Source organism: Micromonospora sp. NPDC051300, from assembly GCF_044455315.1.
GTDB classification, from domain to species: domain Bacteria; phylum Actinomycetota; class Actinomycetes; order Mycobacteriales; family Micromonosporaceae; genus Micromonospora; species Micromonospora robiginosa.
The window spans coordinates 1-53,784 of record NZ_JBITEP010000014.1 but is presented as its reverse complement, the minus strand read 5'-3'; the positions used below and the strand labels follow the sequence as shown (position 1 = coordinate 53,784).

At 73.5% G+C, this 53,784-nt stretch carries 59 protein-coding genes and 1 tRNA gene (1 of these 60 only partly in view); 38 read left to right on the top strand and 22 right to left on the bottom strand.

Annotated features, from left to right (window positions below; genetic code table 11):
- The 3 genes in view from ACIA5A_RS17415 to ACIA5A_RS17405 are tightly spaced (at most 15 nt apart) and all read left to right on the top strand, a layout consistent with a single transcriptional unit that may run on beyond the window.
- Positions 1-40, top strand: the end of a protein-coding gene (locus ACIA5A_RS17415; protein WP_396762821.1) for a hypothetical protein. Its footprint begins 455 nt before the window's first position; the window shows 40 of its 495 coding nt (coding positions 456-495); its start codon lies beyond the left edge, outside the window; its stop codon occupies positions 38-40.
- A gap of 6 nt (positions 41-46) precedes the next feature.
- Positions 47-556, top strand: coding sequence for an EndoU domain-containing protein (locus tag ACIA5A_RS17410; RefSeq protein WP_396762818.1), 510 nt, complete (start codon positions 47-49; stop codon positions 554-556).
- Positions 557-571: 15 nt separating this feature from the next.
- On the top strand, positions 572-1,015 hold the full coding sequence (locus ACIA5A_RS17405) for a hypothetical protein (RefSeq protein WP_396762815.1): 444 nt from the start codon (positions 572-574) through the stop codon (positions 1,013-1,015).
- Positions 1,016-1,022: 7 nt separating this feature from the next.
- Here the strand turns inward: ACIA5A_RS17405 and ACIA5A_RS17400 are convergent, their stop codons facing one another.
- The 4 genes from ACIA5A_RS17400 to ACIA5A_RS17385 all read right to left on the bottom strand — a co-directional run bounded on the left by ACIA5A_RS17400 (position 1,023) and on the right by ACIA5A_RS17385 (position 4,683).
- Positions 1,023-1,658, bottom strand: a complete 636-nt coding sequence (locus tag ACIA5A_RS17400; RefSeq protein WP_396762812.1) for a dihydrofolate reductase family protein — start codon at positions 1,656-1,658, stop codon at positions 1,023-1,025.
- A 29-nt stretch (positions 1,659-1,687) separates the two neighbouring features.
- A complete protein-coding gene (locus ACIA5A_RS17395; protein ID WP_396762809.1) occupies positions 1,688-2,932 on the bottom strand; it encodes an RNA polymerase sigma factor in 1,245 nt (414 codons plus the stop codon).
- A complete protein-coding gene (locus ACIA5A_RS17390; RefSeq protein ID WP_396763095.1) occupies positions 2,929-3,288 on the bottom strand; it encodes a YciI family protein in 360 nt (119 codons plus the stop codon). Before ACIA5A_RS17390 ends, ACIA5A_RS17395 begins: the two co-directional genes overlap by 4 nt.
- 189 nt (positions 3,289-3,477) lie before the next feature.
- Positions 3,478-4,683 carry a DUF2786 domain-containing protein gene (locus ACIA5A_RS17385; RefSeq protein WP_396762807.1) on the bottom strand — a complete coding sequence of 402 codons (1,206 nt, stop codon included), beginning with the start codon at positions 4,681-4,683 and terminating at the stop codon, positions 3,478-3,480.
- Positions 4,684-4,822: 139 nt separating this feature from the next.
- On the opposite strand from ACIA5A_RS17385, the gene ACIA5A_RS17380 reads away from it, so the two are divergent.
- From ACIA5A_RS17380 to ACIA5A_RS17360, 5 genes are all read left to right on the top strand, one after another.
- Positions 4,823-5,665, top strand: coding sequence for a DUF3152 domain-containing protein (locus tag ACIA5A_RS17380; protein WP_396762804.1), 843 nt, complete (start codon positions 4,823-4,825; stop codon positions 5,663-5,665).
- Between the two features lie 31 nt (positions 5,666-5,696).
- Positions 5,697-6,359, top strand: a complete 663-nt coding sequence (locus ACIA5A_RS17375) for a response regulator transcription factor (RefSeq protein ID WP_396762801.1) — start codon at positions 5,697-5,699, stop codon at positions 6,357-6,359.
- 2 nt (positions 6,360-6,361) lie between these two features.
- A complete protein-coding gene (locus tag ACIA5A_RS17370; protein WP_396762798.1) occupies positions 6,362-7,552 on the top strand; it encodes a sensor histidine kinase in 1,191 nt (396 codons plus the stop codon).
- Positions 7,553-7,639: 87 nt separating this feature from the next.
- Positions 7,640-8,131: a DUF2231 domain-containing protein gene (locus ACIA5A_RS17365; RefSeq protein WP_396762796.1), complete on the top strand. Its 492-nt coding sequence runs from the start codon at positions 7,640-7,642 to the stop codon at positions 8,129-8,131.
- A 46-nt stretch (positions 8,132-8,177) separates the two neighbouring features.
- Entirely contained in the window at positions 8,178-9,155 is a 978-nt protein-coding gene (locus ACIA5A_RS17360) for an aldo/keto reductase (protein WP_396762793.1), read from the top strand.
- A 3-nt stretch (positions 9,156-9,158) separates the two neighbouring features.
- Here the strand turns inward: ACIA5A_RS17360 and ACIA5A_RS17355 are convergent, their stop codons facing one another.
- Entirely contained in the window at positions 9,159-9,584 is a 426-nt protein-coding gene (locus ACIA5A_RS17355) for an ATP-binding protein (RefSeq protein WP_396762791.1), read from the bottom strand.
- A 100-nt stretch (positions 9,585-9,684) separates the two neighbouring features.
- Between ACIA5A_RS17355 and ACIA5A_RS17350 the strand changes: the two genes are divergently transcribed.
- From ACIA5A_RS17350 to ACIA5A_RS17305, 10 genes are all read left to right on the top strand, one after another.
- The gene (locus ACIA5A_RS17350; RefSeq protein WP_396762788.1) at positions 9,685-10,779 is read left to right on the top strand and encodes a poly(3-hydroxybutyrate) depolymerase; all 1,095 of its coding nucleotides are present in this window, start codon (positions 9,685-9,687) and stop codon (positions 10,777-10,779) included.
- 67 nt (positions 10,780-10,846) lie between these two features.
- Positions 10,847-11,065, top strand: coding sequence for a hypothetical protein (locus tag ACIA5A_RS17345; protein WP_091062509.1), 219 nt, complete (start codon positions 10,847-10,849; stop codon positions 11,063-11,065).
- 104 nt (positions 11,066-11,169) lie between these two features.
- A complete protein-coding gene (locus ACIA5A_RS17340) occupies positions 11,170-12,318 on the top strand; it encodes an aromatic acid exporter family protein (protein WP_396762785.1) in 1,149 nt (382 codons plus the stop codon).
- 234 nt (positions 12,319-12,552) lie between these two features.
- Entirely contained in the window at positions 12,553-12,642 is a 90-nt protein-coding gene (gene kdpF, locus ACIA5A_RS17335) for a K(+)-transporting ATPase subunit F (protein ID WP_088643699.1), read from the top strand.
- Entirely contained in the window at positions 12,642-14,297 is a 1,656-nt protein-coding gene (gene kdpA / locus ACIA5A_RS17330; RefSeq protein ID WP_396762781.1) for a potassium-transporting ATPase subunit KdpA, read from the top strand. The genes kdpF and kdpA overlap by 1 nt, the downstream gene beginning before the upstream one ends.
- Positions 14,298-14,317: 20 nt before the next feature.
- On the top strand, positions 14,318-16,510 hold the full coding sequence (gene kdpB, locus ACIA5A_RS17325; protein WP_396762778.1) for a potassium-transporting ATPase subunit KdpB: 2,193 nt from the start codon (positions 14,318-14,320) through the stop codon (positions 16,508-16,510).
- Positions 16,510-17,391, top strand: coding sequence for a potassium-transporting ATPase subunit C (locus ACIA5A_RS17320; RefSeq protein ID WP_396762775.1), 882 nt, complete (start codon positions 16,510-16,512; stop codon positions 17,389-17,391). The genes kdpB and ACIA5A_RS17320 overlap by 1 nt, the downstream gene beginning before the upstream one ends.
- 83 nt (positions 17,392-17,474) lie before the next feature.
- On the top strand, positions 17,475-20,021 hold the full coding sequence (locus ACIA5A_RS17315) for a DUF4118 domain-containing protein (protein ID WP_396762772.1): 2,547 nt from the start codon (positions 17,475-17,477) through the stop codon (positions 20,019-20,021).
- On the top strand, positions 20,018-20,698 hold the full coding sequence (locus ACIA5A_RS17310) for a response regulator (RefSeq protein WP_396762769.1): 681 nt from the start codon (positions 20,018-20,020) through the stop codon (positions 20,696-20,698). Before ACIA5A_RS17315 ends, ACIA5A_RS17310 begins: the two co-directional genes overlap by 4 nt.
- A 58-nt stretch (positions 20,699-20,756) precedes the next feature.
- Complete coding sequence (locus ACIA5A_RS17305) at positions 20,757-21,875, top strand: magnesium and cobalt transport protein CorA (protein WP_396762766.1); 1,119 nt, start codon at positions 20,757-20,759, stop codon at positions 21,873-21,875.
- On the opposite strand, the gene ACIA5A_RS17300 is transcribed toward ACIA5A_RS17305, so the two are convergent.
- Entirely contained in the window at positions 21,853-23,034 is a 1,182-nt protein-coding gene (locus ACIA5A_RS17300; RefSeq protein WP_396762763.1) for an MFS transporter, read from the bottom strand. The two genes, ACIA5A_RS17305 and ACIA5A_RS17300, sit on opposite strands and share 23 nt — an antisense overlap.
- A 175-nt stretch (positions 23,035-23,209) precedes the next feature.
- On the opposite strand from ACIA5A_RS17300, the gene ACIA5A_RS17295 reads away from it, so the two are divergent.
- Together ACIA5A_RS17295 and ACIA5A_RS17290 are read left to right on the top strand one after the other, a co-directional pair.
- Positions 23,210-24,130: an ion transporter gene (locus ACIA5A_RS17295; protein WP_396762760.1), complete on the top strand. Its 921-nt coding sequence runs from the start codon at positions 23,210-23,212 to the stop codon at positions 24,128-24,130.
- Between the two features lie 177 nt (positions 24,131-24,307).
- Positions 24,308-24,577 carry a GlsB/YeaQ/YmgE family stress response membrane protein gene (locus tag ACIA5A_RS17290; protein WP_091062484.1) on the top strand — a complete coding sequence of 90 codons (270 nt, stop codon included), beginning with the start codon at positions 24,308-24,310 and terminating at the stop codon, positions 24,575-24,577.
- A gap of 63 nt (positions 24,578-24,640) precedes the next feature.
- On the opposite strand, the gene ACIA5A_RS17285 is transcribed toward ACIA5A_RS17290, so the two are convergent.
- Positions 24,641-26,218 (bottom strand): DUF4139 domain-containing protein, encoded by a 1,578-nt coding sequence (locus tag ACIA5A_RS17285; protein WP_396762756.1) that lies wholly within the window; start codon positions 26,216-26,218, stop codon positions 24,641-24,643.
- A gap of 113 nt (positions 26,219-26,331) precedes the next feature.
- Here ACIA5A_RS17285 and ACIA5A_RS17280 point away from each other — a divergent pair, with 113 nt between their 5' ends.
- Positions 26,332-27,711 (top strand): glycoside hydrolase family 6 protein, encoded by a 1,380-nt coding sequence (locus ACIA5A_RS17280; protein WP_396762753.1) that lies wholly within the window; start codon positions 26,332-26,334, stop codon positions 27,709-27,711.
- A gap of 90 nt (positions 27,712-27,801) precedes the next feature.
- Entirely contained in the window at positions 27,802-28,662 is an 861-nt protein-coding gene (locus tag ACIA5A_RS17275) for a hypothetical protein (RefSeq protein ID WP_396762750.1), read from the top strand.
- Between the two features lie 71 nt (positions 28,663-28,733).
- Here ACIA5A_RS17275 and ACIA5A_RS17270 read toward each other — a convergent pair whose 3' ends face one another.
- Genes ACIA5A_RS17270 through ACIA5A_RS17250 form a run of 5 tightly spaced genes read right to left on the bottom strand, consistent with a single transcriptional unit; the run spans position 28,734 to position 31,825 of the window.
- A complete protein-coding gene (locus ACIA5A_RS17270; RefSeq protein WP_396762747.1) occupies positions 28,734-29,012 on the bottom strand; it encodes a PqqD family protein in 279 nt (92 codons plus the stop codon).
- Complete coding sequence (locus ACIA5A_RS17265; RefSeq protein ID WP_396762745.1) at positions 29,009-30,163, bottom strand: asparagine synthase-related protein; 1,155 nt, start codon at positions 30,161-30,163, stop codon at positions 29,009-29,011. The genes ACIA5A_RS17270 and ACIA5A_RS17265 overlap by 4 nt, the downstream gene beginning before the upstream one ends.
- 7 nt (positions 30,164-30,170) lie before the next feature.
- On the bottom strand, positions 30,171-31,025 hold the full coding sequence (locus ACIA5A_RS17260; protein WP_396762742.1) for an ABC transporter permease: 855 nt from the start codon (positions 31,023-31,025) through the stop codon (positions 30,171-30,173).
- Complete coding sequence (locus tag ACIA5A_RS17255) at positions 31,022-31,636, bottom strand: ATP-binding cassette domain-containing protein (protein WP_396762740.1); 615 nt, start codon at positions 31,634-31,636, stop codon at positions 31,022-31,024. Before ACIA5A_RS17255 ends, ACIA5A_RS17260 begins: the two co-directional genes overlap by 4 nt.
- A gap of 33 nt (positions 31,637-31,669) precedes the next feature.
- The gene (locus tag ACIA5A_RS17250) at positions 31,670-31,825 is read right to left on the bottom strand and encodes a lasso RiPP family leader peptide-containing protein (RefSeq protein ID WP_396762738.1); all 156 of its coding nucleotides are present in this window, start codon (positions 31,823-31,825) and stop codon (positions 31,670-31,672) included.
- Positions 31,826-32,062: 237 nt separating this feature from the next.
- On the opposite strand from ACIA5A_RS17250, the gene ACIA5A_RS17245 reads away from it, so the two are divergent.
- From ACIA5A_RS17245 to ACIA5A_RS17235, 3 genes are all read left to right on the top strand, one after another.
- Positions 32,063-33,460, top strand: coding sequence for a lasso peptide biosynthesis B2 protein (locus ACIA5A_RS17245; RefSeq protein ID WP_396762735.1), 1,398 nt, complete (start codon positions 32,063-32,065; stop codon positions 33,458-33,460).
- 186 nt (positions 33,461-33,646) lie between these two features.
- The gene (locus tag ACIA5A_RS17240) at positions 33,647-34,588 is read left to right on the top strand and encodes a hypothetical protein (protein WP_396762732.1); all 942 of its coding nucleotides are present in this window, start codon (positions 33,647-33,649) and stop codon (positions 34,586-34,588) included.
- A gap of 98 nt (positions 34,589-34,686) precedes the next feature.
- Positions 34,687-34,833, top strand: a complete 147-nt coding sequence (locus ACIA5A_RS17235; RefSeq protein WP_181571485.1) for a hypothetical protein — start codon at positions 34,687-34,689, stop codon at positions 34,831-34,833.
- Positions 34,834-34,850: 17 nt separating this feature from the next.
- Here the strand turns inward: ACIA5A_RS17235 and ACIA5A_RS17230 are convergent, their stop codons facing one another.
- Positions 34,851-35,771 carry an alpha/beta hydrolase family protein gene (locus ACIA5A_RS17230; protein WP_396762729.1) on the bottom strand — a complete coding sequence of 307 codons (921 nt, stop codon included), beginning with the start codon at positions 35,769-35,771 and terminating at the stop codon, positions 34,851-34,853.
- A gap of 87 nt (positions 35,772-35,858) precedes the next feature.
- Between ACIA5A_RS17230 and ACIA5A_RS17225 the strand changes: the two genes are divergently transcribed.
- Complete coding sequence (locus ACIA5A_RS17225) at positions 35,859-36,485, top strand: TetR/AcrR family transcriptional regulator (protein WP_396762726.1); 627 nt, start codon at positions 35,859-35,861, stop codon at positions 36,483-36,485.
- Between the two features lie 4 nt (positions 36,486-36,489).
- Here the strand turns inward: ACIA5A_RS17225 and ACIA5A_RS17220 are convergent, their stop codons facing one another.
- Positions 36,490-37,065 (bottom strand): TetR/AcrR family transcriptional regulator, encoded by a 576-nt coding sequence (locus ACIA5A_RS17220; RefSeq protein ID WP_396762723.1) that lies wholly within the window; start codon positions 37,063-37,065, stop codon positions 36,490-36,492.
- 79 nt (positions 37,066-37,144) lie between these two features.
- Between ACIA5A_RS17220 and ACIA5A_RS17215 the strand changes: the two genes are divergently transcribed.
- Positions 37,145-38,317, top strand: a complete 1,173-nt coding sequence (locus tag ACIA5A_RS17215) for a YbfB/YjiJ family MFS transporter (RefSeq protein WP_396762720.1) — start codon at positions 37,145-37,147, stop codon at positions 38,315-38,317.
- Positions 38,314-38,985, top strand: a complete 672-nt coding sequence (locus ACIA5A_RS17210) for an alpha/beta fold hydrolase (RefSeq protein ID WP_396762717.1) — start codon at positions 38,314-38,316, stop codon at positions 38,983-38,985. The genes ACIA5A_RS17215 and ACIA5A_RS17210 overlap by 4 nt, the downstream gene beginning before the upstream one ends.
- Positions 38,986-39,018: 33 nt before the next feature.
- Here ACIA5A_RS17210 and ACIA5A_RS17205 read toward each other — a convergent pair whose 3' ends face one another.
- Together ACIA5A_RS17205 and ACIA5A_RS17200 are read right to left on the bottom strand one after the other, a co-directional pair.
- Positions 39,019-39,621: a response regulator gene (locus ACIA5A_RS17205; protein WP_396762714.1), complete on the bottom strand. Its 603-nt coding sequence runs from the start codon at positions 39,619-39,621 to the stop codon at positions 39,019-39,021.
- Positions 39,618-40,772 (bottom strand): sensor histidine kinase, encoded by a 1,155-nt coding sequence (locus ACIA5A_RS17200; RefSeq protein WP_396762711.1) that lies wholly within the window; start codon positions 40,770-40,772, stop codon positions 39,618-39,620. The genes ACIA5A_RS17205 and ACIA5A_RS17200 overlap by 4 nt, the downstream gene beginning before the upstream one ends.
- Before the next feature lie 107 nt (positions 40,773-40,879).
- Here ACIA5A_RS17200 and ACIA5A_RS17195 point away from each other — a divergent pair, with 107 nt between their 5' ends.
- The 6 genes from ACIA5A_RS17195 to ACIA5A_RS17170 all read left to right on the top strand — a co-directional run bounded on the left by ACIA5A_RS17195 (position 40,880) and on the right by ACIA5A_RS17170 (position 45,228).
- The gene (locus ACIA5A_RS17195; RefSeq protein WP_396762708.1) at positions 40,880-41,761 is read left to right on the top strand and encodes an ABC transporter ATP-binding protein; all 882 of its coding nucleotides are present in this window, start codon (positions 40,880-40,882) and stop codon (positions 41,759-41,761) included.
- Between the two features lie 26 nt (positions 41,762-41,787).
- Positions 41,788-42,507, top strand: a complete 720-nt coding sequence (locus tag ACIA5A_RS17190) for an ABC transporter permease (RefSeq protein WP_396762705.1) — start codon at positions 41,788-41,790, stop codon at positions 42,505-42,507.
- Positions 42,504-43,184, top strand: coding sequence for a GPP34 family phosphoprotein (locus tag ACIA5A_RS17185; protein WP_396762702.1), 681 nt, complete (start codon positions 42,504-42,506; stop codon positions 43,182-43,184). Before ACIA5A_RS17190 ends, ACIA5A_RS17185 begins: the two co-directional genes overlap by 4 nt.
- A gap of 693 nt (positions 43,185-43,877) precedes the next feature.
- Positions 43,878-44,198, top strand: coding sequence for a helix-turn-helix domain-containing protein (locus ACIA5A_RS17180; RefSeq protein ID WP_396762700.1), 321 nt, complete (start codon positions 43,878-43,880; stop codon positions 44,196-44,198).
- 385 nt (positions 44,199-44,583) lie between these two features.
- On the top strand, positions 44,584-44,787 hold the full coding sequence (locus ACIA5A_RS17175; RefSeq protein WP_396762697.1) for a cold-shock protein: 204 nt from the start codon (positions 44,584-44,586) through the stop codon (positions 44,785-44,787).
- A gap of 162 nt (positions 44,788-44,949) precedes the next feature.
- On the top strand, positions 44,950-45,228 hold the full coding sequence (locus tag ACIA5A_RS17170; RefSeq protein WP_396762694.1) for a hypothetical protein: 279 nt from the start codon (positions 44,950-44,952) through the stop codon (positions 45,226-45,228).
- Between the two features lie 536 nt (positions 45,229-45,764).
- Here the strand turns inward: ACIA5A_RS17170 and ACIA5A_RS17165 are convergent.
- Complete coding sequence (locus ACIA5A_RS17165) at positions 45,765-46,757, bottom strand: DUF2399 domain-containing protein (protein WP_396762691.1); 993 nt, start codon at positions 46,755-46,757, stop codon at positions 45,765-45,767.
- Positions 46,758-46,828: 71 nt separating this feature from the next.
- On the opposite strand from ACIA5A_RS17165, the gene ACIA5A_RS17160 reads away from it, so the two are divergent.
- Both ACIA5A_RS17160 and ACIA5A_RS17155 read left to right on the top strand, forming a co-directional pair.
- Positions 46,829-47,158 (top strand): hypothetical protein, encoded by a 330-nt coding sequence (locus ACIA5A_RS17160; RefSeq protein ID WP_396762688.1) that lies wholly within the window; start codon positions 46,829-46,831, stop codon positions 47,156-47,158.
- Positions 47,143-47,640 carry a transposase gene (locus ACIA5A_RS17155; protein ID WP_396762685.1) on the top strand — a complete coding sequence of 166 codons (498 nt, stop codon included), beginning with the start codon at positions 47,143-47,145 and terminating at the stop codon, positions 47,638-47,640. The genes ACIA5A_RS17160 and ACIA5A_RS17155 overlap by 16 nt, the downstream gene beginning before the upstream one ends.
- Before the next feature lie 434 nt (positions 47,641-48,074).
- Here the strand turns inward: ACIA5A_RS17155 and ACIA5A_RS17150 are convergent, their stop codons facing one another.
- The 4 genes from ACIA5A_RS17150 to ACIA5A_RS17135 all read right to left on the bottom strand — a co-directional run bounded on the left by ACIA5A_RS17150 (position 48,075) and on the right by ACIA5A_RS17135 (position 51,511).
- On the bottom strand, positions 48,075-48,836 hold the full coding sequence (locus ACIA5A_RS17150) for a GNAT family N-acetyltransferase (RefSeq protein WP_396762682.1): 762 nt from the start codon (positions 48,834-48,836) through the stop codon (positions 48,075-48,077).
- 68 nt (positions 48,837-48,904) lie between these two features.
- Entirely contained in the window at positions 48,905-49,690 is a 786-nt protein-coding gene (locus ACIA5A_RS17145; RefSeq protein ID WP_396762679.1) for an isocitrate lyase/phosphoenolpyruvate mutase family protein, read from the bottom strand.
- The gene (locus tag ACIA5A_RS17140) at positions 49,687-50,937 is read right to left on the bottom strand and encodes an MFS transporter (protein ID WP_396762676.1); all 1,251 of its coding nucleotides are present in this window, start codon (positions 50,935-50,937) and stop codon (positions 49,687-49,689) included. The genes ACIA5A_RS17145 and ACIA5A_RS17140 overlap by 4 nt, the downstream gene beginning before the upstream one ends.
- Complete coding sequence (locus ACIA5A_RS17135; protein WP_396762674.1) at positions 50,918-51,511, bottom strand: disulfide bond formation protein DsbA; 594 nt, start codon at positions 51,509-51,511, stop codon at positions 50,918-50,920. Before ACIA5A_RS17135 ends, ACIA5A_RS17140 begins: the two co-directional genes overlap by 20 nt.
- Before the next feature lie 72 nt (positions 51,512-51,583).
- Between ACIA5A_RS17135 and ACIA5A_RS17130 the strand changes: the two genes are divergently transcribed.
- Together ACIA5A_RS17130 and ACIA5A_RS17125 are read left to right on the top strand one after the other, a co-directional pair.
- Positions 51,584-52,075: a MarR family winged helix-turn-helix transcriptional regulator gene (locus tag ACIA5A_RS17130; RefSeq protein WP_091061390.1), complete on the top strand. Its 492-nt coding sequence runs from the start codon at positions 51,584-51,586 to the stop codon at positions 52,073-52,075.
- 465 nt (positions 52,076-52,540) lie between these two features.
- A tRNA-Arg gene (locus ACIA5A_RS17125) sits at positions 52,541-52,613 on the top strand.
- Between the two features lie 187 nt (positions 52,614-52,800).
- Here ACIA5A_RS17125 and ACIA5A_RS17120 read toward each other — a convergent pair.
- On the bottom strand, positions 52,801-53,784 hold a 984-nt coding region (locus ACIA5A_RS17120; RefSeq protein ID WP_396762671.1), incomplete at its 5' end, for a tyrosine-type recombinase/integrase.

The following is a 53,784-nucleotide window of genomic DNA, read 5'->3' as shown; positions in this document are numbered from 1 at the left end:
CCTCGTCCAGGAAGTCCTCTGGAAACTCGTCGACGGGTGAGCTGACATGAGCGGAGGCAAGGCCGGCGGCAAACTGATGCGCGCCGCGTTGCGCTTTCTCAGACGGACCAAGACCCGTAACCAGCCCGGCCGGATGAACCCGCACTTCACCGAGCACGTGTTCGGTGGGCACGTCCGGCCGGGCCAGGCCAAGGGGTCCGGCTATCACTACCGGCCCGGCGGCCAGGACTTCCCGGGTCGGCGACTGCAGCCGAACACCATGGTCAAGGATCCGAGGACCGGCGCCTACTCGGCCAAGCCCGAGTTCTTCGACCCCACCCTGAACCCACCGCACGGAGCCTGGAAGCCGAAGAAGGGCAACGGCGGGGAAAGCTCCTTCTTCCCGGACGACTGGACGCCGGCCCAGGTGGACAACGCGATCAGCGGCGCCTTCCAGAACGCGCGGCCCGTGCCCGGCACCAACACCTGGCGTGGCGTGCACAAGGGCGTCGTCATCGAGGGTTTCTACAATGGTTCGGGTGGTTTCACCCACGGATGGCCGGTCGTCGTCCCCTGATCCGAAGGACTTGCGTTGACGTTCATCAGCTTCTCCGCCGACGAGTTCGGGCTGCCGCTGTTCGACGTGGCCGACCAGCGCTACCGGGCACTCGGCGCGTGGCTGGTCACCGACATCTCCGTCTACCACTCGGTGTGTCTGGACGCCCTCGCGATGATCGACGACGTGGCTCACGGCCGGACCCGCGACGACGAATGGGACAGCGACAAGTACGAGGTCAGCTTCACCCCGGCCGGCATCGAGTTCGACAACGAGTGGGTCGAGGGTGAGCACGGCCGCTACCCGCTGGACGAGACGCGGGAGGCGGTCGAGGCATACTGGCGGTTCCTGGCCGGCCGTCCGGAGAACCCCGACCTGATCCGGGAGTACCGGCCCGACCTGCCCCGCTGGCAGGCGGAGCTGGCCCAGTGGGAGGAACGGTGGGGCCGCCCCCACCCCTACCGGGGGCGGCTGTTCTGAGGAGCGGTCAGCGAACGACCCGGTAGCGGATGTGCGTGACGGTCGGCGCCGCGACCACCTTCTCCGGCTCCAGCGCCACGTCCAACGCCCCGTCGAAGAGCGGCGTGCCGCCGCCCAGCACGACCGGGACCACGTGCAGCCAGAGCGAGTCCAGCAGCCCGGCCGCCAGGTAGCCGCGTACGGTCTCGCCGCCGCCGGCCACGCAGACGTCGTCGTCCCCGGCCGCCGCCCGGGCGCGCGCCAACGCCGCCTCCGGTCCGTCGGTGACGAAGTGGAACTCCGTGCCGCCGGCCAGCGGCAGCGACTCGCGGGGATGATGCGTCAGCACGAACACCGGGGCGCGGAACGGCGGCTCAGCACCCCACCACCCGGTCCAGGTCGGATCCCACGGCCCCTCGCCGCCGCCGAACATGCGGCGGCCCATCACGTACGCACCGACGCCGGCGGTCATCTCCTCGACCACCTCGGCGTCGACGGTGCGCTCTCCGTCGGGGAGGCCGTGCTGGGCGCGCCACGTCTCGGTGGCGAACGCCCACTCGTGCAGCCGCAGCCCGCCCCGGCCGAGCGGGTCCCGCACGCTCTGGTCCGGCGCGGCCACGTAGCCGTCAAGTGACACCGACAGTTGGCTGGTGACGTCTCCCATGACGGGTGGACCACCTCCGGCGGCGGATCTCATCGGTCGGCCGCGAGGCGCGCGGCGCGTACCTCCAGGTAACGCCGCTCGGGCAGGCTGGTGGTGGCCCGGGCGGCGGCCAGGTAGGCGGCCCGGGCGTCCGCCCGGTCGCCGGCCAGTTCGAGCAGGTGCGCGCGGACGGCGGCCAGCCGGTGGTGGCCGGCGGTCCGGTCGTCGTCGCCGAGCGGCGCGAGCAGCGCCAGGCCGGCCTTCGGGCCGTCCACCATGGCCACCGCGACGGCCTGGTTGAGCGTCACCATCGGGTTCGGCGCGATCCGGGCCAGCACCCGGTAGAGCGCGACGATCTGCGGCCAGTCGGTGGTCGCCGCGCTGGGCGCCTCCGCGTGCACCGCGGCGATGGCGGCCTGCACCTGGTACGGGCCCGGCGCCGACCAGGTCAGCGCCTCGGTCACCAGCGTGATCCCCTCGGCCGTCGCGACCCGGTCCCAGCGGCTGCGGTCCTGCTCGGCCAGCGGCACCAGCTCGCCGTCCGGGCCGGTCCGGGCCGCCCGGTGCGCGTCGGTGAGCAGCATCAGCGCCAGCAGCCCGGCCACCTCGCCGTGGGTGGGCAGCAACCGGTGCAGCTCCCGGGCCAGCCGGATCGCCTCCCCGGTCAACTCCACCCGGTGCAGCTCGTCCCCGCTCGACGCGGTGTAGCCCTCGTTGAAGACCAGGTAGAGCACGCGCAGCACCGCGCCCAGCCGCTCCTCGCGGTCCGCCGCCGACGGCATCGTGAAGCGCGCCCCGGCGGCCTCGATCCGCTGCTTGGCGCGGCGGATCCGCTGGCTCATGGTGGCCTCCGGCACCAGGTACGCCCGGGCGATCTCGGCGGTGCTCAACCCGCCCACCGCCCGCAGCGTGAGCGCCACCTGGGCGCTGACCGGCAGCGTCGGATGGCAGCAGAGGAACAGCAGCTTCAGCGTGTCGTCCCCGCTCGGCGGCTCCTCGTCGGCGGGCGGCGCGACCGCCGCGTACGCCGGCTGCCGGACCGCCACCGCGACCTCGCGCTCCCGGCGGGCGTGCTCGCTGCGCCACTCGTCGGTGAGCCGGCGGGTCGCCACGGTGACCAGCCAGGCGCGGGGATGCTCCGGCACGCCCTGCGCCGGCCACTGGGTGGCGGCGGCCAGCAACGCCTCCTGGACCGCGTCCTCACAGGCGTAGAACTGGCCGTGCCGGCGCACGAGCACGCCGAGAACCTGCGGCGCGAGCGTCCGCAGCAGGTCCTCGACCGCCCGGGAGGTCACATCTCCGTCCCGGCCTGCTCCATCACCGCGCGCACCTCCAGCACGCCGAAGCCGTGGCGCACGTCCGGCCAGCGCGCGGCGATCTCGGCGGCCCGCTCCGGGGTCTCGCAGTCGACGGTGAGGTAGCCGGCGAACTGCTCCTTGCTCTCCACGAACGGCCCGTCGGTGATCTCGGTGCCGCCGGCCGCCGGCCGGACCGTACGGGTCTGCGACGGGTGGGCCAGCGCCTCGCCGCCGACCATCTCGCCGGACTCGGTCAGCTCCGTCATGATGGCGTCGACCTCACCGAAGATCGCGTTGCGCTCGGCCTCGGTCAGCTCGTCGGCGAAGCCGGGCCGGTTCCAGATCAGCAGCATGTACTTCACGGTCCACTCCTCGGGTCGGGGCCACCGTCGGTGGCGCCTCGCAGACGGGTCGGAGCCACCCGCCCCGATCCGACACGTCGAGCCGAACTTTCCGCCCGGACCCTGCCATCCTCGCCGTCCCTGCGTCGATCATGAAGTTGGCGGCGACAAAGCGGACACCATGTCCCGCCAACGTCATGGTCAACGGCGGGACGCCGGGCGGGCGGGGAGGCGGGTGGGGTGGGGTGGGGCGCCGGCCTTGAGGGAGGCCTGGTCGGCGGCGGTGGTGCCGGACGACCAGCCCTCGCTGTCGCGCACCTGGAGGCGGTGACGGGTGGTGCCGGGGAAGAGCTGCTCGGTGCGCTCCCGGACCGCGTCCGTGCGGGCCGCCAGCACCGGCAGCAACCTGTCGTCGGTGTGCTCCTCGGCCGCCGCCGTGCTGGCCGCCCGCAGCCGCTCGCCGATCCGCAGCGCGAACGCGTTGAGGAACGACTCGTCGTAGCCCTTGGTGCGCCGCCCGCTGCCCTTGCCACGCCCGGCCCGCCCGCGCAGCATCGCGGCGGTGGCCTGCACCAGCAGCGACGTGTGCAGCAGCTCCACCGCGGCCAGGTCGGCGGGGAAGCCGAGCACGGTGGCGAAGCCGAGGTCGTCGGACCAGACCGACTCGCACCGGTTCGCGCCCGCCACCTCCTGGATCAGCAGCGCCTTGGCCGCCGCGTACGGGGCGTCCGTGCCCAGGCGCATGCCGCCGGGGCGGTCCGGGCGGGCGGCGGTGGCGTCGAGCAGCGCCGTGTCGATGCTGTGCCGGGCCATCAGCTCCTGCGCCTTGGCGGTGAACGCCTCCGCCTCGGCCGGATAGCCTGTCGACTCCGCCTTGGCCAGCAGCGCGCGGACCCGGTCGAGCATCCGGGAGCCGGTGGCCGGGACGGCGGCGAGCGGGACGGCGGCGGCACCGGGCGGCGGGCGCAGCAGCGCGATCGGGGGCAGCCCCTCGATCAGGACGAGCGCGTCGACCGCGTCGCGGAGCGCGGTGATCCGGTCGCCGTCGGCACGGCGGTCCAGCCAGCCCGCGTCGGCGTCCCAGTGCGCGCCCAGGTCGGCGAGCTGTTCGTCGAACCAGGCCGGGACCGGGCCGGGCAGCGCGCGTCGCTGGGCGGCCGCCGCGTCGCGCAGCAGCCGGGCGCCGCGTGGGGTGAGCCGCCGGGCGGCGAGCCGGTCCAGGTCGACAGGTTGCCAGCCGCGCGGCCAGAGCCGGCCCAGGGTCCGGCACAGGCGGGTGAGCAGCGCCGCGTCCACCGCCGCGCCGTCGCCCACCACCAGCGCGTCGAGGGCGCGCTCGGCGGCGCGTACGTCGGTGCCGCGCGCCGCCGCCAGGGCGGCGTCGAGCAGCGGCTCGGCTGAGGACACGGGTGGCTCTCCCTGGACTCCGACAGGCGGCAGGTCGCCCACCCCGTACCCGACGGTACCCGGCCCGAGGGTTCAACCGACCGGCGCCGGCGTCCGTACTCTCCTGCGGAGCACGTGCGGGCGACGGACGGAGAGCGACGTGGGCGGGCATGACCGGGGCGTGCATCGGCGGCGACGGAGGTCGCGGGCCGGGGTCCGCGCGCTGGCGGCGGTGCTCGTCGTGACCGGCCTCACCGCCGGCGGTGGGTACGCGGCGCACCGCCGGCCGGACCTGCTGGCCTCGGCCCGGGTGGAGCGGACCGTGCCGGCGGCGGTGCCGTCGGCGCGCCCGGCGGCGACGGCCGCCCGGACACCGGTCCCGGTGGCCGGCCGGGTGCCGCCCGGCGTCAGCTACCCGCCCCGGGGCGGCGGCGACTTCCGGACCGCCGACACGGTCGGCGCGGTTGCCGGGCGCTCCGGTGAGCTGCTGCGCTACCGGGTCGGGGTGGAGGACGGCATCCGCGACGTGGACGTGGAACGTTTCGCCCGGGAGGTCGCGGCGACGCTCGCCGACCGGCGGGGCTGGACCGGCGACGGCCGGTGGCGGCTGCAACGGGTGGGCCGGGACGGTCCGGCCGACTTCACCGTGCTGCTGACCACGCCGGTGACCCGGGGCGAGCTGTGCGACGACCCGAGCGACCGCTACACCTCCTGCCGCAACGGCGACCGGGTCGTGATCAACGTGGCCCGCTGGGTGTACGGGGTGCCGCACGTGCCCGACCTCGACCTCTACCGGCAGTACCTGCTCAACCACGAGGTGGGTCACCGGCTGGGCCGTGGCCACGAACGCTGCCCCCGTTCCGGCGGCCAGGCCCCGGTGATGGTGCAGCAGACGCTCGGCCTGCACGGCTGCACGCCGAACGCCTGGCCGCTGGTCGGCGGCGAGCCGCTGGCCGGCCCGTCCGGTCAGTACGACGACCCGATCCCGGCCGGGGACCACTGAGCCGCCGGGGCGGCGGATAGATACTGGGCCGGTGGAGAACCGCCCCCGCCTGCTGCTGGTCGAGGACGACCGCGCCCTGTCCGGTCTCCTCGCCGACCTGCTCACCGACGAGGGGTACGAGGTCGAGGTGGCCGGCGACGGGCACCTCGGCCTGCACCGCGCGTTGACCCGGGACTACCAGGTGATGGTGGTCGACCGGGGGCTGCCCGCGCTGGACGGCCTGGAGCTGGTGGCCCGGGCGCGGGCGCAGGGCGTCGCCTGCCCGGTGCTGCTGCTCACCGCCCGGGGTGCGGTCGCCGACCGGGTCGCCGGCCTGGACGCCGGGGCGGAGGACTATCTGGTCAAGCCGTTCGAGGTGGCGGAGCTGACGGCCCGGCTGCGGGCGTTGCGCCGCCGGCACCCGGACGCCGCGGGCTGGTTGCCGCTGGGCCGCCGCCAGCTCGACGTGGGCAACCGCCGGGTGGTCGACGGCGCGGAGGAGATCCCGCTCTCCGCCCGCGAGTTCGCCGTGCTGCACGCGCTCGCCGGCCGGCCCCGCAAGGTCTTCACCCGGGCCGAGCTGCTGAGCACGGCGTTCGACCGGGCCGACGCGCCGGGCACGGTCGACGCCTGCGTCCACCACCTGCGCCGCAAGCTGGGCCGGGACGCGGTCCGCACGGTGCACGGGCTGGGCTACCGGCTCGGGACCGGCTGAGCGTGGACGAGGCGAGGCTCACCCGTGCCCGGCGGCGCAGCGTGGCCCAGACCGCCGGCGCGATCGGGCTGGTCCTGCTGCTTGTCGGCGCGCTGATGTACGCGCTGACCAGCCGGCAGGAGTCGCGGGCGCTGGACGGCGAGCTGGGCCGGGTGCTGGCCTCGGCCGAGGACGTGGACGACCCGCCGCCCGGGCAGTTCCTGGCCCGGCTGCGCGGCGGCGACCCGGCCGTCGAGGTGACCCCGGGCGCCTCGCCGGAGCTGACCCGGGTGCTCGACCGGGCGGTACGCGGCGCCCCCGGCCGCCGTGACGCGACGGCCGGTGAGGACCGGCCGGTCCGGGTGGCGGTGGAGCAGCGGCCGGACGGCACCCGCTGGGCGGTCGCCGCCGACCTGGCCCCGCTGCGCCGGCGGCAGGGCCAGCTCGGTCTGGCGCTGCTCGTCGCCGAGCTGGCCGGGCTGGCCGGCGCGCTGGTCACGGCCACGCTGCTGGCCCGGCGGGCGGTCGCCCCGCTGGCCACCGCGTTGGGCATGCAGCGTCGGTTCGTGGCGGACGCCTCGCACGAGCTGCGGGCCCCGCTGACCGTGCTGCACACCCGGGCGCAACTGCTGGCCCGGCGTGCCCGGGAGCAGCCGGCGGACCGGTTGGCCGGGCAGCTCGACCAGCTCGTCGCGGACACCCGGGCGCTCGGTGAGGTGGTCGAGGACCTGTTGGTATCGGCCGCCGCCGAGCACCAGCCGCTGCCGGACACCGAGGTGGACCTGGCCGAGGTGGCCGGCGAGGTGGTGGAGAGCATGTCCGCGTACGCCGTCGAGCGGCGGGTGGAGCTGCGGTTGGCGGCCGGCGGTCCGGCGCCGATCCGGGGCGCGCGGCCGGCCCTGCGTCGGGCGTTGACGGCGCTTGTGGACAACGCGATCGGGCACGTGCCGGCGGGCGGCCACGTCACCGTCACCGTGACCCGCCGGGACGGGCGGGTGGTCGCCGAGGTCGCCGACGACGGGGTCGGGCTGGACCCGGCGGAGGCGGACCGGCTCTTCGCCCGGTTCGCGCACGGCACGTCCGGGGCGGGCCGGCGGTTCGGTCTCGGTCTCGCCCTGGTGCAGCACGTGGCGGGGGGGCACCGGGGCATCGTCGAGGTGACCGGCGCGCCGGGGCGGGGCGCCACCTTCACCCTGCTGCTGCCGTCCGCCTGAGCGGGCCGGCGGTCGGGCGGACAAGAACTTCGCAAGAAACGCGGGGCACTGTGGGCCCGGACCGGACCCGATGCCGAGGAGATCGACGTGCCTGACTCCGTGAACGGACTGCCGCTGCACCCCCTCGTGGTGCACGCCGTGGTGGTGCTGCTGCCGCTGGCCGCGCTGGGCGTGGTCGCGCTGGCCGTACGACCCGCCTGGCGGGGGCGCTTCGGCTGGCTGGTGGTGCTGGTCGCCGCGCTGGCCACCGCCGCGATCCCGCTCGCCACCCAGAGCGGGGAGAGCCTGGAGCACCGGGTCGGCGACCCGGGCCGGCACGCCGAGCTGGGCGACCAGTTGATCTGGTTCGCGCTGCCGCTGCTGGTCGTCGCGGTCGCGTTGGTCTGGCTGCACCGCCGGGCGGAGCGGCCGGCCGGCGACGGGACCCGGTCCGGGGCCGGCGCGCTGGGCGTGGTGGTGGCCGTGCTCGCGGTGGCGGTGGCCGCGGCGAACCTGGTGCAGGTCTACCGGGTGGGCGACTCCGGCGCGAAGGCGGTCTGGGGCGACGTCCCGGCGGCCACCGCGGAGCACGGCGACTGACTCCGCCGGGACTGCGGCGCCCGCCGACCGGTGGTGAGATGGGCGCATGGACTACGTGAGCTTCGGTTCCACCGGCCTCCAGGTGTCCCGGCTCTGCCTGGGTTGCATGAGCTACGGCGAGCCGGGGCGGGGCACGCACCCCTGGTCCCTGCCGGAGGACGCCGCCCGCCCCTCCATCCGGCAGGCGCTGGAGCTGGGGGTGAACTTCTTCGACACCGCAAACGTCTACTCCGACGGCACCAGCGAGGAGATCGTCGGCCGGGCGCTGAAGGACTTCGCCGACCGCGAGGACGTGGTGATCGCGACGAAGGTGCACGGCCGGATGGGCGTCGGCCCGAACCGGGGCGGCCTCTCCCGTAAGCACATCATGAGCGAGATCGACGCGAGCCTGCGCCGGCTCGGCACCGACTACGTCGACCTCTACCAGATCCACCGTCTCGACCCGGTCACCCCGATCGAGGAGACCATGGAGGCGCTGCACGACCTGGTCCGGGCCGGCAAGGTCCGCTACCTCGGCGCCTCGTCGATGTACGCGTGGCAGTTCGCCAAGGCGCTCTGGGTCGCGGAGCGGCACGGCTGGACCCGGTTCGCCGCCATGCAGAACCACTACAACCTGCTCTACCGGGAGGAGGAGCGGGAGATGCTGCCGCTCTGCCTCGACCAGGGCGTCGCGGTGATCCCGTGGAGCCCGCTGGCCCGGGGCCTGCTGACCCGGGATCCGGGGGAGCGGACGACGCGGGCGGACAGCGACGAGTTCGGCCGCAAGCTCTACGCGCGGACCGAGGAGCACGACCGGGCGGTGGTCGACGCGGTGGGTCGGGTGGCCGCGCAGCGTGGCGTGCCGCGCGCGCAGGTGGCGCTGGCCTGGGTGGCACGCCACCCGGCGGTGACCGCGCCGATCGTCGGCGCGACGAAGCCGCACCACCTGACCGACGCGGTCGCCGCGCTGGAGTTGGAGCTGACCGACGCCGAGGTGGCGGAGCTGGAGGCGCCGTACGTCCCGCACCCGGTGTCCGGTTTCTGAGGGCTACCGGGAGAACGAGGCCCAGATGTGCTTGGTGGTCTCGGTGGCATACCAGCCGACGTCGAGCGAGATCGACTGAGCCAGGAACAGCCCGCGTCCGCCCGAGTCCGTCGGGCGGATGTCGCTCAGCTCCGGTACCGAGCTGACGTCGTGGTCGGCCACGTCGAGCAGGAACCTGTCGTCGGTGGCCAGCAGCGTGACGATGGTGGGTGGCCGGCCGTGCCGCAGCGCGTTGCTGGACAGTTCGGTGGCGACGAGCAGCACCATGTGCGGCACCTCGTCCAGGTCCTCGCCCTGCACCAGCCCGTGCCGGGTGAGCGCGTCGCGCAGCGAGGCCCGCACGTCGCGCAGTTCCTCGGGGGTGTCGAGCACCCACCGCTCCAGCTCGGTGGCCTGCGGCGGCGGCGGCGAGGTGCGCAACTGTCCCATGATCTGCCTTTACCCTCCGTAGCGATCCGCTAAGCGCGGTGGGTGAGCCACACCGTAACGACCGGGGACGTGTCGACCGCGCGGATATCGGCTGTGTTCGATGTCACGCTACGGTGCCGGCACGCCGGTCGTCCCGCCGGCGCCCCGACGGGAGAACACCATGATCACACCGTGGAAAGCCGTCACCGCCCTCGCCGCCGCGTTCCTGCTCGTCCTGCCCGGCGGGGTAGCCGCGCGGGCCGCGGGTACGCCCGCCACCAAGTCGCCGGTCGCCGGCACGCTGCGCGCGTACCCGGTCTCCGCCGTCTACGTCGCCGGGGTCTCCTCCGGCGGCTACCTGGCCACCCAGCTCCAGGTCGCCTACTCGACCCGGATCCGGGGCGCGGCGATCTTCGCGGCCGGGCCGTACTACTGCGCGCAGAACAGCGTCCCGCAGGCGCTCTACGGCTGCGGCGACAACATCTACCCCACCTACCTGGGCAACCTGGAGGCGTACACCCGCGCCTGGGCCGGCTACGGCTGGATCGACGGCACCGGGAACCTCTCCGGCCAGCCGGTGTACGTCTACCACGGCAACAGTGACGCCACCGTGAAGAAATCGGTCACCGACGACCTGGTCCGCTACTACCAGGACTTCGGCGCGCGAGTCCGGTACGACTCCGGCAGCGCGGCCGGTCACTCGTGGGTCACCCCCTACGGCAGCGTCGGCTGCACCGCCACCGCCTCGCCGTTCCTCGCCGACTGCGGCACCGACCCGCAGGGCGTGTTCCTCGGGCACCTGCTCGGCTCGGTCGCCGCCCCGAACACCGGCCCGCTGGGCGGCACCCTGATCCGATTCAGTCAGGACAGCTTCGCGGTCAACGGCTGGGCCAACGGGCTGAGCATGGACGCCAGCGGCTTCGCGTACGTGCCGAGCGCCTGCGCCGCCGGCACCACCTGCCGGCTGCTGGTCGCCCTGCACGGCTGCGCCCAGGGATACGCGAAGGTCGGCACCGCGTTCGTCGACCGGGCCAACCTCAACCAGTACGCCGACACGAACCGGCTGATCGTGCTCTATCCGCAGGCGACCGCCAGCGGGGTCAACCCGAACGGCTGCTGGGACTGGTGGGGCTACCTCGGCGGCACGAACTATCCGATCAAGGGCGGTGCCCAGGTCGAGACCATCATGAACATGGTCCGCCGGCTGGACGGCTGATCCCGTCGCGGTCCGGCCCGACCTGCGGGTCTGGGCCGGACCGGGTCGCCTGGGGTACGGTCACCTCATGGTCGTGGAGGAACATTGGTGGAACGGCGTCAACATCCCTCGCGGGCGCCGCGACGTCTACATCTGCACCGACGGACAGCAGTGGCAGGTCCAGGCCCAGATCGGCGGCGCCGCCGGCCGGTCGAAGATCCAGCAGTGCCCGAGCCGCGTCTCGGCGAGCATCCTCGCCGGCGCGTGGCGGTCGAGCGGCACCGGCTGGCGGGAGATGCCCCGCTGAACCCGGCCCGACCGTCCCTCCCGGCCGAGACCCTGGTCGCCGACGCCGGCACCCGCTGACTCTCGGCGCGGGATTGGGACGCCGGGGAGCGGGTACGCGCGGCCGTGGCCGGTGCGGGAGCGGGCGGACGGAGCTTCGCCGACCGGTGGCGTGCCGCGCCGGCGGTGCTGGCCGACCGGTTCCGGCGGGCGCGCGCGGGTGCCGGGCTGGCAGCCCAGGCCGGGCTGGCCGCCGGCCTCTCCTGGTGGGTCGCGGAGTCGGTGCTGCACATCGCCCAACCGGTCTTCGCGCCGATCTCGGCGGTGGTGACGCTTGCCGCCTCGGTGGGCCAACGCCTGCGCCGCACGATTGAGTTGATCATCGGGGTGGCGGTCGGCATCCTGATCGGCGACCTGCTGATCCACCTGGTCGGGGTCGGCGCCTGGCAGCTCGGTCTTGTCGTGGCGCTGGCGGTCGTGGTGGCGGCGGCCGTCGGCCGCCGCCCGGCGCTCGTGGTGCAGGCCGGCGCGACGGCGGTGCTGATCGGCACGCTGACCCCGTCGGTGCCGAACCTGGAAGCGCCCCGGGTGATGGACGCGCTTGTCGGCGGCGGGGCGGCGCTGCTGGTAACCGCCGTGCTGCTGCCGCTGAACCCCTTGCGGATCATCAATCGTGGGGCCGGCCCGGCGCTGGACCTGCTCGCCGAGCAGTTGGACCGCACCGCCGACGCGCTGCGCGAGCGGGACGCCGAGGCGGCCCGCGTCGCCCGTGACCGGCTGCGGGACAACAAGGCGGAGATGGGCTCGTTCGGCGAGGCGGCGCAGGGCGCCCGGGAGGCCACCACGCTCTCCCCGGTCTACTGGACCGCCCGGGAGGGGCCGCTCGGCCGGTACGCCCGGTCGGTCGAGCCGGTGGACCGGGCGATGCGCAACAGCGGCACGCTGATCCGGCGTACGGTCACCCTGCTCGCCGACGGGGAGCGGGTGCCGGACGCCATGCCGGCGGCGGTGTCCGCGCTGGCCGAGGCGGCCCGGAAGCTGCGCAAGGAGTTCGCCCGCGGCGCGGCCGAGCCGAAGCACTGCCGCGCGGCCGCGTTGCGGGCCGTCGTCGAGGCCGGCCACGCCTACCGGGCCGGGGTGGACTTCTCCGGCGCGGTCGTGGTGGCCCAGGTGCGCACCACGGCCAGCGACCTGCTGGTCGCCACCGACGTGGACCAGGACGAGGCGAACCGGTTGGTCCGCTCGGCGTTCGGCCCGCTCGACCCGTCGGCGTGACCCGGCCCGTCGGCGTGAAAGGCGCGTCAAGAAACCGCCGCCCGGCGTGATGGTCGCGTTATAGCCCCTGTCGGTACGCGCGACCTGGCGTTGTGATTGCCCGGCGCGACCGGGAGGCGGTCGCGAGGACGTATTCCGCTAGGAGAGGTCAGCCGTGTCTGACGTGCTGTTCGTGTTGCTGACGGTGGGGCTGTTCGCGGCTCTCGCCCTCGTGGTGAGGGGTGTGGAGAAGCTGTGAACGCCGTCAACGCCGTCGGCCTGGTGCTGGCGATCGGACTGGGCGTGTTCCTGGTCGTCGCCCTGCTGTTCCCGGAGCGCTTCTGATGAGCATGACCACAGCCGGGGTGCTCTTCGTGTTGTCGCTGGTGGTGGCGCTGGTCGCCGTCCACCGGCCGTTCGGTGACCACATGTACCGCGCCGTCACCGGCACCCGGTCCACCCGTGTCGAGCGGGGCATCTACCGACTGGTCGGGGTCAACCCGGCAGCCGAGCAGACCTGGGGGGTGTACGTCCGCGGCGTGCTCGCCTTCTCGGCCGTCTCGCTGCTGTTCCTCTACGCGTTGCAGCGGCTGCAGAACCACCTGTGGCTCTCGCTGGGCCGCGACCCGGTGGTGCCGCACGGCGCCTGGAACACGGCCGTGTCGTTCGTGACCAACACGAACTGGCAGTGGTACTCGGGTGAGTCGACCATGGGGCACCTGGTGCAGATGGCCGGCCTGGCGGTGCAGAACTTCGTCTCCGCCGCGGTCGGCATCGCCGTCGCGGTGGCGCTGGTGCGGGGCTTCGCCCGCAGCCGCACCGGCGAGTTGGGCAACTTCTGGGTCGACCTGGTCCGCGTCACGCTGCGGATCCTGCTGCCGATCGCGGTGCTCGGCGCGCTCGTGCTGATGCTCGGCGGGGTGGTGCAGAACCTGTCCGGCGGCACCGACGTGACCACCCTGACCGGCGGCGGCCAGACCATCACCGGCGGGCCGGTGGCCGGCCAGGAGGTGATCAAGGAGCTGGGCACCAACGGCGGCGGCTTCTACAACGCCAACAGCGCCCACCCGTTCGAGAACCCGACCGCGTGGACGAACTGGCTGGAGATCTTCCTGATCCTGGTGATCCCGTTCAGCCTGCCCCGGGTCTTCGGCCGGATGGTCGGGCAGAACCGGCAGGGTCACGCGATCGCCGCCGTGATGGCGATCCTCGCGCTGGCCAGCATCACCCTGACCAACGTCTTCGAGCTGGCCGGGCGTGGCACGGTGCCGCAGGCGGTCGGCGCGGCGCTGGAGGGCAAGGAGGTGCGGTTTGACGTGTCGAACTCGGCGACCTTCGCGGCGGCCACCACGCTCACCTCGACCGGCGCGGTCAACTCGTTCCACGACTCGTACACGGCGCTGGGCGGGATGATGACGCTGGGCAACATGATGCTCGGCGAGGTCGCGCCGGGCGGCGTCGGCGCCGGCCTGTACGGGCTGCTGATCCTCGCCGTGATCACGGTCTTCGTCGCCGGCCTGATGGTCGGCCGCACGCCGGAATACCTGGGCAAGAAGATCGGGTCGCGCGAGATCAAGTTCGCCTCGATGTACTTCCTGGTCACGCCCGCGCTGGTGCTCACCGGCACCGCCGCCGCGTTCGCCACCGGCAACGCCTCGACCGCGCTCAACGTCGGCCCGCACGGGCTCTCCGAGGTGCTCTACGCGTTCACCTCGGCGAGCAACAACAACGGTTCGGCGTTCGCCGGCATCACCGTGAACACGCAGTGGTGGAACACCGCCCTGGGGCTGTGCATGCTGCTCGGCCGGTTCCTCCCGATCATCTTCGTGCTCGCGCTGGCCGGCTCGCTGGCCCGCCAGCAACCCACGCCCGCGTCCGAGGGCACCCTGCCGACCCACAAGCCGCTCTTCGTCGGCATGGTCGTCGGCGTCACGGTGGTCCTCGTCGCGCTCACCTTCCTGCCCGCCCTCGCGCTCGGCCCGCTGGCCGAAGGGCTGTGACCACCATGAGAGACAAGGACATGACCGCACCTCTGGACACCGCCGACGCGCCGGCCACCGGCGACCGGGCGATCCCCGCCGACCCGGCCACCCCGGGCGGCCGGGTCGGCGGGGGGCTGCTCGACCCGCGCCAACTTGTCGCGTCGCTGCCGGACGCGCTGCGCAAGCTGGATCCGCGCACGCTGTGGCGCAACCCGGTGATGCTGATCGTCGAGGTCGGCGCGCTCTTCACCACCGTCCTGGCGGTGGCCGACCCGTCCGTGTTCGCCTGGGCGATCACGGTGTGGCTGTGGCTGACCGTGGTCTTCGCCAACCTGGCCGAGGCGGTCGCCGAGGGACGCGGCAAGGCCCAGGCCGCCACGCTGCGGCGGGCCAAGCAGGACACCATCGCCACCCGCCTGCTCGGCTGGACGCCGGGCGCGGCGGCCGACGCCTACCGCGACGAGGCGGTGCCCGCGCCGCAGCTTCGGCAGGGCGACGTCGTGCTGGTCGAGGCCGGGCAGATCATCCCCGGGGACGGCGACGTCGTCGAGGGCATCGCCAGCGTCGACGAGTCGGCCATCACCGGCGAGTCCGCCCCGGTCATCCGGGAGTCCGGCGGCGACCGCAGCGCGGTCACCGGCGGCACCCGGGTGCTCTCCGACCGGATCGTCGTGAAGATCACGCAGAAGCCGGGCGAGAGCTTCATCGACCGGATGATCGCGCTGGTCGAGGGCGCCAACCGGCAGAAGACGCCGAACGAGATCGCGCTCAACATCCTGCTGGCCGCGCTGACTGTCATCTTCCTGCTCGCGGTGGTCACGCTCCAGCCGATGGCGATCTTCGCCAAGGGCTGGCAGGCCGCGGCGCCGGACACGCAGGCGATCACCGACTCCGGCGTCACCGGCATCGTGCTCGTCTCGCTGCTGGTCTGCCTGATTCCGACCACCATCGGCGCGCTGCTCTCCGCGATCGGCATCGCCGGCATGGACCGCCTCGTCCAGCGCAACGTGCTGGCCATGAGCGGCCGGGCGGTCGAGGCGGCCGGCGACGTCAACACGCTGCTGCTGGACAAGACCGGCACGATCACCCTGGGCAACCGGCAGGCCGCCGAGTTCCTGCCGGTGGCCGGCGTGGACGCGGCCACCGTCGCGGACGCGGCCCAGCTCTCCAGCCTGGCCGACGAGACGCCCGAGGGGCGCTCGGTGGTGGTGCTGGCCAAGAACGAGTACGGACTGCGCGAGCGCGAACCCGGCCTCATCCCGCACGCCACCTTCGTGCCGTTCACCGCGCAGACCCGGATGAGCGGCGTCGACCTGGACGCCGACGGCGGCGTCCGGCGGATCCGCAAGGGCGCCGCCGCGGCGGTGATGAAGTGGGTACGCGAGAACGGCGGCCACCCGACCGAGCAGGTCGGTGAGCTGGTCGACGCGATCAGCGGCACCGGCGGCACGCCGCTGGTGGTCGCCGAGCACCCCGCCGGCGAGCCGGCCCGGGCGCTGGGTGTCATCCACCTCAAGGACGTCGTCAAGGCCGGCATGCGAGAGCGCTTCGACGAGATGCGCCGGATGGGCATCCGGACCGTGATGATCACCGGGGACAACCCGCGCACCGCGAAGGCCATCGCGGACGAGGCCGGCGTGGACGACTTCCTCGCCGAGGCCACGCCGGAGGACAAGCTCGCCCTGATCAAGAAGGAGCAGGAGGGCGGCCGGCTGGTCGCGATGACCGGCGACGGCACCAACGACGCGCCCGCCCTGGCCCAGGCGGACGTCGGCGTGGCGATGAACACCGGCACGTCGGCCGCGAAGGAGGCCGGCAACATGGTCGACCTCGACTCCGACCCGACCAAGCTGATCGAGATCGTGGAGATCGGCAAGCAGTTGCTGATCACCCGGGGCGCGTTGACGACGTTCAGCATCGCCAACGACATCGCGAAGTACTTCGCGATCATCCCGGCCATGTTCGCCGGCATCTACCCCGCGCTGGACACGCTCAACGTGATGCGGCTGGCCAGCCCGGCGTCGGCGATCCTCGCCGCGGTCATCTTCAACGCGATCGTCATCGTCGCGTTGATCCCGCTGGCCCTGCGCGGCGTGCGCTACCGCCCGGCCAGCGCCTCGAAGCTGCTCAGCCGCAACCTGCTGCTGTACGGCCTCGGCGGCATCGTGGTGCCGTTCGTCGGCATCAAGCTCATCGACCTGCTCGTCCAGTTCATTCCGGGGATCTCGTGATGCGCCTTCCCAGTTGGCTCTCCCAGCACCTGGCCGCCCTGCGGGCCGTGCTCGTGTTCACCGTGCTGCTCGGGCTGGCGTACCCGCTCGCCCTGGTCGCCGTGGGCCGGATTCCCGGCCTCGACGGCCGGGCGGACGGCTCGCTGGTCACCGTCGGCGGCCGGACCGTCGGCAGCTCGTTGATCGGGCAGTCGTTCACCGACGCGGACGGCAACCCCGTCCCGCGCTACTTCCAGTCCCGGCCGTCCGCCGCCGGTGACGGCTACGACCCGACCGCCACCGCGGCGAGCAACCTCGGGCCGGAGAGCGTGGTGGACACGCTCGCCGTCGACCCCGCCGAATCCACGGCGAGCCTGCTCAGCCAGGTGTGCGCGCGCAGCAGGGCGGTCGGCGAGCTGGACGGCGTGGACGGGCGGCGGCCCTACTGCACGCCGGACGGGGTGGGCGCGGTGCTCGCCGTGTTCCGCGCCGACGGCCTGACGGGAAAGGTCACCCGGGTGGTCAGCGTCAACCAGGCCGCGCCGGCGACGCCGTTCGTCGCCACCTGGCAGGGGGTGCCGGTGGAGCCGGCGACACCCGGCCGGGACTACGTGGCCGAGGGCGGCCTGATCACGCCGGTCCGGGGGGACGCGCCGGCGGAGCCGGCCGTGCCGGCCGACGCGGTCACCGCCAGTGGCAGCGGTCTCGACCCGCACATCTCCCCGGCGTACGCGGAGATCCAGGTGGCCCGGGTGGCGCGGGAGCGCGGCGCGGACCCGGCGGCGGTCCGCAAGCTGGTCGCCGCGCACACGTCGGGCCGGGCGCTCGGTTTCATGGGCGAGCCGGCGGTGAACGTGCTGGAGCTGAACCTGGCGCTGGACCGGGAGTTCCCGGCGCGCTGACGCCGGCAGGTGTTAAGAAGGGGCCCCGCCTCTACCGGATGCGTTAAGCGGGGCCCCCTCCTTTCTCCCTGAGAGGATGAGGTGTGGGCAGAGGCGAGCTGCGGATCTACCTGGGCGCGGCCCCCGGCGTCGGCAAGACGTACGCCATGCTCGAAGAGGCCCAGCGCCGGGCCGAGCGCGGCACCGACGTGGTGGTCGGGCTGGTCGAGACGCACGGCCGCAGGCACACCGCCGCGATGATCGGTGATCTGGAGCAGGTGCCCCGGCGCACGATCACCTACCGGGGCGTCGACCTCACCGAGATGGACCTGGACGCGGTGCTGGCCCGCCGGCCCGAGGTGGTGGTGGTCGACGAGCTGGCCCACACCAACGTCCCCGGTTCCCGGCACGACAAGCGCTGGCGGGACGTCCAGGAACTGCTCGACGCCGGGATCAGCGTGCTCTCCACGGTCAACGTGCAGCACCTGGAGTCGCTCAACGACGTGGTCGCGCAGATCACCGGCGCCACCCAGCGGGAGACCGTGCCGGACCAGGTGGTCCGCGCCGCCGAGCAGGTCGAGCTGGTGGACATGACGCCGGAGGCGCTGCGTCGCCGGATGGCGCACGGCAACATCTACCGGCCGGACCGGATCGACGCCGCGCTCGGCAACTACTTCCGGGTCGGCAACCTCACCGCGCTGCGCGAACTGGCGCTGCTCTGGCTCGCCGACAAGGTCGACGAGCAGCTCGACGCGTACCGGGCCCAGCAGGGCATCTCGGACACCTGGGAGGCGCGGGAGCGGGTGGTGGTCGCGCTCACCGGCGGCCCCGAGGGCGAGACGCTGATCCGCCGGGCGGCCCGGATCGCCGCCCGCAGCAAGGGCGCCGACCTGCTCGCCGTGCACGTCGCCCGCAGCGACGGCCTGGCCGGCGTCGACCCGGCCCAGCTCGCCCGCCAGCGGGTGCTGGTGGAGAGCCTCGGCGGCACGTACCACCAGGTCCTCGGCACCGACGTCCCGGCCGCGCTGCTCGACTTCGCCCGCGGTGTCAACGCCACCCAGCTCGTGCTCGGCGCCAGCCGCCGGGGCCGGTTCGCCCAGATCTTCGCCCGAGGCGTCGGGGTGACCACCACCGCGCTCTCCGGCCCGATCGACGTGCACCTGGTCACCCACCCGCAGGCGGGGCGCGGACGCCGGAGCGCGGCGGTGCCGGCCGCGCTGTCCCGCCGCCGCCGGCTGCTCGGGTACGCGCTCGCCCTGCTCGGCATGCCGCTGCTCACCCTGCTGCTGCGGACGCTGCCCGACCTCACCCTGACCAACGACATCCTGCTGTTCCTCGCCGGCGTGGTCGGGGTGGCGCTGGTCGGCGGGCTCTGGCCGGCGCTGGTCGCCGCGCTCGGCGGCTCGCTGCTGCTCAACTGGTACTTCACCCCGCCGTTCCGCACGCTGACCATCGCCGAGGCGGACAACCTGCTCGCGCTCGGCGTGTTCGTCGGCGTGGCGGTCGCGGTGAGCGGGGTGGTCGACGTGGCGGCCCGGCGTACCCGGGAGGCGGCGCGGGCGTCCGCCGACGCGCAGACGCTGGCCACCGTGGCGGGCAGCGTGCTGCGCGGCGCGCGTCCCCTGCCGGCGCTGCTGGACCGGCTCCGGGAGACGTTCGGGGTGCGCGCGGTGAGCGTGCTGGAACTGGCCGCCGAGGCGGAGGGGCGGCCGGGCCGGTCCGCCGAGGAGACCGCCTGGCGGGTCGTCGCCGCCGTCGGCGACCGGCCACCCGGCAGCCCCAGCGCGGGGGAGACCGTGGTGCCTGTCGACGACCGGCTCACCGTGGTGCTCGCCGGTCGCCGGCTGGAGGCCGCCGACCGGCGGGTGGTCGAGGCGTTCGCCGCCCAGGCCGCCGTCGCGCTGCGCCAGGAGCGGCTGGCCGAGGAGGCCGCCACCGCCCGCCCGCTCGCCGCCGCCGACCGGATGCGCACCGCGCTGCTCGCCGCCGTGAGCCACGACCTGCGGACGCCGCTCGCCTCGGCCAAGGCCGCGGTGAGCAGCCTGCGCAGCCACGACGTCGAGTTCGACGCCGAGGACTCCGACGAGTTGCTGGCCACCGCCGACGAGTCGTTGGACCGGCTCGGCCGGCTGGTGGCGAACCTGCTGGACATGAGCCGGTTGCAGGCCGGCGCACTGGGCGTCACCGCGACCGCGATCGGGCTGGAGGACGCCGTACCCCGGGCCCTGGACGAGCTGGGCGACGCGGCGGCCGAGGTGACCACGGACATCGCGCCGGACCTGCCGGCAGCGCTGGCCGACCCCGGCCTGCTGGAGCGGGTGCTTGTCAACATCGTCGCCAACGCGCTGCGACACAGCCCACCCGGCCGGCCGCCGACGATCACCGGCAGCGCGCACGCCGGCCAGGTCGAGCTGCGGGTGATCGACACCGGTCCGGGCATTCCGGAGGACCAGTGGGAACACGTCTTCCTGCCGTTCCAGCGTCTCGGCGACCGGGACAACCAGACCGGGGTGGGGCTCGGCCTGGCGCTGTCGCGCGGGTTGGCCGAGGCGATGGGTGGCAGCATCACCCCGGAGACCACGCCCGGCGGCGGTCTCACCATGGTGCTGCGGCTGCCGGCCGCCACCGACCCCGGAGGGCCGCAGGAATGACCCGCATCCTGGTCGTCGACGACGAGCCGCAGATCCTGCGCGCCCTGCGGATCAACCTGCGGGCCCGCGGCTACGACGTCGAGGTCGCGGACAGCGGCGCGGCCGCGCTGAAGGCCGCCGCCGGCCACCCGCCGGACCTGGTGGTGCTCGACCTCGGCCTGCCCGATCTGGACGGCACCGACGTCATCCGCGGGCTGCGCGGCTGGACCGCCGTGCCGATCATCGTGCTCTCCGGCCGGGCCGGCAGCGAGGACAAGGTCGCCGCGCTGGACGCGGGCGCCGACGACTACGTGACCAAGCCGTTCGGGGTGGACGAGCTGCTCGCCCGCATCCGCGCGGTGACCCGCCGGCTGGCCCCGACCACGCCGGCCGTCCCCGCGCTGCGGATCGGCCGCAACACCGTCGACCTGGCCGACCGGACCGTCACCCGGGACGACGGCGCCGAGGTCAAGCTCACCCCCACCCAGTGGGCCATGCTGGAGAAGTTGCTGCGCAACCCCGGCAAGCTGGTCAGCCAGCGGCAACTGCTGCACGACGTGTGGGGGCCGGGATACGACCAGGAGACCAACTACCTGCGGCAGTACATGGCCCAGTTGCGGCGCAAGCTGGAGGACGACCCGGCCCGGCCCCGCCACCTGATCACCGAGCCCGGCATGGGCTACCGCTACCGCCCCTGACGTTTGCGCCGGCCGTGGCGGGGGACTCGGCGAGCCGGCCGGGCAGCGGGGGAGGGGCATGGCGGACGAGCGGTTCGCGGCACCGCCGCCGGAGGGCTTCGGCCGGCGGCTTGACGAGCACGCCATCGACGCCGGCGCGGCGGAGCCGGAGCGTCCCGACGGCCTGGTCGACAGCGGCGTCTACGTCGACGGCGTTCGACGCGCGTCACCGGTGGGCCTCGCCGACACGTTCCGCTGCCTGCAACAGCTCGACGACGCCATGGCCTGGATCGGGCTGCGCCGGCCCAGCCGGGAGCAGATCGCCTCGCTGGCCGCCGAGTTCCAGCTCCCCGAGCTGGCCGTCGAGGACGCGATCAACGCCCACCAGCGCCCCAAACTGGAGCGGTACGACGACACCCTGTTCGTGGTGCTGCGCGCCGCCCGCTACCTCGACGCGCGGGACGCGGTCGAGTTCGCCGAGCTGCACCTCTTCCTCGGTCCCGGGTTCGTGATCACCGTCCGGCACGGCGGCACGCCCGACCTGGCCGCCGTGCGGCGCCGGCTGGAGGCCGAGCCGGGCGTGCTCGCGCTCGGCCCCGAGGCGGTCCTGTACGCGGTGCTCGACCGCGTGGTCGACGGCTACGCCCCGGTGGTCGCCGGCCTGGAGAACGACATCGACGAGATCGAGACCGAGGTGTTCGGCGGCGACCCGAAGGCCAGCCGCCGCATCTACGAGCTGAGCCGCGAGGTGATCCAGTTCCAGCGGGCGGCGCGACCGCTGCTGAAGGTCGTCGAGGCGCTCGCCGGCGGCTTCGACCGCTACCGCACCGACGAGGAGTTGCGCCGCCGGCTGCGCGACGTGGCCGACCACCTCACCCAGGTGGTGGAGCGGGTGGACGGGTTCCGGCACCTGCTGCAGAGCATCCTGACCGTCAACGCGACACTCGTCTCGCAGGCCCAGAACGAGGAGATGCGCAGCCTCACCGCGGCCAGCTTCGAGCAGAACGAGGAGGTCAAGCGCGTCTCCGCCTGGGCGGCGATCCTGTTCGCGCCCACCCTGATCGGCACCGTCTACGGGATGAACTTCACCCACATGCCGGAGCTGGGCTGGCGGTACGGCTACCTGTTCGCGGTCGCGCTGATGCTCGCCGTCTGCGGTGCGCTCTACCTGCTGTTCAAGCGACGCGGCTGGCTGTGAGCCGGCCCGACCGGCCGCGGGCCGCGACGCCGGCCAGGACCGCCGTGCCGAGCAGCGCGGCGGCGGGGGCGACCACCAGGCCGTACCGGACGCCTGCCGACACCCCGGCGAGCGCCGAGCCGGCGGCGCTGCCCACCACGAACGCGGTGCTGACCCAGGCGAACGCCTCGGCCACCGTGCCCGGCTCGGCCAGCCGCTCGGCGGTGAGGAAGACGGCGGTCAGCAGCGGCGGCAGCGCCAGCCCGCTCACCGCGAGCAGGCCCGCCATCGGCGCCGGGCCGGGCGCCAGCAGCAGCGGCAGGAAACCGGCGGTGAGCGCGGCGGCCAGCACCGGCAGCCGGCCGGGCCCACCCGGCCGGACCCGGGTCCAGGCCAGGCCGCCGACCAGCGCGCCGGCCGCCTGCGCGGCCAGCAGCCAGCCGCTGAGCCGCCGGTCGCCGGCCGCCTCGGCGTAGGCGGTCACCGCCACCGCGATGCTGCCGACCGCCGCGCCGACGCCGACCACGCCGAGCGTCATCACCGCGAACCGGGGTACGCGCAGCGGCCCGGCCCAGTGCCGCACCGCGGCCACCCCGCGCCAGGCCCGGGCGGCCGGGCTGAGCGCGTACAGCGCGGTGCCGGCGAGCTGCGCGAGGGCGGCGGTGAGCAGCCCGGCGGCCGGTCCGCCGACGGTCACCGCGAGCAGGGTGACCAGCGGCCCGGCCACGAAGATCACTTCTTGCAGGGCGATGTCCAGCGTGTACGCGGTGGGCACCGTGCCCGGCGGCAGCAGGTCCGGCCAGAGCGTGCGCAGGCACGCCTCCAGCGGAGGGGTGCCGAACCCGGCGACCGCCGCGCCGGTGACCGCGCCGGCCAGGTGCCCGCCGGTGAGCGCCACCGCGCCGAAGCCGAGGCCGGAGACGACCGCCGCGGCCCAGAGCACCGGCGGCTGCCGCCAGCGGTCCACCGCCCGGGCCAGCAGCGGCGTGCCGAGCGCCATCCCGGCGGTGTACGCGGCGACCAGCAGGCCGGCGGCGGCGAGGCTGAGCGACTGGCGGGCGAAGAGCAGCAGCGCCAGCGGACCGCTGGCGGTGGGCAGCCGGCCGATCTGGCTGCCCAGGAGCACCCGGGCGACCTGCGGCGCGCGCAGCACCGCCCGGATCGAGCTGTCGACGGACATGGGGCATCGCTCCCGGAGGTGAGACGTCGGGTGAGGGGCGTGGCACGGCACGCGCCTCAGGGAGCGAAGTCGGCCCGCTCGTGGTCGTCGCCGTAGAGCGGGAGCGCAGGCGTGATCCAGTGCGCGTACGCGGTCGCCGGGATCACCAGCCGACGGTAACCCATAGGGTGTCGGGATGGTTGACCGGCGAGCGGAGGTGCCGGCCCAGCGGGGGGACCGCCGGCGCGGCGGGGCGCGGCGGGGACTGCCGGGCCGGTGCGCGCGGCTCGTCGCGTCCCGGCCGTTCGAGATCGCGATCGTCGTGCTGATCATGGCCAACGGCGCGGTGCTGGGCATCGAGACGTACCCGCACACGGGCGCCACGGCGTCGGTGCTACGCGGCACCGAGTGGATGTTCCGGGTGGTCTTCGTCGTGGAGATCGCCATTCGGGTGCTCGCGTACGGTCGCCGGCCGCAGGACTTCCTGCGGCACGGCTGGAACGTGTTCGACCTGCTGGTCACCGTGGCGATCTTCGTGCCGGGGCTGCACGGCGACTCGGCCGTGCTGCGGTTCGTCCGGGTGGCCCGGGTGCTGCGGCTCGTCCGCTTCTCGCCCGGCCTGCGCACCATCGTCACGGCGCTGTGGCGCAGCCTGCCCGGCGTGGCGGCGTTCCTCGCGCTGGCCGGCGTCACCCTCTACGTCTACGGGATGGCCGGCTGGTTGATCTTCGGCGACCGCTACCCGGAGCAGTACGGCGACATCGGCCGTTCGCTGGTGACGCTCTTCGTGCTGCTCTCCCTGGAGACGCTGCCCGACCTGCTGGAACAGGGCCTCGAGGTGTCGTCCTGGACGCTGCTCTACTACGTCAGCTTCGTGATGATCGCGGTCAACCTGCTGCTGAACATCCTCATCGCGGTCATCGTCAACTCGATGGAGGAGGCGCGCCGGCTGGAGATGACCGAGGGGCTGTCCCCGGGCTACGACTCCGACGGCGACGGGGTGCCGGACGAGGTGGACCGGATCGCGATCAGCCAGCGCCTGGACGACCTGCGTACGGTGATCGCCGAGCTGGAACGGGAGCTGCGGATCGACCGGGAGGACGTGCCACGGCGCTGAGGGGCGGTCCCCGGCCGGGATGATGCCCGTCGATCTCATCCTGCGGGTGGCGCGGCCTGCTCCGCTGCTCACCGGGCCATGACAGTTCTGTGAAGAAACGCGCCTCGCGTTTGGGCGGCGGCCCGATCGGGGCACCGAACGGGACGACAGTTCATTCGGAAGAACAGGACGGCTCTCGTGGAAGTTACCGGTTTCCTCACCGCGATCATCATCGGTCTCGTCATCGGCGCGCTCGGCCGCCTGGTGGTGCCGGGCAAGCAGAACATCCCGATCTGGCTCACGCTGGTGATCGGTGTGGTCGCCGCGATCCTGGGCACGCTGGTGGCCGGCCTGTTCGGTGTCGACGACACCGCCGGCATCGACTGGATCGAGCTGCTGCTCCAGGTGCTCTTCGCCGCCGCGGGTGTCTACATCGCCGCCGGCGCGTACGGGCGCCGTCGCCACTGACGCTTGGTAAGGAGGGGCCCCTTGTTATGCAGAATGCGTTAACAAGGGGCCCCTCCTTACGCGCTACTCGCGCCAGCCGGTCAGGTCGACACCCCTGGCCAGCTCCACCCGGAAGCCCAGCGCGATCTCGCCGCTGTCGCCCGGGGCGAGCGTCAGCCGCCAGGTCAGCTCGCCCAGCTCGGTACGCTCCGCCGGCGGCGGCGTCACCGCCGTCTCCCGGACCACCACCGCCTCGTCGCGCGACACCGGCAGTTGGTCGCGCACCTCGACAGTCGCCTGTCGTGGCGTGTGGTTGGCGACAGTGATCCGGTATTCGACCTCGCGCCGCCGGGTCGAGCCGAGCGCCGCCTTCGTCTCGGCGCGCCGGTGCAGCTTCCGCTCCACCCGTAGCCGGTCGTCCACCCCGAGCGCCAGCTCGATCTCCTCGCCCGGCGCCCAGACCGGCAGCCCGGTCGACGCCACGAAGTCCGCGCCGTGGAACACCGCCGCCGGGCCGGCGAGCAGCGTGTGGTCCGAGCTGTTGCGCACCGTGGCCCGCAGGTGGGCCTCGGCGGCCCGGACCGGTGCGGTCACGTGGTCGAGCCGGGCCGGCAGCTCCAGCACCGCGATCGTGGCCCGGTGCGTGCTGCCGTCGGCCGGCACCGCCACCGGCCGCGCCGGCCGGTAGGTGGCCGCGCTGACCCCCTGCTCGACCTCGGCGACGCTCTCCCGCACCCTCGGCCGGGGCGCCGCGGACCGGGCCAGCGCACCGCCGCCGGCGGGCGCCGCCGGCACCGGCATGCCGAGCGGCATGTCCGCCGTCGCCGCGCGCGGGGGCGCCGGCCGGAACCGGTCGAGGTACCAGGGCGACAGTTCGGGTACGCCGGTGGTCGCGGCCGGCCGCGCGGTGGAGAGCCGCAGGTCGCACTCCGGCCAGTCCTCCCCGGTGCTCTGGCTGACCAGCCCGAACCAGGTGACGGTCATGGTGTCGTCGACCAGCCGCAGGTCGTAGGAGGGCTGCCAGCGGGCGCCGTCCACCAGGTAGGTCAGCTCCAGCTCGACCTCGGCGTCGTCGGACTCGACCGCGACGGTCACCTCGGCGGCCAGGTGGTCCGGTTCGCGCTTGCCGTGCGCGGCGGCGAGGTCGCGCTCGACCGCGGCCGTCTCCTTCGCCAGGTCGGTCCGCCGCCGGGCCAGCTCCCGCCGCCGGCTGCGGCTGTCGGCGGACTGGGCGGCGACCGAGTCGGCGAAGGCGGCCACGTCGGCCGGGTCCGCGTCGCCGGCGGCCAGCGCCCGCGCGTACGTGCCACCGGCGCGCTCGGCGAGCCGGTCGAGGAACTCGCCGCGCCGCTCCTCGATCCCGTCGGCGTCCTCGACCTCGGCCAGCTCGTCGGCCAGCTCGCGTCGCCGTCGCTCCAGGCCGACCACCTGGGCGTCGGTGCTGCTCGGCAGGCGTTCGGTGCGCACGTCCACGCCGAGCACGGTGGCCGCGCCCCGGCCGCCCACCCGGATCGAGTCCCGGCGCAGGCCGAGCGGGAGCGGGGCGACGCGTACCCGATGTTCGCCGGCGGCGAGCCGGAGGCCGGCGCGGCGGGTGACCCGTGCGCGGTCGGGATAGACGGTGACGCCGACGACGGTTGCCTCGATCTCCGGGGTGTCCACGGCGGCGAGGGTAGTTCAGCCGTGCATCTTGGCAGCGGTGCCCGTCTCCGTTACCTTCATGGGAACGCTCCCATGAACATAGATACATCTATGTAGTCAGGAGGAAACACGTCGTGGCTATCCTCTCCCTCCGCCGCCGCGGGTCGGCCGCCCTCGGCGCGGCGGCCGTCGCCGGCCTGACCGCCGCCGGCGTCTGTCTCAGTGTCGGCGGCGCGTCCGCCGGCACGGTGTCCGGATCGCTCTATCGCGACCCGAGTTCGGCGGTCGTGCGCTGGGTCGCCGCCAACCCCGGCGACTCCCGTGCCGCCGTCATCCGCGACAAGATCGCCAGCCAGCCGCAGGCGCGCTGGTTCGCCAACTTCAACCCGTCGACCATCCAGTCCGAGGTCTCCGGGTTCGTCGGCGCCGCCAACGCGGCCCAGCAGATCCCGGTCCTGTCGGTCTACGAGATCACCAACCGGGACTGCGGCGGGGCCAGCGCCGGTGGGGCGCCGGACCTCAACCAGTACCAGACCTGGGTCGCCAACTTCGCCCGCGGGCTGGGCAACCAGACCGTCCTGATCATCCTGGAGACCGACTCGCTCGCGCTGCAGACGTGCCTCAGCGGCGCCGAGCTGAGCGCGCGCAACCAGGCGATCTCGACGGCCACCCGGACCATCAAGTCGGGCAACCCGAACGCCAAGGTCTACCTCGACGGCGGCCACTCCACCTGGAACAGCGCCAACGAGACGGCCAACCGGCTCCGGAACGCCGGCGTGCAGTACGCCGACGGCTTCTTCACCAACGTGTCGAACTTCAACCCGACCTCCGGTGAGGCGAACTTCGGCCGGGCGGTCATCTCCGCGCTCAACGGCATGGGCATCTCCGGCAAGCGCCAGGTCATCGACACCAGCCGCAACGGCGGCGCCAGCGGGGACTGGTGCGCCGACGACAACACCGACCGACGCATCGGGGCCTACCCGACGACGAACACCGGCGACGCCAACATCGACGCGTACCTCTGGGTGAAGCCGCCCGGCGAGGCGGACGGCTGCCGTTACACGGCCGGTTCGTTCCAGCCGGACCTGGCGTTCAGCCTGGCCAACGGCGCGCCCAACCCGCCGACGACCGCGCCGCCGACCACCGCGGCGCCGACCACCGCGCCGCCGACGACCGCCCCGCCGACCACCGCGCCCCCCACCACCACGCCGCCGCCGACCGGCAACGGCTGCTCCGCGTCGGTGGTGCTCAACCAGTGGTCCGGGGGCTTCACCGCGAGCGTGACGGTCACCGCCGGCTCGGCGGCCCTCAACGGCTGGACCGTGACCCTCACGCTGCCCGGCGGCGCCGCGATCACCGGCGTGTGGAGCGCGCAGGCCAGCGGCACCAGCGGGACCGTCCGGTTCACCAACGTGGGCTACAACGGCCAGGTCGGCGCCGGGCAGTCGACCAACTTCGGCTTCCAGGGCAACGGCACCGGCCCCGGCGGGACGGCCACCTGCGCCGCCGCCTGACCACGCTCGACACCCGGGGCCCGGTGCGGAGGATCGCTCTCCGCGCCGGGCCCCGCGTCGCCTGCCGCACGGTGACTCGTTGAGCCCGGCATGGAACGGGCAGAAGGAACAAGAGGGCGGTCGGTCTACGGCCTGAACGTGCACGGCCTCGACGACGTCGACGAGCTGCCCGCGTACGACGACACGCTGCCCGACCAGATCCCGGTGCACGTCCGGCAGGTGTCCGAGGGGCCGGTTCCCGAGCCGGTGCCGATGACCGACCGGTACGGCGTGTGGGTGATGCCCAGCGGCCGCACCTTCGTCGCCGACCGCGACCGGGGCACCGCCACCTACCACGGCGAGCCGGTCCCGCCCGACGTGCTCGCCCACCCCTACCTCGCCCCGGTGGCCACCGTGTTCAACCGCTGGGCCGGCCGGGACACGTTCCACAGCGGCGCGTTCGTGCACGCCGGCGTCGCCTGGGCGGTCATCGGCCCCCGTACCGCCGGGAAGTCCAGCCTGCTCGCGGCGCTCGCCACGCGCGGCGTGCCGGTGCTCAGCGACGACATCGTGGTCCTCGACGCGGAGCGGGTGTGCGTCGGCCCGCGCTGCGTCGACCTGCGGCAGCCGGTGCCCGGGGTGGACCCGGTGCGCCGTACCGTGCGCTTCGGGTCCCGGCTGCGGGTGCCGCTGCCGCCGGCCCCGGCGCGCACCCCGCTCGGCGGCTGGCTCTTCCTGCACTGGTCCGACGAGGTGTCGATGCGGCAGATCCCCGGCCCGGAGCTGCTGACCCGGCTCGCCGCCGCCCGGTCCTGGTCCTGGTTGACCTCGGACCCGACGGCGGTGCTCGGGATCGCCGCCCTGCCCGCGTGGGACCTCGGCCGGCCGAAGGACTGGTCCGCGCTGGACCGGACCTGGCGGCTGCTGGACGGGAACCTGACCGCCGCCCGGGCCGCCGAGATTCCGGCCTGAGCGGCGGCCCGCCCGGCGGCCGGCCGGGCCGCCGGGCGGGACGAGCCGACCGGGGTACGGCGGCGGCCGGGTCAGGCCGCCCGGGTCAGGCCGTAGCGGCCCAGGTCGGTGAGGAACGTGGTGACGTCGTCCCGGGCCCGGGCCCGGTCCACCCCGCCGCCGCCGACCAGGACGTCGACCAGGTCCTCGGTCGTCGCCCCGGTGACCAGCCGGCGCCAGAGCAGCGCGGCGGAGCGGTCCAGTCCGTAGTAGACGGACTCCTGCAGGTCGAGCAGCACCGTCTCCCCGCCCGTCTCCCGCCAGGTGACCCGGCTGGTGTCGACCCGGTAGGCGGTGTCGTGTGGATTCATGTCGTGACCTCCCGGTCGTCGGTGGCCCGGGCCGGCGGCACGACGGGCGCCGGTCCGGGCGGGTTGGCGCGCAGCCAGAGGTGCTGCACGAGCAGTGCGGTCCGCCACGGGATCCGCTCGCCGGCCCAGACCGCGCGGAGCCGGTCCCTGTCGACCAGGTCGGCGTCGACGCCGGTGCCGTCCCAGCCGCGGACGAACTCCCGGGTCGGCAGGCGCAGGAAGACGTCGCCGAAGAGGGCCTTGCCGCGGGGTGCGGTGACCTCGGGCGGTAGCGCGTCGCCGCCGATCGCGGCGAGCAGGCTCCGCCGGGTGGGATCGCGCCGGTGCCCGTGGTGTGCGGCCAGCGCGTCGCGGAAGCCCTCGTCGAAGAGCGGGTGAACGGGCCGGACGTCGTGGTCGGCGCCGATCGCGTCGAGCGCGTCGAGCATGAGCAGCCGGTCCCGGCTGCGGGCGTGGTACGCCATCCGGTCGCCGAGCCGGTGCGGCTCGCCCCGTACCCACTCCCGGGTGGCCCGCCGAACCTGCGCGGCGACCTCCGGACGCAGCCAGGTGAGCGGCGGGGGCGGCGGCGGGTACGCCTGCCCCAGCGCTCGGCGGCGCAGCCTGCCCAGCCGCACCCGCAGCCGGGTGCGCAGCGGGCGGCGCCAGCCGGCGAGGATCTGGTCGCCACCGAGGCCGGTCAGCATCGCCCCGCCGGCCGCCAGCTCGACGACGGGCAGGTGCAGGTGCACGTTCGCCGGATGCCGTACGCCGTGGCGACGCAACGACCGGCGGGCCACCGGGCCCACCAGGTCCAGGTCGTCGTCGGCCCGCAGGATCTGCCAGTCGGGCAGGCCCAGCGCGCGGATCACCCGCTCCTGCCAGGTCGATTCCTCGGCACCTGGCGCACCGGTGAACCGCCAGGTGACCGGGACCGGGTCGGATAGCCCCTCGCGCCGGGCGACCCGGACGGCGACGGCAAGCACCAGCGACGAGTCCAGCCCGCCGGAGAAGCTCAGCACGCACGGCGACCGGCGCAGCGCGGGCCGGACCGCCGCCTCCAGCGCGGTCAGCGGGTCGGGCGCGGGCCCTCCGGCCGGTCGCGGAGGACCGGGCGGTACCAGGCCGATCGCCAGCCCGGCGGCGATGTCGCGGGACGTGGGACGCAGCACGGATGTCTCACTCTCGGGTCAGGGTGCCCCGGCGCGCGCCGACCCGCAGCGCCCGGCCGAAGACCCAGCAGGACAGGGGGAGCAACAGCGCGACGCCCGCCAGCAGGCCGGCGGCCGACCCGGCCCACGCCTCGCCGGCGACTGCCGCGCGCAGTCCGTCCAGCGCGATGCGGGTGGGCAGCACGGCGGTCAGGTCGGGCAGCGGGCCGGGGAGCGCGCTGACCGGGAAGTAGGTGCCGGACACGAATGACAGCCCGACCGCCACGAGCCGGGCGGTGGTCTCGCCGTAGCCGACCGCGACGGTGAGGGCGGCCAGCGCGATGCCGATGCCCATCACCGCGGCGCCGCTCAGCGCCAGCAGGGCGGCGACACCCCACCAGTCGGCCCGCCCGACGTGGAGGTCGAAGAAGACGACGAGCAGGGCGAGGTAGACCAGCGCCCGGGCGAGGGCGAACAGGATCGGGTGGACGGACAGCCCGATCGCCAGCACCGGGCTCGACACCGGCTGGGCGGCCAGCATCTCCAGCGTGCCGCTGCGCTGCTCGCGGGCGATCCGCCTGGTCAGTTGCGCGGTGCCGGCATGGATGACGAGCATGAACACGACGCCCATGGCGACGAAGTCGAAATAGCCGGACGCGAGCGCGGGGTGCTCACCTGTGGGTGCGAGGACCCGCGAGATGAACAGGTAGACCAGCAGGTTCACCACACCGAAGGCGAACTCCAGCAGCAGCGGCAGGCGGATCGCGCGCCGACCGCCGAGGTCCCTACGGGCGAGGGCGAGCAGCGCCGCCCCCGCGGACGCGCCGGCGGTGGCCGGTTCCCGGCGCGGCGGCGCGGGCCGGGTGCGCAGCACGTCGGTCATCCACCGGCCCCCAGGGTGATCTCCCGGTAGCCCCGGTCCCGCCGGTCCGCGTGGTGTGACACGACCACGCAGGTCAGGTCCGTCCGCCGGTCGAGGGCCGCCCACAGCCGGGCGCGCGAACGGGCGTCCAGCGACCGGTCCGGCTCGTCGAGGACGACCAGGGCGGGGTCGCCGACCAGGGCACGGGCGATGCTCACCCGGGCCCGCATCCCGGCGGAGCACCGGCCGACCGGCACGCTGGCGTAGTCACCGATGTCGAGTTCCTCCTCGACCCGGGCGACCGCCCGGGCGGCGGCCGGCCGGTCGAGCCGGATCCGGGCCACCAGGGCCAGGTTCTCCCGGGCCGACAGCTCCTGGTAGAGGCCCTGTTCCGGGGCCAGGCAGACGCCGGTGAGGCGCCGGGCGGCCGCCGTGCCGACCGGGTGGCCGGCGACGGTGGCGCGCCCGGCGCTCAGGGTGAGCGTGCCCGCCAGGCACCGCAGCAGGGTGGTCTTGCCGGCCCCGTTGGGCCCGGTCAGCAGCGCCCGGTCGCCTGTCGACAGGGACAGGTCGAGCCCGCTGAAGGCCCAGCGCCGGCCGAATCGCCGGCCGCCCTGTCGCAGTTCCAGCATGAGGAATCTTCCGTGCGATCGCGGTGGCCGGGCTCAGGGCTGGGTGACGTCGCTGCCGAGACCCGTGCCGTCCGGGTCGTCGGTGCCACCGCCCAGGGTCAGCTCGGCGAGGGTGCCGAGCCGCTGCACGACCGGCGACTGGTAGACGTCGCCTGTCGACGCCGGCTGATCGTGTTCGACGTGCTGCATGACGTACCTCCGTGTGTGCTGGTGGTTGTGCGGCGACCGTAACCAGGGAGCGGACACTCCCCGGCGAAGAATGCGAAAAGCGGACGAACGACGCTGGCCTTTCACTCGCCGGTGACCGCCGGCTACCACTTCCGGGGGGTCGCGCCGGATCGCCGCATCCGGGGCCGGAACCGGTCGTTGTCAGAACGTGAACGGGGGAACCGCACCGCTGCGGTGCGTCGACGGGCGGGGGCCGCGATGACCACGATCTCCCGGTCGGCCCGCTGCCTCGCCCTCGACGCCACCGCCGTGACGCTCTGCGCGGCGCTGGCCGACCGGGGCGTCCCGGCCGTCCTGCTGAAGGGGCCGGGGCTGGCCCACCACCTCGGCCTGCTCGGACGGCGGACCTACAGCGACATCGACCTGCTGGTCGCCCCCGGGTCGTTCGACCTGGCGCAACGGCTGCTGGCCGGGCTCGGCTGGCACAGCCCGCTCCCGGACGACCCGACCGCGTACGAGCGGCCCTGGCACCTGCCCGGATCCGTCGTGCTCGCCGTCGACCTGCACCGCGGCTTCCACGGCGTCGACGATCGGGAGACCTTCTGGGCCGAGCTGCACGCCTCGGCCGAGCCGCTCCCGCTCGCCGGCGGGACGGTCCCCGTGCCCGGTCCGGCGGCCACCGCCCTGCTGGTCGCGCTGCACGCCGCCGTACCCGGGGACTCCACCAAGCCGCGCGCGGACCTGGAGCGCGCCCTGGCGGTGTTTCCCGACGAGACCTGGCGGGCGGCGGCCGGCCTGGCCGAGCGGACCGACGCGGCGACGCTCTTCGCGGTCGGCCTGCGGTCGGTGCCGGGCGGCGCCGAGCGGGCGGCGGCGCTGGACCTGATCCGGCCGGCGAGCACGGCGCTGTGGCTCCGGGCCCGCCGGGGTTCCTCCGTCGCGTTCGGCCTCGCCCGGCTCGGCGAACTCCCCACCACCCGGGCCCGGCTGGGCTACCTGGCCCGCCGGCTGTGGCCGACGGCGGTCGAGATGCGACACACCGTCCCGCTGGCCCGACGCGGGCGGCACGGGCTGCTGCTGGCCCGGGCCCTGCGCTTCGGCAGGCACGTCGGGCGGGTGCCCCGGGCGGTGCCCGAGCTGCGCCGGGCGGCGCGCCGGATCGCCGAGGAGGCCGCGTCCGGCGGGCGACCGGTGGCCGGTGTCCCGCCGCGCGACGCCGGCCGGCGGTCGGCGGCGCTCGCGCTGGTCCGGGTGGTCCGGCGGGACGGCCTGCCGGCGGTACGTACCGCCGCGTGGACCGCCCGCGCCGTGCGGCTGCTCCGCAGGCAGCTTCCCCGCCGCAGCCTGGACGCCGTCCGGCTGCCCCCACCCCCGGCCGTCGCCGGCGGACACCGCCACGTGGTGCTCGCGGTGTTGCGCCGCACCGGCGCGAACTGCATCGAGCGGTCCCTGGTCCTGCAACGCTGGTACGGGAGCCAGCGGGTCGCCCGGACGCTGGTGATCGGCGTGACCACGCCCAGCGAGGGGTTCCGGGCGCACGCCTGGCTCGACGGCGACACCGACGCCGAGCGTGAGTCCATGGTGGAGCTGACCCGACGGCCCACGCCGCCGGACTGGCTGGCCGGCGACGGCCGGGCGCCCTCCCGCGTCGGCTGAGGCGGTCGCGGCGGCTCCGCGATATCGTGGACGTGGGCAGAGCGCCTGCCCGCGCCTGATTTGACAGCCCACGCCTGAGCACATCCCGGGGCCAAGAGTCGCCGACTCCGCGCGGTCGTGTCGAGCTTCCGGCGTGCCTGTCACGCCGCCGTTCGGTGCGGGGCGTGGGGCCGCACCGGAGGCGCCATGTCCGATGCCGAACCGCGCGACACCCACCGCTCCGGGCGCGCCCGCAAGCGGGCGATCCGGGAACAGGCCGCCCGCGCCGGGGTCCCCTACTCGGTGGCGGCCCGACAACTCGACGCGGCGGGTCTCCGGCCCGGTGAGACCCTGTCCAGCTACGGGCGCACGATCTATCCGACCGGCTCCGACCCGTACCGCCAGATGCTCGTGGCACGCCGCGAGCGGCGGTCGTTCGAGGAGCGGGTGGCGGACACCCGGCGGGCCCGGGAACTGCCGGACGGCCGGGCCCGCCATCTCGTCGAGCGTTTCCCGCCCACCCGGGGGATGCCGGGCGTCGGGGTCGGCCCGCTCTACCACGGCGAGGGGCGTCAGGAACTGCTCGCGATGGCGTACCTCGTCGTCGCGGCCGAGTCGCCGGGGCTGCTGCCCGAGGTGGGCGACCTGGCGTGGATCTCCGAGATGGGTGAGGAGACGGCGCTCGACACGGCCTGCGCCGAGCTGGACCGGGAGGCCCGTCGGCTGCTCGACCGGCCCCCGGCGGTGCTCTGGTCGGCGATCGGGACGGCGCTGGCCGAGGCCGAGCGCGGCGGCGACAGGCGGTTCCGCCAGGAGGCGGTACGGCACGCCGCGCTGTTCCGCGCGACGGTGACCCCGCGGATGGGTGACGCGGGGGAGCCGTACGTGGCGGAGCTGCCCGTCGCCGGGGTCCGGCAGATCCTGGACGCGCTGCTCATCGTCGCCGACGACGGGCACGCGCCCGGGACCCGGGTGCGCCTGCTCCGCGACCCGGACCGGGGGCGGACGGGCACGATCACCGGCGTCCGGTGGGGGCGGTGTGGGCCGCCGGTCGGCTATGACGTCTGGCTCGACGGGGCGAGGATGCCGCTGTCGGCGCGCGCCGACGAGCTGGTGGTGCTGGCCGCGCAGGAGTCGTCGCCGCGGTGAGTCCACTGACGACGCCTCCCGCGCGGCCACGGGTTTCCCGGCACCACCGGCGGGGGTAGAGATCGCCTCGCCCGTCAGCCGATCCCGAGGAGACTGCCATGTCGGTGCAAGCGTTTCTCTATCTGGTCGCGGTCATCCTGCTGGTGCTCGCCGCGCTGCCCATCCCCACCCGGGGCCTCTCGCTCGCGCTGCTCGGGGCGGCGTGCGCCCTGCTGGCCTACGCCTGGCCGGTGATCACCGGCTAGCGCGGGCGGCGACGGGCCTACCTGCCGGTGACACGGTAGGTCCCGTCGCCCGTCGCGGCGCGCTCGCCGAGGGCCTTCCAGGCGGTGCCGTCGAGACCGAGGGCGTCGAGCAGGTACGCGGAGACCGCGTCCGCGACGAGCGCCACGCGGGCCGGATCCTCGTCGGTGGTCTCGGCGACCTTCTCGCCGGCGACCCCGCCGAGGGTGTGTTCGCCGTCGGTGACGGTGAGCAGGCTCTTGGGCGCGGGGCTGAGGTGGTAGGCGTCGGTGAACCAGTCCGGCCCCCGGGTCGACATCGCCGACCTGTCGTTGTCGCCGGCGACGACCAGGGCCGGCGTGGTCATGGTGGAGTAGTCCGGCCGCATGAACGGCAGGTGCTCGACGGCGAACGGGGTGAGCGAGTCGCCGGTGCCGGTCGCGGCGAGGAGCGCCCCGGCCCGCACGGCGGGGTGGGAGAAGTCCTCGCCCGGCCGGCCGTCGGCGTCGAGGACGCGGGCGCCGAGCAGCGCGCCGACGGTCTGGCCGCCCCAGGAGTGCCCGACGGCGGCGATGCGGTCGTGGTCGACGCCCGCGCGCAGTCCCGCGGCTCGGGCCTGGGCCAGGATGTCGTCGAGGTGGTCGACGACGGCGTGCAGGTCGGCGATCCGGATTCGCCAGATGGTGCCGAACCTCGGGTCGTCGAAGCCGATGCCGTGGCGACGGGAGTCGAGGTGGGTCGGCTGGACGACGACGAATCCGGCGTCGGCCCACCTGTCGACGAGCGGCTGGTAGCCGTCCATCGACCAGGCGTTGCCGTGCGAGAAGACGATCACCGGAAGGCGCTCGTCGGTCACCGGGGCGGTGACCCTGACGGCCAGTCCGGGGTCGCGCCCGGTGGTGGGCACCGGGATGGGCCTGACCGAGACGATCCGGGGTGCGGGGTGGTGGTCGGTGTGCATGGGAACGCCTGCCTCTTCTGCCATACTTGAGCGGAACATCGTTCCGTCAACGTTAGCGGAACATTGTTCCGCCAACAAGGAGGGGTCGTGACCGAATCGCTCGGCGCGCGTCAGGCAGGCGTCCGGCGCAACCGCGAGGCGCTGCTCGCCGCCGCCGCGGCGGTGTTCGTGGAGCAGGGGGTCCAGGCACCCATCCGGGACATCGCCGGCCGCGCGGGCGTGGGCCTGGGCACTGTCTACCGCCACTTCCCGACCCGGGCCGAGCTGGTCACCGCCGTCTACCGCCACCAGATCGAGGAGTGCGTCGCGCTCGCCGCCGCGCTGCGCCGGGAACCCGTCGCCCCCGGCGAGGCGCTGGCCCGCTGGATCGACGCGTTCGTGGAGTTCCTGGTGACCAAGCACGGTCTCGGGGCCGCCCTGCAGTCCGAGGACCCGAGCCTGCACACCCTGCACACGCTGATGCTCGACGAACTCGTGCCCGCGTGCGCCTCGCTGATCGAGGCCGGCGTGGCGGCCGGGGAGATCGACCCCGAGGTCACCGCGCACACCCTCATGCGCGCGGTCGGCAACCTGTGCATCCTCGGCCCCGGCTACGAGCGCGCACACGCGCAGGACATGGTGGCCCGCCTGCTCGCCGGGTGCCGCCCCGACGGCCCACCGCGCCGCCGCGCGCACCCGGGCGCGCCGGCGACCCGGCGCACCCTGCCGGGGTGATCCGTCAGCCGTCCAGCAGTGCCAGGGCCGCGCGCTTGGCGTGCCCGCCGGCGCCGACCCGGTCGTAGTTCGCGGCGACCAGGGTCGCACCCTCCACCAGCAGGAGCAGTTGCCGCCCGAGCGCGTCGGGGTCGGCCGCGCCGGCCCGGCGGGCGATCGCGGTCAGCAGGTCGAGGCGGCGGTCGAGGTGCCGCGCGGCGATCGCTCGGACGCCGTCGACGTGGTGCTGCGCGGCGGCGTTCTGGATCGCGCAGCCGCGGAAGTCCGCCTCCCCGTACCACAGGTGCAGCGCGTCGAAGACGGCGGCGAGTTGGTCGCGCGGATCGTCCCCGGCGGCGACCACGGCCTCGGCGATCCAGGTGGTGACCCGCTCGCTGCGCGCCGACAGCACGGCCTCGACGAGGCCCTCCTTGCTGCCGAAGTAGCGGTAGAGGGTCTCCTTGGAGACGCCGAGGCGGGAGCACAGTTCGGCGATGCCGATGCCGTCCAGCCCGCGCTCGTAGAGCAACGGGGCGGCCGCGCGGACGATGCCGGCGCGGGTGCGTTCCGGGTCGATCGTCGAGCCCTTCGGGACTGGCATGACACGGATGGTACCGACCGGTTCGTTCTCCTGCTAGCATCTCGGAGTTCGTACCGATCGGTTCGATCAGGGGAGGGGTATGTCGCCGACCGCACCCACCGGCGTGGGGCAGGCCGTCCGGTTGGCCCTGGGCACCGCCGCCGCGCTCGGCATGGCGCGCTTCGCGTACGGGCTCCTGCTGCCGGCGATGCGCGACGACCTGCGCTGGACCCTGGCCGACGCGGGCACGGCGAGTGCCGCCAACGGCCTCGGCTATCTGCTCGGCGCGTTGCTCGCCGCCAGGGTGATCCGCCGGTTCGGCGCCGCCACCGCGTTCCGGGCGGGCATGGCGCTGACCGCCGGATCCCTGGCCGCGACCGCCGCCGTCGGCGGCCACCCGCTGCTCGCCTGTCGAGCCCTGTCCGGGGCCGCCGGAGCGGTGGTGTTCATCGCCGGCGGGGTGATCGCGACCCACGCCGCCACGCGCGCCGCCTCGGCCGTGCCCGTCACGGTGTACTTCGCCGGCACCGGGCTGGGCATCATGGCCAGTGGCGTGGCGGTCCCGCTGCTCGGCGCGCACTGGCGGCCGGCCTGGCTCGTGCTGGGCGTTGGCGCCGCGCTGGCGACCGTGGCGAGTTGGACCGCGGCCGGCGCCGACGCCGTCCGGCGGGGACCGGCGGGCCGGGCCAGACTCCGGCCCCTGCTCGCACCCGCGCTGGCCTACCTGCTGTTCGCCACCGGCTACATCGCCTACATCACCTTCCTGTCCGCCTACCTGACCGACCGGCACGCCTCCGTCGCGCAGGTGGTGCTCACCTGGACGGTGCTCGGCGCGGGCGTCACCGCGGCGCCCGTCCTGTGGAGCCGCCCGGTCGCCGACTGGCCCGGCACCCGCGCCCTGGCCACCCTGCTCGCCGTGCTGGGCGGGGGCGCGGCCCTCGTCCTGATGTCGTCCGCGCCGCCTGTCGTCCTGCTCTCCGCGCTTGTCTACGGGGCCACCTTCATGGGCGTGCCGGCCGCCGTCACCGCCTTGGTCGGGGCGCACACCTCGACCGTCGACCGGGCCGCCACCCTCGCCGCCCTCACCACCGTGTTCGCCGTCGGGCAGACCGCCGGCCCGTGGCTCGCCGGTCTGGTCGCCGACCGCACCTCCACCGCGGCCCCGCTGGCGTGGACCGCGCTCCTCTGCGCCGCCGCCGCCGTGGTCGCCCTGGTCGGGCGACCCGCCGCGCCGGACCCCCATCCATCACCGATTCAGGGAGTACGACCATGAGCACCTTCGTCCTCGTCCCCGGCATGTGCCACGGCGGGTGGTGCTTCGCGCACCTCACCCGGCGGTTGCGCGGCCTCGGGCACACCGTCCACCCGCTGACGTTGACCGGCGTGGGCGAACGCCGTCACCTGCTGCACGGCACGGTGAACCTCGACACGCACATCCATGACGTCCTCGCCGTCCTCGACGGCGAGGACCTGCGGGACACGGTGCTGGTCGGGCACAGCTACGGCGGAATGGTGATCACCGGCGCCGCCGACCGGGCGCCGGACCGGGTCGATTCCCTGGTCTACCTGGACGCCGTGGTGCCGGGCGACGGCGACTCCTGCTGGTCCCTGGTGTCCGACCAGGAACGGGCCTGGTACGCGGACGTGGACGAGACCGGGTGCGCCTCCCGGCCCCTGCCCTTCTTCGACGCCCGCGCGACGCCGCATCCGATCGCCTCCGTGCTCCAGCCGCTCCGGCTCACCGGCGACCTCGACCACGTACGCCGACGGGACTACGTGTACGCGGCGGGCTGGGCCGACCAGTCCCCGTTCACGCCCGTCCACCGGAGGTTGAGCGCGGACCCCGGCTGGACCACGCACGCACTCGCAAGTGGCCACAACCTGATGCGGGACGCACCGGACGAGCTGGCGACGATCCTGGTCGACGTCGCCGCCCGCTGAGACACCCGCCTGATCGTCCCCGGCCGTTCGCCGTCACAGCCAGTCGTGTTCGCGGGCGTACCGGGCCGCTTCGTGGCGGGTCCGGGTCTGCGTCTTGCGCATCGCGTTCGAGAGGTAGTTGCGGACGGTTCCCGGCGCGAGGTGCAGCCGGGCGGCGATGTCGGTGACCGAGTAGCCCTCGCCGGTGACCCGCAGGACGTCGGCCTCGCGTTCGGTGAGCGGGGAGTCGTCGGTGACGGCGAGCGCGGACACGTCGGGGTCGATCCAGCGTTTCCCGGCGTGCAGGGTGGCGATGACGGAGGTGATGTGGGCCGGCTCGGCGGACTTGCTGATGAAGCCCTGGACGCCGAGCCGCAGCGCCTTGCGCAGCACGCCGGGGCGGGCGTGCCGGGTCAGCATGAGGATCACCTGCTCGGGTCGGGTCCGGCGGATCTCGGCGACCGCGCCGAGACCGTCCACGCCGGGCATCTCCAGGTCGATGACCAGGACGTCGGGCCGGTGCCGCAGGGTGGCCTCGACGGCGGTCGAACCGTCCTGCGCCTCGGCGAGCACGGTGATGTCGCCCTCCATGGGGAGCAGCGCGGCGAGGGCCGTCCGGAGCAACACCTCGTCGTCGGCGAGCACGACTGTCGTCATCGACCGTCCTCCCTCGGGGCCGTCGGGTCCACCGTGCCACGGGCCGGCGGGAACGTCGCAGCCGTCCGGAAGCGCCCCTCGTGCTGCTCCGCGATCAGCTCACCGCCGTCGCCGGCCAGCCGCTGCCGCAGCGCGGACAGTCCCCTCAGCACCGGTGGCGGGTCGGCGGTCGCGCCGTCGTTGACGACGGTGATGCCCGTCGCGGCCAGCGTGATCTGCACCTGGGTGGCCTGCGCGTGCCGCAGGATGTTCGTGGTGGTCTCGCGCAGCACCTGCCCGAGCAGTTCGCTGACGCGGGCGTCGACGTCGGCCTCGCGGGTCACCCGCACCCGGATGCCGGCGGCCTCGAACAGGTTCTTCGCGTTCTCGATCTCGGCGGTGAGGTTGAGCCGCCGTTGGGCGTACGCGAGTTCCTTGGTCTGCGTGATGGTGTCGCTGACCAGCGCGTACGTCTCGCGCAGCTCCTTCTCGGCCCGCTCGGTGTCGCGGCGCAGCAGCCGCTGGGCCAGGGCGATCTTCAACTTGACCACGTGCAGGGTGTGGCCCTGGATGTCGTGCAGGTCGCCGGCGAACCGCACGCGCTCCCGGACGACGGCAAGCTCCGCCTCGCGTTCCCGGGTCTGTTCGAGTTCCCGGATGAGGTCGTAGAAGCGCTCGCCGACGACAGTGAAGACGGTCACGAGGACGGTGAGGGCGGTCGGCACCAGGACGTAGACGAGCAGGACGTGACCGACGTCGTCCCGCTGCACCAGCAGCCGCGCCGCGCCGACGACGGCGACGTAGCAGAACAGCCCGGCCATCGCCGCCCAGCGGCGCCGCCGGACCTCCCGCATGGCGAGGGACCCCACGGCACAGACCCCCCAGTAGGCGTTGGGGCTGCCGGTCACCAGCACCCCCAGCGGCCACACCGCGGCCCCGACGAGCAGGCACGGCAGCGCCACCCGGGCCAGGTCGTTGGCCGTCCACCGTTCGAAGGCCACCACGGCCGCGACGGCCCCCGGCGCCAGGACGACGACGTGCCACCAGGTACGCGCGTCGGTGTAGATCAGCACCGCGGCGGCGAACACCACAGGCGGTAGTGACGTGACGAGGTTGAGCCGGCGCAGCCTGCCCCGCGTCGACTCGGTGAAGCGCGGCGCTCTCGCGGTCACCACACCAGTATCCGGGAGCCACGGCCCACGACCAGTGACACCGCGTCACATGCGGCGGTGACACGGTGCCACTGACGGCCCGGTGGCGGTCGCGCTGTGATGGGTGCATGTCCACCTCACCCGTCATCGAAGTCGACCGGCTGAACCTCACGTACGGTGACTTCCACGCCGTCAAGGACCTCTCCTTCGAGGTACGGCCCGGAGAGCTGTACGCGCTGCTGGGCACCAACGGGGCCGGCAAGACGTCGACCCTGGAGGTCGTCGAGGGGCACCGGCGGCCGACCTCCGGGACCGTGCGCGTCCTCGGGCACAGCCCGCAGGACCGACGCGCGGTCCGTCCCCGGATGGGCGTCATGCTCCAGGAGAGCGGATTCTCCCCGGACCTCACGGTGCGGGAGTCCGTCCGGCTCGTCGGCCGGCTCACCCTGCGCGACGACGACGTCGACCGGGTGCTCGACCTGGTCGACCTCACCGGCCGGTCGGGCCGCCGGGTGTCGCAGCTCTCCGGCGGCGAGAAGCGTCGGCTGGACTTCGCCACCGCCGCCTACGGCACCCCCGAGTTGATGTTCCTGGACGAGCCGACGACGGGCCTGGACATCCAGTCCCGCGACGCCGTCTGGGCGACCGTCGACCGGCTGCGCGAGAACGGCGCCACCATCGTGCTCACCACCCACTACCTGGAGGAGGCGCAGCAGCGCGCCGACCGCATCGGACTGATGCACCAGGGCACCCTCCAGCGCGAGGGAACCGTGGCCGAGCTGACCCGCACCCTGCCGGCCGTCATCCGGTTCTCCCTTCCGGCCGGCGCGCCGGCGCTGCCGCTGCCGGCGGCGGCCGACGCCGACGGGACGGTCGTCGTCGAGACCTTCGGACTGCAGGAGGACCTGCACGTCCTGCTCCGCTGGGCGCAGGACCACGCCGTCGAGCTGCAGGGCCTGGAGGCCGGGCCGACCCGCCTCGACGACGTCTTCCGCGCCATCAGCAACTGACCCGCGACCCCGACAGGAGTTCAACCGTGTGGTCCATCGCCGCAGGCGAACTGATCCAGATCTTCCGCAACCGACTCGTCCTGATCACCAGCCTCATCGTCCCGGTGGTCGTCAGCGTGTTCTTCGTGCGCCAGCACGAGACCTACGCCGCCCTCGGCAGCCTCGGCTACGTCGCCGCTATCGTGCTGTTCACGATCACCGCGTTCGGGCTCTACGCCACCGCCGTCACCACGCTGGCGTCCCGGCGGCAGAACCTCTTCCTCAAGAGACTGCGTTCCACCGCCGAGGGGGACGCCGGCATCCTCGCCGGCCTGCTGCTGCCCGTCCTCGTCCTCGCGGTGGTGCAGGTGACCGCGATCCTGACCGCCCTTGCCGTGGTCGCCGGCGGACCGGCGAACGTCGCTCTGCTGGTCGTGGCGCTCCTCGCGACGGTGGCCATGATGATCGGCCTGGCGCTGGCCACGGCCGGGCTGACGAACTCCCCGGAACACGCGCAGGTCACCACGCTGCCCGTCACCCTCGGTGTGATCGCCGTGGCCAGTTGGGTCGGCATCGCCGGCACCGAGAACCTCGCCTGGCTCAAGCGGCTGCTGCCCGGCGGCGCGGCCACCGAACTGACCGTGAACGCCTGGAACGGCGGGGTCGCCGTGACCGACTCCCTGCTCCTGCTCGCGCCCACGCTCGGCTGGGTCGCCGTCGCCCTGGCCCTCGCCACCCGTCTCTTCCGCTGGGAGCCCCGCCGATGACCACCGAACCCCGGCTGGACGCCCCGACCCTGGTGGAAGACCTGCTCCTGCTCCTGTTCCAACCCGCCTCCGGGACCATCGCGGGCGAGAACACCCTCTTCTACGTCCTCGGTGGGGCGGTCCTCGCGGACCTGGCCCTCGGCGAGCACCTGACGACGACGGACCGTGGTCGGGTCAGCGGCGTGGCGGGCCACCCACCGCCGGACGACCTCCTCCGCCCGGCGTGGACCTACCTCGCCGAGAAACCGAGGGGAGTGCAGACCGCGCTCGCGGCGATCGGTCCCGCCCTGCGCGAGCCGGTGCTGGCGCGGCTCGTCGCCCGAGGCGACATCGACGAGGAGCCGCTTAAGGTGCTCGGCCTGTTCCGGACGACGGCGCTGCGGGAGGGCAGGACCGAACGGCGGGCCCGCCTGCTCGCCGACGTCCGGCGGGTCCTCGTGGACGGTGCGGAGCCGCACGCCCGGGTCGCCGCGCTAGCGGCACTGCTCTCGGCCAGCGGGACACTTCCGCAGTTCGACCGCGAGATCCCGTGGACGTCGGCGACGGTGACGCGCGCGAAGGAACTCGAGCGCGGCGACTGGGGCGCCGACGCCGCGGCCGCGGCGGTGTCCCGCACCGTCACGGCCTCGGTCGTCAACAGCGTCGTCGTGGCCGTCACCGTGCTTCCGCGAGCCTAGGGGTGGACCGCCGCGCTCCGACCGCGCCCACCCGGCGTCGGGCGTCTCCTGGGTCAGGTCGACCGGCCGCACCTAGCGACGGCTCGCGCCTGCTTGCTCGGCGACCAGACATCCTGATGGCCGTCGGCCAGGAAATCTAGGTTGAAGAGACTAGACATCTTCTGTGGTGTGGCATACTCTTCTTCGAGTCGAGAGGAAAGATCCGTCAAGACGCAGACGGGCCGTCCGGCCGTGACGACACGACGGGCGGCGAGGAGAGGACACGCTTCACCGTTCCTCCCGAGAGGTGGCAAGAGCACGTCAGTCCCGGCGGGACACGCGCCGGGCGCAGGTGGGGCCAAGGCTCTTTCGGGGCTCCAGCTGATGTTCGCCGCACGTGTCGGGGCCGCGAAGTCGCGTGGGCTCCGACACCGGCAGGCCGTACGACCGTAGGAAAAGAAGTAGCAGAGGAAAGGGAGGGCCGTACACCGTTGGATCGCCCGCCGTCGGCCGTCATGTCAGGCCAGGCGGACACCGCAGTTTCCATCGAACGAAAGGTGGTCTCCGGTCACGCATATGCGATCCTCGCACCCGAAGCCGTCACTGACGGATGGTGTGGATACGACAAGTCGACATTCGTGTCGGTAATGGTGTTCTGACCCGTAACCCTAGGCCCCGGCGCGTAAGCGCCGGGGCCCTCGATGTGGAGGTTCTATGGGGCAACACCCCGACGACATGTTCGGCGACGAGAACTACCCGGCCTACACCATCGGCCAAGCCGCTGAGATGGTCGGCAGCACGCAGGACTTCCTGCGCCGCCTGGACGAGGCGAAACTGATCAACCCGCACCGCTCCGGCGGCGGGCACCGCCGCTACTCCCGCTACCAGCTGCGCCTGGCCGCCCGGGCCCGCGACATGGTCGACCAGGGCACCGCCCTGGAGGCCGCCTGCCGGATCATCATCCTGGAAGACCAACTCGAGGAAGCCCTCCGGCAGAACGAGAAGCAGCAGCGGGGGGCGCAGCGACAGGACTGACCAACCCCACCTTCGTACGAGGCCGTCGGCGGGCGGCCCCACCGGAGGAACCTCGCGCGTTCCCGCCTCGGGCCTGGCGATCCCGCTCGTCGCACCTCTTCACGTCCCGGCCGGCGGCCGGGCTGCTCGGCGTGACCGACGGTCCGAGGCGTCGCCGGTCGCGCGAGGGAGATGCGGTGCCAGTCGCCAGGCGCGCCGGGTATCGGATCATGTGCTACGGTGGCCGAGTTGCAGTTTTGATTTCCGTAGACGTTTTTCAGCGCCTGATGGGTCATCAACCCACCCAGGCGCTTTTCGTTTTACGTGTCGTTTCGACGCGGGTGATCAACGCGGCGGCGTAAGGGTCCGCGCAGTGCGGCCTCGAACAGCCTGCGAAGGAGCAGACATGAGCACAGGCACCGTGAAGTGGTTCAACGCCGACAAGGGCTTCGGCTTCATCAGCCCGGACGACGGCGGCGCCGACGTCTTCGCCCACTTCTCCGCGATCTCGGCGAGCGGCTTCCGCAGCCTCGACGAGAACCAGAAGGTGGAGTTCGACATCACCCAGGGCCAGAAGGGCCCGCAGGCGGAGAACATCCGCCCGCTCTGATCCCCATTCTCTGAACGGCGGCCCGACTGGTTCAGCGGGCCGCCGTTCGGCGTCGCGGTCAGATGGAGCAAACCATGGTCTGACTCGACGCCTTCCTCCTGATGACTGTCGGACAGCCGGGACCCAGGGTGCACGGCGCCACATCCTGAAGGGTTGATGACTATGACGACCTACTCCGGTCCTGCGCGGCTGATCCTGGTCGACGGCGCGTGCATCTCCGGCATGGCCTCCCTCAGCACCAACCAGCGCGGAGGACTCAACGCCTGGGGCGGCACGTTCCGTCCGGACGAGATCACGACAGATCTGCGCAACGCGGACGAGGGGCTGCAGTTGGAGCTTCCCTACGATCGGGTAGGGACAGTCGCCGTCACCGGAATCCGCAAGCTGCTCGCCACGCAGGTTTTGATGTCGCTGGCCGGCAGCGGACCCGCACCATTCTGACCGTACTCCGCACGGCCGCCGCCACATCGCTGCACCTGCGCACGAGCGACCCGGACAGCCGGGAACTGCGGCTCATCACCACACTCAGCCACTTCGGCACCGCCACCGACGTCACCTCGCCGAACTGCGGCTGGAGGCATTCCTGCCGGCCGACGAGACCACCAGCGCCGCGCTGGCCGAACTCGTCACCTACTGAGCACCATCCGCTCATGCCGCCGTGCGCCGCGACGCCTGGGCTGGGAGAACCGCCGTCCGGGCCACGTGGGTGAGCGTGCGCCGCTCCCTGCCACCCCCGGTGGGCGCCCAGGTCGCTAGACTAGGCGCTCGCGCCCCCGTAGCTCAGGGGATAGAGCATCGGTTTCCTAACCGGACGGTCCCGCGGTGTTCGCAGGCTGATGACCTGCGGCTTCCCTGTCGTCCCCGGTCACGTAGCGGTCGCTTCGCGGGCTCGCTGCGATCGCTTGCCGAAGATCAGCTTGGACGTTGTGCCAGCAGTAGTTCCGGAGCGAGTCGTACCTCGTCGATGACCGGTCAACTCAACCAGCGCACGTTCGATCTGCGAGGAGGCGCTCTTTCGATCTGCGGCTACATCCGTGTTCGATACGCGGGCCTGCGGCGTTCGACCCACGGCATCCAGCAGGTTGGTAAACTCCTGCCAGCCGTTGCCCCGCTCCGGTCACGCGCAGGTCGGCGATCAGCAGGTCGAGCAGCCGCTCCTCCATCACCGCGCGGCCGGTCCGCCGCATCGACTCGCCCAGCGACTCGTCCCACGGTGTCCGGGTGGGCGTACCGATCAGTGCCGTGCCGGTGCCCGCCCTCGGCAGGTAGTCAGCCGCGGTCATCCGCCACGGCACCGCGCCCCGATACCGCTGGAGAGCCGCCGCAGTCAGTCGTACGCCGGTCCAGTCGAAGTCGTTGCGCCACCGGATCGCCGCTCCGTGAGCGGCGCCGAGCAGTGTGTGGACGGCGACCGACGGCACTCCTTCGGTGCAGATCAGCGGTGGGGCGGTGGGCCGCCGGTGCGGCGGCAGTGGCAGCAGGTAGCCGTCGAGGTCATCGCCGGCCAGCGCGGCCGTCGCGGTCCCGGGGTCGGGGTGCAGCCAGGCGTCCAGCAGCCCGGCGGCGTGCAGCGCCGCCTCGACGGCCGCCGCGTCCGGGACGGTCACCCCGTCAGCGAAGCGGACCAGCCGCCACAGCGGCGCGCCGGGCCGGCCGGCGCGCGGCGCGGGCCGGGTCGCCGGGGCGGGTGGGGCGTCGTCGTGCTCGGCGGCGATCCGGTCCCGTTCGGCGGCCACCTCGGCCCGCCGGTCGGCCAGCGCCGCCCGCTGCGCCGCCAGCGCCGCGAGCCGGTCCCGCCGCTGGGTCACCCTGATGGCTGTGGCCTCGGCGTACGCCTCGCGCAGGGTCCGCGCGCCCGGCTCGCCGGTGGTGTCCACGACGGCGGCCAGCACAACCGCCAGGTCGGGGCGCGCGATGTCGGCCAGCAGCCCGGCGTTGCCCTGCGTCCACTGCTCGAGCTGGGCGCGCAACCGGGCGCGGGCCTGCGCGACGGGCGTCCTCGGCGCGCCGCTCGGCCTGCTCGGCGTCGTCGGCGGCGGCCGTGGCGTCGGCCGCGTCGGCGGTCCTCGCCTGCTGGCAGACACCGGCGGCGATCCGGCACGCCGGCGTCGACCGGATCACCGCACTGCTGCGCCGCGGGCACGTCAAGAACGCCGTTCAGGTAGCCGAGGCGATGGTCGCCGCCGCCCGCCAGCAGACCGTGAACCTGCCCGGCCAACGTGCCGCCGCCGTGGTCGTCGGGCAGACGGCCACCGAGATCCTTGCCCTTGAGCAGCGCATCGCCGCCGTGGACGACTCATCGCCGAGCAGCTCGACCAGCACCCCCTCGCGCCGATCATCGGGAGCCTGCCAGGCATGGGTCCCCTGCTGACCGCCGAACTGCTCGTCCACACCGCCGGCATGACCGAGTACGACAGCCCCGCGAAACTCGCCGCCCACGCTGGCCTGGCACCCGTTTCCCGCGACTCCGGAACAATTTCCGGCAATCATCGGCCGCCCCGCCGCTATCACCGGAGACTGCGGCACATTCTGTGGATGGCCGTCTTCACCGCCGCCCGGGAATGCCTCACGTCGCGTGCCTACAACGAAAAGAAACGCGCCGAAGGCAAGAACCACCGCCAAGCCATACTCGCCCTCGCGCGACGACGGGTCGACGTTCTCCGGGCACTCATCCGCGACCGCAAAACCTTCATCCGACCGGCACCAGCGACCCGCGCGGCTGCCTTAACCAGACTGCTCCATGTCGGCGAGACCGTGATCCCGCCGACCACTCCACCGTGCCCGCCAAGATCAAACGGAGTCACATGGAGACTCCTGCCATTGCGTGCGGGTCGCTTCGCGGCCTTGCTGTGATCGCTTGCTGAAGATCAGCTGGAACGTTATGGGTCCTGCGTGTGCAGGTTCATCGCTGTCACGAGTTCGGAGCCGAGTGATCCTCGGCATCGGCGAACTTCTTGGTTCATGTCTCGGTAGGACCTGCCGCTCGGTCTCGACGGTCAGGCCGTCGTCTCAGTAGGCATGCACGACGGCGGCGACCGCGGCCCGACGACTACCTGGCCGAGCTGTTCTCGCTCGACGAGATCCTCGCTCGGCTGCTCGCGCCGCACTGCCGCTCGGTCGGACCTGTACCGGCGGAGGTCCGCGCCGATGACCTGCTGCTCGACCCGGCCGAGCAGCGGGTGTTCCGCAACAGCCGGGAGATCGAGCTGTCGGCGCGGGAGTCCGACGTCCTCGCGTCGACGCTGGCGGGGTCGCCCCCCGCGGAGGAGCGCCGGGGTGGGCGTGCGTCATCGGGACGACCACCAGGTCGAGGTAGCCGTGACCCGGAACCCCCGGGACTCGTACAGCGGCCTGCCCAGCCGGGACGCGGTCAGGGTGACCGGCAGGCCGGTGATCGGCGCCAGGGAGCCGAGCATGATCGCGCGCCCCACGCCCCGGGAGCGGAACGCCGGCGCCGTTCCCACCCAGTAGTGGCTGCCCAACCCGCCTTCCACCGTGGTGACGCACGCCCCGGCGACCTCGCCGTCCAGTCTGGCGAGGAACACGTCGACACCTGGCTGGTGGATCAGGGTCGCGGGAAACATCTCACCGGCCCGGTAGGGCTCGAACCTGGACAGGGTGAAGGCCGCGATCACGGCCTGTTCGGCCGCGCGCAGGTCCTCCTCGGTCCGCAGCCGGATCACCTGTATCGCTGGCTCGGCGACTGCACCGGGCGCACGCAGCATGATCGGCATCTGCCGGCCGTTCATGTCTAGGCAGCTCAGGTCCGTGGCGTTGAACGGATCCTCCGCGTCGATCGGGCCGGACGCCCGGCCGGCCAGGTCGATCAGCTCCGCGAGTTCCTCGCGGCCAAGGTCGGGCTCCTGGACCAGGATGCGCAGGCCAGCGCGCTCATCTCCGGCGACGGCGAGTAAGCCGCGGCGCCGGATCACGGTGTGACCGCGGGCGTGGCCGACGGCCGTCCAAAAGGCGGCGGAGTTGCGGGCCTGGCGCAGAGAGGTGTCGGAGGCGCTCGCGGACCGGTCGCGGGTGTTCAGGTCGATCGTCATGGCGGCAGGTGTTCCTTCTCTTCGGTAGGGCCGGTGCGGCGACATCGCGCGGTGGTGCGGGCCGTCGGTCACGGACGTGGGCGGGCGTCGCTGGCCCGCCGGTCGGGTGCTGCGGCGAGTAGCGTCGCTGCTCTGCTGGTGAGGGCGTCTAGCGTCCACCGCTGGGGGTACGGACCGTAGGAGACCCGTGCGACACCGAGTGTTTCCAACTCGGCGGGCGTGGGCATGGCGGGCACTCCCAGCAGGCTGAGACGGCCCGGGCCGAAGGCGGCGACGAGTTTCCGGATGTCGCGCGGGTCGCTGCAGCCGGGCACGAAGACGCAGTCGGCGCCGGCCGCGAGGTAGGCGGTGCCGCGTTCGACGGCGGCGGCGAGGGCGGTCTCGGGCGGGCCGGTGAGGTAGGCGTCCGTGCGGGCGTTGAGCACGAAGGGCAGGCCCTCGTCGCGGCCCGCGGCCACCGCTGCGCGTACCGCCCGCACGGCCTGGTCGACCGGCCTCATGGCGTCCTCGAGGTTGCCGCCGACGGCGCCGGCGCGGATCGCGGCGCGAACCGTCGCCGCCACGTCGCCGTAGCCGCCCTCCAGGTCGGCGGTCACCGGAAGGTCCACGGCGGCGGCGATGCGGGCGATGGCCGCGAGCGCGAGTTCGAACGGGATGTGTTCGCCGTCCTCGTAGCCGTGGGCCGCCGCGATGGAGTGGCTCGCCGTCGCGATCGCGTGGCACCCCGGCACGGCTGCCACGGCACGGGCCGAGGCAGCGTCCCACGCGTTGACCAGCACCAGGATCCTCGACTCGTCGTGCAGCGTACGCAGCCGCCGGGCCTTCTCCTGAAGGGTCGGTGTCGAGGTGGTCATGTGGCTCCCGGGTCGAGTGTCTGGAAGGGCCGGCGGTGCGCGGCCCAGGTGACGGCGAGGGTCGTGGCGAGCCCGGTGGCCAGGAAGACGAGCCCGAGAACGAGCCACCCCGGCCCGGACCAGACCATCACCAGGGTGGTCAGGGCGGCCGGCCCGACGGCACGGGCCAGCGGGACGCCGCTGGAATACACGCCCTGCCACTGCCCGGGGCGGGTGGGATCGGCCAACGCGAATCCGACGCACCACGACCCGGCGGCCAGTCGCAGCTCGCCGGCCACCTGCACGGCCACGGCGGCGAGGAGGAGACCCGCGGCGACGGCAGGGTCGGTGGTGGCGGTCGCCGTCCAGAAGAGCACGCAGGCTGCGCAGAGCGCGAGGCCGGCGAGGCGGATCGCCCGGGTCGCCTCGGCCAGGGTGGTCACCCGTCGGGCCGCCCGGCGCTGCCAGCCGAGGACGCCGAGGGTGTTGACGACGAAGACCGCCGCCACGATCGAGCGCGGCGCCGTCGTGCGGCTGGTCAGGTAGAGGGGCAGTAGCACGCCCAGCATCGGCATGTACAGGTACAGCACCGCGTTGAGCGCTGCGACCACGACGTAGCGGGTGTCCCGCGGGGCGTCCCATCCGTGGCCCGTCCGTACGGGGGCCCGTGCGGCGGGCGGCAGCCGGGTGAGCATGATCGCGCTCACGGCGAAGAGCGCCGCGTCACCGACCAGGGCGGCGCGGTAGACGGTGGGCGTACCGGCGAGGAGCGCCAGCCCTCCGGCGGTGGCGCCGAGCCCGATGCCGGCGTTGACGGCGGTCTGGATACCTGCTCGCACCGTGACCAGTTCGGTGGACGGCACCAGGGAGACCAGCAGGGCCTGCCGGGTCGCGCCGGCCCCGCTCTGGGCGATCGCGTACGCGACGCAGGCGGACGAGACCAACCAGGGTGTCGGTGCCGACGCCAATGTCAGCAGGGCGGCCGCGGTGGCCGTGGACAGCAGGATGGTCACCCGCCGCAGTCCTATCCGGTCGCCCAAGCCGCCGACGGGATGGGTGAGGAGGAAGCCGGCCCCCCACGCGACGGTCAGCAGGCCGCCGACCTGCGCCGGCCTCAGGTGGCCGACCTGCACCAGGTAGACGACGAAGGTCACGTAGAAGCAGCCGTCGCCCACGGCGGTGACGAGCTGCGCCCGGAGGAGGGTGGTGGCCGGCCGCCGGTGAGGGACCGCGGTGAGCGCGGCCGGGCTAGGCGAAGCTGAGGCCATCGGAGCGGGCCCGCTTGAGTTCGGAGAAGACCCGGCAGCCGGCGAGCAGGCGGGCGCCGTCGAAGACCCGCAGGGCCTCCTCGCCGCGGGGGATGGAGGTCAGCACGGGGCCGAAGAAGGCCACGCCGTCGATCACGACGGTCGGGATACCGAGGTCCTCGCCGACGAGTTGCCGGGCCTTGGCGGTGCCGGCGCGCATCTGCGGGTCGAGGTTGCTGCGGCGGGCGGCGTCGGCGAGGTCGGCGGGCAGGCCGGCCTCGGCCAGGGCCGCCGGGACGACGGTGGCGAAGTCCTTGTCGCCCTCGTCGTGGATGCGGCGGCCGAGCGCCGGGTAGAGGCGGGCGAGGGCCGCCGGGCTGTGGTGCACCGCGGCTGCCACGCACACCCGCGCCGGCCCCCACGCGCGGTCGTTGAAGGCGCGGTACCAGGGCTCCAGCTCGCGGTCTTCGTTGAGGACCGAGAGGCTCATCACCTCGAACCGCAGGTCGATCGGACGCAGCCGTCCCACCTCGATGAGCCAGCGGGAGGTGATCCAGGCGAACGGGCAGGACGGGTCCACGTAGGCCGTGACCACCGGGACCGACGTACGATCGAAGTTATCTTCCATGGAAGAGAAGTTACCTTCTATAGAAGATAAGATGCAAGCGTGAATGAGGACCGCATCGCCGGCATCGTCGCCCAGTGGCGTCGTGAACGTCCCGACCTCGACCCCGACCCGTTGCTGATCATCGGGCGGATCCAGTGGCTGGCCGAGGTGCTCGACGCGGCCCTGCGGCCGCCGTTCGCCGAGGCGGATCTGGGAAACGGCGAGTTCGACGTGCTGGCGGCACTGCGCCGGGAAGGCACGCCGTACACGCTCACGGCCGGGCAGTTGAGCCAACGGATGCTGGTCACCACCGGGGCGGTGACCAAGCGAGTCGACCGGCTCATCGCCCGGGGCCTCGTGTCGCGTTCGGTCTCCGACAGCGACGCTCGGGGCAGAGTGGTGGGGCTGACCCCGGCCGGTGTGGCGTTGACCGACCGCCTCATCGAGCAGCATCTGGCCAACGAGGCGGCCATCCTCCGCGAGCTGCCCGACGCCGACCGCAGGGAGCTCGAGCGCCTGCTGGCGACGTTGACCCGGATCGTTCGTTCCTGAGTTCCCGACGGCCGGCCCGCCGGCCCGGCGAAGAAGTCCCACCCTCGATGCGACGCGTCCGGCTCTCCTCAGGGGGACATCGACAGCGCGTACTTCGGCCCGTGGAGCACGGTGGTGGACAACACCACGTTGACCCAGCGTCGGCGTCTTGAGCTGAGCCGGCGAACATAGCTTGCGGAGGGTTTGCCGCCGAGCCGCGCTACTGCCGGCCGGCGGATCCTGGGCGGGGGAGCGGGCATCATGATCTTTGATGATGTGCGCGGTGTGTGCTCTCCAGCGGATGCCAACCCGGGTGAACCGGTGCCAACGCGGGTCACCGTGGCCGACCGCCGGTCGCAAACCGGGGTTCGTGTGCTCCGGGTGTGGTCCTGGGCTGGGAGAACGGCGGTCCGGTGAAGGTGGGTGAACGTGGGCCACTCCCTGCCACCCGAGGTGAACCCCCAGGTCGCTAGACTGGGCCCTCGCGCCCTCGTAGCTCAGGGGATAGAGCATCGGTTTCCTAAACCGTGTGTCGCAGGTTCGAATCCTGCCGGGGGCACCTCGATACGCAGCCGAAACATCATCTGAGCTGGCTATACACACGTCGCTCAATTAGAACAGGTGTGCAGCCGTAGGCCACCGGAAGCCGCCGTTTGTCGCAGGTCGCGGAACAGACGCGGAATGACCTTGAAGCCATCTTCCCAGGTCAGCCGACATGACCGGGCCAAGATCCGGAACGGCGACCATCATACGGGCCACGCCACGCCGGTCAGAGCCTCGGCGATCCGGTCGTTGACGGTGGCCTCCGCGCCGTCGATGCACTTGGCGTAGACCTTGAGCAGCACGTCAACGGAGTGCCCGGCTCGGTCGGCTACCTCGGTCGCCGGAACACCAGCGTTGAGCCACATCGACACGGCGGCGTGCCGCAGGTCGTACGGACGGCCGGCGAGCGGAGAGTCAACCTGACGCGGCGTCAACGCCAGTCGACGCGCCTCATCCCAGACGCGCGAGTACGTCGAGGCCGCGACCACGTTGCCCCGCTCGCTCTGGAACAGCCGGCCGTCCTTGCTGACCCCGAACCGCTCGATGTGCGCGCGCAGGATCGCTACGAGCGCGGGCGGGATCGGCACGCTACGCGGCTCATCCTCGGCGCGGTGCTTCAACCCTCGATCGTCGTGAACCTCGCCGCTATCGGTCCACCGCTTACCCGCCTGGGGTCGACTCTTGGCCAGCGTCAGCCGACCCCATCCCTTCTCGGGGAGGTCGCAGTCCTGCTCACGCAGCGCCAACGCCTCTGCCGGACGGAGCGCGGCGAAGTACAGGCAGGCGAAAAACGCCACCAAGCGCTCACCACGCTTGGCCTTCCGCCCCCGCTGACCCACGTAGGTGACAGCGATCAGCAGTTCCAGCGCCTGGCGCTGGTTGACGACCACGCGGCGATCGACGACCTCGGCAATCTTCTTCCGCTGTGACCGCACCCGAAGCTTGTCGATCGGGTTGAACTCCAACTCTTCCAGCTCGACGGCGTACTGAAGCGCGTTGTAGAACACCGACCGCTTTCGACGCGCGGTGGTCGCGGCGGCCGGCTTGCCGTCGAGCTTCACCACCAGGACGTCGAGCGCACTCCGAACGGTCGGGTCTGCTGCACCGATAGGTGACATCTGAGATGGCTTGCCCCGCGGGCAGGCTGGAAGGATGTCGCTGTGCCCAAGCCCTACCCCCGAGAGTTC

What these genes read in the sequence shown, in the direction of transcription:
- ACIA5A_RS17310 (WP_396762769.1), top strand. Translation starts at nt 20,018, where the DNA reads ATGACCCGCATCCTGGTCGTCGACGACGAGCCGCAGATCCTGCGCGCC.
- ACIA5A_RS17245 (WP_396762735.1), top strand. Translation starts at nt 32,063, where the DNA reads ATGACCACGATCTCCCGGTCGGCCCGCTGCCTCGCCCTCGACGCCACC.
- ACIA5A_RS17155 (WP_396762685.1), top strand. Translation starts at nt 47,143, where the DNA reads ATGGGTCCCCTGCTGACCGCCGAACTGCTCGTCCACACCGCCGGCATG.
- ACIA5A_RS17300 (WP_396762763.1), bottom strand. Translation starts at nt 23,034, where the DNA reads ATGTCCGTCGACAGCTCGATCCGGGCGGTGCTGCGCGCGCCGCAGGTC.
- ACIA5A_RS17235 (WP_181571485.1), top strand. Translation starts at nt 34,687, where the DNA reads ATGTCGGTGCAAGCGTTTCTCTATCTGGTCGCGGTCATCCTGCTGGTG.
- kdpA (WP_396762781.1), top strand. Translation starts at nt 12,642, where the DNA reads ATGAGCATGACCACAGCCGGGGTGCTCTTCGTGTTGTCGCTGGTGGTG.
- ACIA5A_RS17350 (WP_396762788.1), top strand. Translation starts at nt 9,685, where the DNA reads ATGTCACGCTACGGTGCCGGCACGCCGGTCGTCCCGCCGGCGCCCCGA.
- ACIA5A_RS17180 (WP_396762700.1), top strand. Translation starts at nt 43,878, where the DNA reads ATGGGGCAACACCCCGACGACATGTTCGGCGACGAGAACTACCCGGCC.
- ACIA5A_RS17400 (WP_396762812.1), bottom strand. Translation starts at nt 1,658, where the DNA reads ATGGGAGACGTCACCAGCCAACTGTCGGTGTCACTTGACGGCTACGTG.
- ACIA5A_RS17175 (WP_396762697.1), top strand. Translation starts at nt 44,584, where the DNA reads ATGAGCACAGGCACCGTGAAGTGGTTCAACGCCGACAAGGGCTTCGGC.
- ACIA5A_RS17145 (WP_396762679.1), bottom strand. Translation starts at nt 49,690, where the DNA reads ATGACCACCTCGACACCGACCCTTCAGGAGAAGGCCCGGCGGCTGCGT.
- ACIA5A_RS17260 (WP_396762742.1), bottom strand. Translation starts at nt 31,025, where the DNA reads ATGACCGACGTGCTGCGCACCCGGCCCGCGCCGCCGCGCCGGGAACCG.
- ACIA5A_RS17275 (WP_396762750.1), top strand. Translation starts at nt 27,802, where the DNA reads ATGGAACGGGCAGAAGGAACAAGAGGGCGGTCGGTCTACGGCCTGAAC.
- ACIA5A_RS17195 (WP_396762708.1), top strand. Translation starts at nt 40,880, where the DNA reads ATGTCCACCTCACCCGTCATCGAAGTCGACCGGCTGAACCTCACGTAC.
- ACIA5A_RS17410 (WP_396762818.1), top strand. Translation starts at nt 47, where the DNA reads ATGAGCGGAGGCAAGGCCGGCGGCAAACTGATGCGCGCCGCGTTGCGC.
- kdpB (WP_396762778.1), top strand. Translation starts at nt 14,318, where the DNA reads ATGACCGCACCTCTGGACACCGCCGACGCGCCGGCCACCGGCGACCGG.
- ACIA5A_RS17170 (WP_396762694.1), top strand. Translation starts at nt 44,950, where the DNA reads ATGACGACCTACTCCGGTCCTGCGCGGCTGATCCTGGTCGACGGCGCG.
- ACIA5A_RS17205 (WP_396762714.1), bottom strand. Translation starts at nt 39,621, where the DNA reads ATGACGACAGTCGTGCTCGCCGACGACGAGGTGTTGCTCCGGACGGCC.
- ACIA5A_RS17360 (WP_396762793.1), top strand. Translation starts at nt 8,178, where the DNA reads ATGGACTACGTGAGCTTCGGTTCCACCGGCCTCCAGGTGTCCCGGCTC.
- ACIA5A_RS17240 (WP_396762732.1), top strand. Translation starts at nt 33,647, where the DNA reads ATGTCCGATGCCGAACCGCGCGACACCCACCGCTCCGGGCGCGCCCGC.
- ACIA5A_RS17355 (WP_396762791.1), bottom strand. Translation starts at nt 9,584, where the DNA reads ATGGGACAGTTGCGCACCTCGCCGCCGCCGCCGCAGGCCACCGAGCTG.
- ACIA5A_RS17185 (WP_396762702.1), top strand. Translation starts at nt 42,504, where the DNA reads ATGACCACCGAACCCCGGCTGGACGCCCCGACCCTGGTGGAAGACCTG.
- ACIA5A_RS17320 (WP_396762775.1), top strand. Translation starts at nt 16,510, where the DNA reads ATGCGCCTTCCCAGTTGGCTCTCCCAGCACCTGGCCGCCCTGCGGGCC.
- ACIA5A_RS17140 (WP_396762676.1), bottom strand. Translation starts at nt 50,937, where the DNA reads ATGGCCTCAGCTTCGCCTAGCCCGGCCGCGCTCACCGCGGTCCCTCAC.
- ACIA5A_RS17255 (WP_396762740.1), bottom strand. Translation starts at nt 31,636, where the DNA reads ATGCTGGAACTGCGACAGGGCGGCCGGCGATTCGGCCGGCGCTGGGCC.
- ACIA5A_RS17270 (WP_396762747.1), bottom strand. Translation starts at nt 29,012, where the DNA reads ATGAATCCACACGACACCGCCTACCGGGTCGACACCAGCCGGGTCACC.
- ACIA5A_RS17295 (WP_396762760.1), top strand. Translation starts at nt 23,210, where the DNA reads ATGGTTGACCGGCGAGCGGAGGTGCCGGCCCAGCGGGGGGACCGCCGG.
- ACIA5A_RS17150 (WP_396762682.1), bottom strand. Translation starts at nt 48,836, where the DNA reads ATGACGATCGACCTGAACACCCGCGACCGGTCCGCGAGCGCCTCCGAC.
- ACIA5A_RS17210 (WP_396762717.1), top strand. Translation starts at nt 38,314, where the DNA reads ATGAGCACCTTCGTCCTCGTCCCCGGCATGTGCCACGGCGGGTGGTGC.
- ACIA5A_RS17250 (WP_396762738.1), bottom strand. Translation starts at nt 31,825, where the DNA reads ATGCAGCACGTCGAACACGATCAGCCGGCGTCGACAGGCGACGTCTAC.
- ACIA5A_RS17215 (WP_396762720.1), top strand. Translation starts at nt 37,145, where the DNA reads ATGTCGCCGACCGCACCCACCGGCGTGGGGCAGGCCGTCCGGTTGGCC.
- ACIA5A_RS17230 (WP_396762729.1), bottom strand. Translation starts at nt 35,771, where the DNA reads ATGCACACCGACCACCACCCCGCACCCCGGATCGTCTCGGTCAGGCCC.
- ACIA5A_RS17390 (WP_396763095.1), bottom strand. Translation starts at nt 3,288, where the DNA reads ATGCTGCTGATCTGGAACCGGCCCGGCTTCGCCGACGAGCTGACCGAG.
- ACIA5A_RS17345 (WP_091062509.1), top strand. Translation starts at nt 10,847, where the DNA reads ATGGTCGTGGAGGAACATTGGTGGAACGGCGTCAACATCCCTCGCGGG.
- ACIA5A_RS17305 (WP_396762766.1), top strand. Translation starts at nt 20,757, where the DNA reads ATGGCGGACGAGCGGTTCGCGGCACCGCCGCCGGAGGGCTTCGGCCGG.
- ACIA5A_RS17220 (WP_396762723.1), bottom strand. Translation starts at nt 37,065, where the DNA reads ATGCCAGTCCCGAAGGGCTCGACGATCGACCCGGAACGCACCCGCGCC.